The organism is Daejeonella sp. H1SJ63 (genome assembly GCF_029360775.1).
GTDB lineage: Bacteria > Bacteroidota > Bacteroidia > Sphingobacteriales > Sphingobacteriaceae > Daejeonella.
The window spans coordinates 1-57,671 of the sequence record NZ_JARKMZ010000043.1; the positions used below are offsets into that span (position 1 = coordinate 1).

At 40.4% G+C, this 57,671-nt stretch carries 45 protein-coding genes and 1 tRNA gene (1 of these 46 running past the window's edge); 11 read left to right on the forward strand and 35 right to left on the reverse strand.

Annotation, left to right across the window (positions count from 1 at the left end; all coding sequences use genetic code 11):
* Positions 1–111: 111 nt before the first annotated feature.
* The 5 genes from P2W72_RS15405 to P2W72_RS15425 form a co-directional block, all read right to left on the reverse strand.
* Positions 112–1,068, reverse strand: a complete 957-nt coding sequence (locus P2W72_RS15405; protein ID WP_276364450.1) for an acetyl-CoA carboxylase carboxyltransferase subunit alpha — start codon at positions 1,066–1,068, stop codon at positions 112–114.
* Between the two features lie 168 nt (positions 1,069–1,236).
* The gene (locus tag P2W72_RS15410) at positions 1,237–1,449 is read right to left on the reverse strand and encodes a hypothetical protein (protein WP_276364452.1); all 213 of its coding nucleotides are present in this window, start codon (positions 1,447–1,449) and stop codon (positions 1,237–1,239) included.
* 599 nt (positions 1,450–2,048) lie between these two features.
* A complete protein-coding gene (locus tag P2W72_RS15415; protein ID WP_276364455.1) occupies positions 2,049–2,594 on the reverse strand; it encodes a hypothetical protein in 546 nt (181 codons plus the stop codon).
* A gap of 142 nt (positions 2,595–2,736) precedes the next feature.
* Positions 2,737–3,360, reverse strand: a complete 624-nt coding sequence (locus tag P2W72_RS15420) for an RNA polymerase sigma factor (RefSeq protein WP_276364457.1) — start codon at positions 3,358–3,360, stop codon at positions 2,737–2,739.
* A gap of 155 nt (positions 3,361–3,515) precedes the next feature.
* Positions 3,516–4,106, reverse strand: a complete 591-nt coding sequence (locus tag P2W72_RS15425) for an OmpA family protein (protein ID WP_276364459.1) — start codon at positions 4,104–4,106, stop codon at positions 3,516–3,518.
* 298 nt (positions 4,107–4,404) lie between these two features.
* Between P2W72_RS15425 and P2W72_RS15430 the strand changes: the two genes are divergently transcribed.
* Positions 4,405–5,121 carry a 3-ketoacyl-ACP reductase gene (locus P2W72_RS15430; protein ID WP_276364461.1) on the forward strand — a complete coding sequence of 239 codons (717 nt, stop codon included), beginning with the start codon at positions 4,405–4,407 and terminating at the stop codon, positions 5,119–5,121.
* 67 nt (positions 5,122–5,188) lie between these two features.
* A complete protein-coding gene (locus P2W72_RS15435) occupies positions 5,189–5,518 on the forward strand; it encodes a cupin domain-containing protein (RefSeq protein ID WP_276364464.1) in 330 nt (109 codons plus the stop codon).
* A 57-nt stretch (positions 5,519–5,575) separates the two neighbouring features.
* Here P2W72_RS15435 and P2W72_RS15440 read toward each other — a convergent pair whose 3' ends face one another.
* The 4 genes from P2W72_RS15440 to ggt all read right to left on the reverse strand — a co-directional run bounded on the left by P2W72_RS15440 (position 5,576) and on the right by ggt (position 12,549).
* Complete coding sequence (locus P2W72_RS15440; protein WP_276364467.1) at positions 5,576–6,934, reverse strand: alpha-L-fucosidase; 1,359 nt, start codon at positions 6,932–6,934, stop codon at positions 5,576–5,578.
* A gap of 11 nt (positions 6,935–6,945) precedes the next feature.
* The gene (locus P2W72_RS15445) at positions 6,946–7,935 is read right to left on the reverse strand and encodes a sterol desaturase family protein (protein WP_276364469.1); all 990 of its coding nucleotides are present in this window, start codon (positions 7,933–7,935) and stop codon (positions 6,946–6,948) included.
* A gap of 263 nt (positions 7,936–8,198) precedes the next feature.
* A complete protein-coding gene (locus P2W72_RS15450; RefSeq protein ID WP_276364471.1) occupies positions 8,199–10,646 on the reverse strand; it encodes a bifunctional YncE family protein/alkaline phosphatase family protein in 2,448 nt (815 codons plus the stop codon).
* Between the two features lie 211 nt (positions 10,647–10,857).
* Entirely contained in the window at positions 10,858–12,549 is a 1,692-nt protein-coding gene (gene ggt, locus P2W72_RS15455) for a gamma-glutamyltransferase (protein WP_276364473.1), read from the reverse strand.
* 151 nt (positions 12,550–12,700) lie between these two features.
* On the opposite strand from ggt, the gene P2W72_RS15460 reads away from it, so the two are divergent.
* Positions 12,701–13,111, forward strand: coding sequence for a DUF2452 domain-containing protein (locus P2W72_RS15460; RefSeq protein WP_276364476.1), 411 nt, complete (start codon positions 12,701–12,703; stop codon positions 13,109–13,111).
* Between the two features lie 66 nt (positions 13,112–13,177).
* Here P2W72_RS15460 and P2W72_RS15465 read toward each other — a convergent pair whose 3' ends face one another.
* From P2W72_RS15465 to P2W72_RS15500, 8 genes are all read right to left on the reverse strand, one after another.
* On the reverse strand, positions 13,178–14,557 hold the full coding sequence (locus P2W72_RS15465; protein ID WP_276364478.1) for a S8 family peptidase: 1,380 nt from the start codon (positions 14,555–14,557) through the stop codon (positions 13,178–13,180).
* Positions 14,558–14,814: 257 nt separating this feature from the next.
* Positions 14,815–15,714, reverse strand: a complete 900-nt coding sequence (locus P2W72_RS15470; RefSeq protein WP_276364481.1) for a DUF5777 family beta-barrel protein — start codon at positions 15,712–15,714, stop codon at positions 14,815–14,817.
* Positions 15,715–15,737: 23 nt separating this feature from the next.
* Entirely contained in the window at positions 15,738–16,292 is a 555-nt protein-coding gene (locus P2W72_RS15475) for a YceI family protein (RefSeq protein ID WP_276364484.1), read from the reverse strand.
* A 9-nt stretch (positions 16,293–16,301) separates the two neighbouring features.
* On the reverse strand, positions 16,302–16,748 hold the full coding sequence (locus tag P2W72_RS15480; protein ID WP_276364487.1) for a hypothetical protein: 447 nt from the start codon (positions 16,746–16,748) through the stop codon (positions 16,302–16,304).
* A 10-nt stretch (positions 16,749–16,758) separates the two neighbouring features.
* Positions 16,759–17,121, reverse strand: coding sequence for a hypothetical protein (locus tag P2W72_RS15485; protein ID WP_276364490.1), 363 nt, complete (start codon positions 17,119–17,121; stop codon positions 16,759–16,761).
* 11 nt (positions 17,122–17,132) lie between these two features.
* Positions 17,133–17,816, reverse strand: a complete 684-nt coding sequence (locus tag P2W72_RS15490; protein ID WP_276364493.1) for a hypothetical protein — start codon at positions 17,814–17,816, stop codon at positions 17,133–17,135.
* A 123-nt stretch (positions 17,817–17,939) separates the two neighbouring features.
* Entirely contained in the window at positions 17,940–18,251 is a 312-nt protein-coding gene (locus tag P2W72_RS15495; protein WP_276364496.1) for a hypothetical protein, read from the reverse strand.
* Between the two features lie 442 nt (positions 18,252–18,693).
* The gene (locus P2W72_RS15500; protein ID WP_276364499.1) at positions 18,694–19,614 is read right to left on the reverse strand and encodes a PfkB family carbohydrate kinase; all 921 of its coding nucleotides are present in this window, start codon (positions 19,612–19,614) and stop codon (positions 18,694–18,696) included.
* Between the two features lie 113 nt (positions 19,615–19,727).
* Between P2W72_RS15500 and P2W72_RS15505 the strand changes: the two genes are divergently transcribed.
* Positions 19,728–19,801 (forward strand) — tRNA-Asn (locus P2W72_RS15505).
* A gap of 137 nt (positions 19,802–19,938) precedes the next feature.
* Here the strand turns inward: P2W72_RS15505 and P2W72_RS15510 are convergent.
* Positions 19,939–20,319, reverse strand: coding sequence for a helix-turn-helix domain-containing protein (locus tag P2W72_RS15510; protein WP_276364501.1), 381 nt, complete (start codon positions 20,317–20,319; stop codon positions 19,939–19,941).
* Between the two features lie 55 nt (positions 20,320–20,374).
* Here P2W72_RS15510 and P2W72_RS15515 point away from each other — a divergent pair, with 55 nt between their 5' ends.
* Entirely contained in the window at positions 20,375–20,896 is a 522-nt protein-coding gene (locus P2W72_RS15515) for a DinB family protein (protein WP_276364502.1), read from the forward strand.
* 32 nt (positions 20,897–20,928) lie between these two features.
* Entirely contained in the window at positions 20,929–21,627 is a 699-nt protein-coding gene (locus P2W72_RS15520) for a hypothetical protein (RefSeq protein ID WP_276364503.1), read from the forward strand.
* 24 nt (positions 21,628–21,651) lie between these two features.
* On the opposite strand, the gene P2W72_RS15525 is transcribed toward P2W72_RS15520, so the two are convergent.
* The gene (locus P2W72_RS15525) at positions 21,652–21,888 is read right to left on the reverse strand and encodes a cytochrome b5 domain-containing protein (RefSeq protein ID WP_276364504.1); all 237 of its coding nucleotides are present in this window, start codon (positions 21,886–21,888) and stop codon (positions 21,652–21,654) included.
* The gene (locus P2W72_RS15530; RefSeq protein ID WP_276364505.1) at positions 21,885–22,568 is read right to left on the reverse strand and encodes a lycopene cyclase domain-containing protein; all 684 of its coding nucleotides are present in this window, start codon (positions 22,566–22,568) and stop codon (positions 21,885–21,887) included. Before P2W72_RS15530 ends, P2W72_RS15525 begins: the two co-directional genes overlap by 4 nt.
* 124 nt (positions 22,569–22,692) lie before the next feature.
* On the opposite strand from P2W72_RS15530, the gene P2W72_RS15535 reads away from it, so the two are divergent.
* Entirely contained in the window at positions 22,693–23,220 is a 528-nt protein-coding gene (locus P2W72_RS15535) for an SRPBCC family protein (RefSeq protein WP_276364508.1), read from the forward strand.
* 284 nt (positions 23,221–23,504) lie between these two features.
* On the opposite strand, the gene murB is transcribed toward P2W72_RS15535, so the two are convergent.
* From murB to lpdA, 3 genes are all read right to left on the reverse strand, one after another.
* Positions 23,505–24,518 carry a UDP-N-acetylmuramate dehydrogenase gene (gene murB, locus P2W72_RS15540; RefSeq protein WP_276364511.1) on the reverse strand — a complete coding sequence of 338 codons (1,014 nt, stop codon included), beginning with the start codon at positions 24,516–24,518 and terminating at the stop codon, positions 23,505–23,507.
* A gap of 30 nt (positions 24,519–24,548) precedes the next feature.
* Entirely contained in the window at positions 24,549–24,995 is a 447-nt protein-coding gene (locus P2W72_RS15545) for a sterol desaturase family protein (RefSeq protein ID WP_276364515.1), read from the reverse strand.
* A gap of 91 nt (positions 24,996–25,086) precedes the next feature.
* Entirely contained in the window at positions 25,087–26,490 is a 1,404-nt protein-coding gene (lpdA, locus tag P2W72_RS15550; protein WP_276364518.1) for a dihydrolipoyl dehydrogenase, read from the reverse strand.
* A gap of 164 nt (positions 26,491–26,654) precedes the next feature.
* Between lpdA and P2W72_RS15555 the strand changes: the two genes are divergently transcribed.
* Together P2W72_RS15555 and P2W72_RS15560 are read left to right on the forward strand one after the other, a co-directional pair.
* The gene (locus tag P2W72_RS15555; RefSeq protein ID WP_276364521.1) at positions 26,655–28,286 is read left to right on the forward strand and encodes a M1 family metallopeptidase; all 1,632 of its coding nucleotides are present in this window, start codon (positions 26,655–26,657) and stop codon (positions 28,284–28,286) included.
* 60 nt (positions 28,287–28,346) lie between these two features.
* Entirely contained in the window at positions 28,347–29,084 is a 738-nt protein-coding gene (locus tag P2W72_RS15560) for a head GIN domain-containing protein (RefSeq protein ID WP_276364524.1), read from the forward strand.
* Positions 29,085–29,202: 118 nt separating this feature from the next.
* On the opposite strand, the gene odhB is transcribed toward P2W72_RS15560, so the two are convergent.
* The 3 genes from odhB to P2W72_RS15575 form a co-directional block, all read right to left on the reverse strand.
* Positions 29,203–30,423 carry a 2-oxoglutarate dehydrogenase complex dihydrolipoyllysine-residue succinyltransferase gene (gene odhB, locus P2W72_RS15565; RefSeq protein WP_276364527.1) on the reverse strand — a complete coding sequence of 407 codons (1,221 nt, stop codon included), beginning with the start codon at positions 30,421–30,423 and terminating at the stop codon, positions 29,203–29,205.
* A gap of 21 nt (positions 30,424–30,444) precedes the next feature.
* Positions 30,445–33,237 carry a 2-oxoglutarate dehydrogenase E1 component gene (locus tag P2W72_RS15570; RefSeq protein ID WP_276364530.1) on the reverse strand — a complete coding sequence of 931 codons (2,793 nt, stop codon included), beginning with the start codon at positions 33,235–33,237 and terminating at the stop codon, positions 30,445–30,447.
* Positions 33,238–33,438: 201 nt separating this feature from the next.
* A complete protein-coding gene (locus P2W72_RS15575) occupies positions 33,439–34,863 on the reverse strand; it encodes a DASH family cryptochrome (RefSeq protein ID WP_276364532.1) in 1,425 nt (474 codons plus the stop codon).
* A 240-nt stretch (positions 34,864–35,103) separates the two neighbouring features.
* Here P2W72_RS15575 and P2W72_RS15580 point away from each other — a divergent pair, with 240 nt between their 5' ends.
* Positions 35,104–35,532, forward strand: coding sequence for a CBS domain-containing protein (locus tag P2W72_RS15580; protein ID WP_276364535.1), 429 nt, complete (start codon positions 35,104–35,106; stop codon positions 35,530–35,532).
* A 30-nt stretch (positions 35,533–35,562) separates the two neighbouring features.
* On the opposite strand, the gene P2W72_RS15585 is transcribed toward P2W72_RS15580, so the two are convergent.
* From P2W72_RS15585 to P2W72_RS15620, 8 genes are all read right to left on the reverse strand, one after another.
* Complete coding sequence (locus P2W72_RS15585; RefSeq protein WP_276364537.1) at positions 35,563–35,874, reverse strand: (2Fe-2S) ferredoxin domain-containing protein; 312 nt, start codon at positions 35,872–35,874, stop codon at positions 35,563–35,565.
* A 57-nt stretch (positions 35,875–35,931) separates the two neighbouring features.
* Positions 35,932–36,807, reverse strand: a complete 876-nt coding sequence (locus P2W72_RS15590) for an FKBP-type peptidyl-prolyl cis-trans isomerase (RefSeq protein ID WP_276364540.1) — start codon at positions 36,805–36,807, stop codon at positions 35,932–35,934.
* 12 nt (positions 36,808–36,819) lie between these two features.
* Positions 36,820–37,293 (reverse strand): FKBP-type peptidyl-prolyl cis-trans isomerase, encoded by a 474-nt coding sequence (locus P2W72_RS15595; protein WP_276364542.1) that lies wholly within the window; start codon positions 37,291–37,293, stop codon positions 36,820–36,822.
* A 444-nt stretch (positions 37,294–37,737) separates the two neighbouring features.
* Entirely contained in the window at positions 37,738–39,528 is a 1,791-nt protein-coding gene (locus tag P2W72_RS15600) for an acyl-CoA dehydrogenase family protein (protein ID WP_276364545.1), read from the reverse strand.
* A 100-nt stretch (positions 39,529–39,628) separates the two neighbouring features.
* Positions 39,629–40,804, reverse strand: a complete 1,176-nt coding sequence (locus P2W72_RS15605; RefSeq protein ID WP_276364561.1) for an acetyl-CoA C-acyltransferase — start codon at positions 40,802–40,804, stop codon at positions 39,629–39,631.
* Positions 40,805–40,852: 48 nt separating this feature from the next.
* Positions 40,853–41,218, reverse strand: coding sequence for a four helix bundle protein (locus tag P2W72_RS15610; RefSeq protein ID WP_276364548.1), 366 nt, complete (start codon positions 41,216–41,218; stop codon positions 40,853–40,855).
* 41 nt (positions 41,219–41,259) lie between these two features.
* Positions 41,260–43,686 (reverse strand): 3-hydroxyacyl-CoA dehydrogenase/enoyl-CoA hydratase family protein, encoded by a 2,427-nt coding sequence (locus P2W72_RS15615; protein WP_276364550.1) that lies wholly within the window; start codon positions 43,684–43,686, stop codon positions 41,260–41,262.
* A 12-nt stretch (positions 43,687–43,698) separates the two neighbouring features.
* A complete protein-coding gene (locus P2W72_RS15620; RefSeq protein WP_276364552.1) occupies positions 43,699–44,163 on the reverse strand; it encodes a MarR family transcriptional regulator in 465 nt (154 codons plus the stop codon).
* Between the two features lie 110 nt (positions 44,164–44,273).
* Here P2W72_RS15620 and P2W72_RS15625 point away from each other — a divergent pair, with 110 nt between their 5' ends.
* Complete coding sequence (locus P2W72_RS15625; protein ID WP_276364555.1) at positions 44,274–44,678, forward strand: hypothetical protein; 405 nt, start codon at positions 44,274–44,276, stop codon at positions 44,676–44,678.
* A gap of 99 nt (positions 44,679–44,777) precedes the next feature.
* On the opposite strand, the gene P2W72_RS15630 is transcribed toward P2W72_RS15625, so the two are convergent.
* Positions 44,778–57,671: the 3' portion of a gliding motility-associated C-terminal domain-containing protein gene (locus tag P2W72_RS15630; RefSeq protein WP_276364558.1), read on the reverse strand. Its footprint extends 1,986 nt past the window's final position; 12,894 of the gene's 14,880 nt are visible here — the last part of the coding sequence; the start codon falls outside the window, past its right edge; it ends in the stop codon at positions 44,778–44,780.

The window sequence follows — 57,671 nt, forward strand, 5'->3', positions numbered from 1 at the left end:
AGTAAGATAATTCCTGCTTGATCGTTTCATTAAAGTACTCCCAAAAGGAGTGGCTTTTTCAGTGCCCTCGCAAATGCTGACGGGGATTTTTTTATGAAATCTGATTTGATCTTATGATTCAACTACAACACCCATTGCACAGAACTTGTCAATTCTCTCTGAAATTACCTCATCAATATCCCTGCTAAGTAATTCTTTAAGATCTTCGGTAATTTTGTTCTGAATAGTCTTGGCCATCTCCTCCGGATTATGATGAGCTCCGCCAAGAGGTTCTTTAATTATTCCGTCAATCAGTTTATTATCAAACATGTCATGTGCTGTAAGCTTTAAACAGTCAGCTGCTTTCTCTTTAAAATCCCAGCTTCTCCAAAGTATAGATGAACAGGATTCTGGTGAAATAACTGAGTACCAGGTATGCTCAAGCATATAAACACGATCGCCGATACCTATACCTAATGCACCACCCGATGCACCTTCTCCAACAATGAAACAAAGCACCGGAACTCTCAAAACAGACATCTCAAGTAAATTTCTGGCGATAGCTTCTCCCTGACCTCTTTCTTCTGCCTCCAGCCCCGGATAGGCCCCCGGAGTATCTATAAAAGTGACAACCGGCTTATTAAACTTCTCAGCCAGCTTCATCAGTCTTAGTGCTTTGCGATAACCTTCAGGATTAGCCATACCAAAATTGCGGTACTGACGCATTTTGGTGTTGGTTCCTTTCTGATGACCAATCACCATAACTGTTTGTCCGCCAATGCTCGCAAATCCCCCCACAATTGCCTTATCATCCTTCACAGTACGGTCGCCATGAAGCTCGATAAAATCGTCACACATCATTTCGATATAGGAAAGTGTATAGGGTCTTTCCGGATGCCTTGATATCTGAACATTCTGCCATCCGCTAAGGTTCGAATAGATCTGCTGTTTGGTTTGTTCAACTCTGGCTTCCAGTTCTGCTACGGTTGCAGATACATCTACCTTTGTTTTTTCAGCTACCTGCTTCACCTTGTCTATCTGTTGCAGCAGATCGGCAATTGGCTTTTCAAAATCAAATGTTGTATTCATTATCTTTTTTAATGGGGCGCTAAATTAGGAAAATAAAAGTGTTCATAAATACCACTTATGTCGAATATGCGCAGCAAAAAGCTGTCATAAATATCAAATATATAGCTATCATACTGAAAACAAGGAAATTGGACCCAAAAAATTTATCCACCTGCTCTCTTAGAATCATTAAACCTTCAGATTTTTCAGCTTTTCTTTTGCCTGATCCCAGTTACTCCCGGATTTTTCAGGAACAACTGCCTGATCAATAAGCAATTGCAGATTGCCCAATGCTTCCAAAACCTGATCTGAAGCAATACCAGACTCTTTTATCCGTATCAAATCAATCAGTACGGCCTTGATATTCCCGGCCTCATCGCTCACATAATTTAGTCCATTCATACTTATAAATATTTGACAATCTGCTATTTATATTACTAACAAAATCATTATATATCAAATTATACATTTATACAGCACATTCCGGCCTGCAAACCAGTGCCCTCATCAATTTAAACCGGTTCCGGCTTCCAACACCAAACTCTTATGCAAATATCCGACATTTTTCAGACTTCTTTTTAAGATTAGACGAAGCGTCTATAGAACATTTAACCAATTAACAGAGACATCGCCCTGATATTAATGATGGCGGCAATTACCCGCGTTCCTTTTAGAAATACTGCTTCCATTCAAGTATTCCGGCATTATTGCTAATGATTACCGGATACAAAAATTTAAGCCCGTACCCGATATTATTGAATTAATTGATATTACTGATTAGAATGCCGGAAGTATTATCGTTCAAAAAATTACAGTTAAAACTTAAAAAGACTTACCGTTCCTGAGTCCGGAATATGAGGACAAACAAACGGTTTAGTTATTGAAATTGAACGAAATAATGAAAGGATAAACAAACCCCAATTCATTTAGGAAAATTTGAACGGGGAGATATTGTATGAATCGTTGGGGGAAAGAAGATTCAGAAACTGCATGAAAGCTGATTAGTTCTGCTTCCAGAAATAGCTGAATGCAGAAGCAGAATTAATGACCTTTTTCCGTTCAGGCAGGCCATAACAAACTTCATCATAATACTCAGGATTATAATAAGACAGCACCTTCATATCTGACTTTGAAAGAATTATAAACTCATAGGTGTACGAGTCGTAAATATGATACTTTAAGGCACAAAAATTGGCAAGATCCTTTTCATTCTTCATGGTAAAAAGTTCATTTTGAACAAGATTCTTCCAGATCATATCCAGATTTACATTGCTTAATGCTTTTAGCGAAAGTTTTTCAGTGATAGGATTATAGACAAAGGCCTTTAATTGACCCGTTTTACGGGTTAATATGAAATAATCAGCTGGAGCTGCTCCGGGAAGTATAGTCCGGAACAAAATCACATTGTCATATTCATCATGAAGAGTCTGAAATACGCGGCTTAATTTCGAAGGATCATAAGACTGCCCATTCTCAAGGCGAATACTTTCCTGAGCATATAAATACGGGCTGAAAAAAAATAAGAAAAAAAGAAAAAAGAATCTCACAACTAACACCTTGAACCTTATCTATTTTAATCCTTTCAAGATAACAAAATTATAAAGGTCCCCAATATTATCGTGGATTTATACGGCAATAAATCTCTGCGCCGCTTGCAGATACAAAATAATAAACGCTGCAGAGGCACGATTAACCCTCAATTAAGCTCTTCAATTTAATCAAATCCCTTCTATATACTTTACGCAGTTCAGCAATCGAAGACTGAAGTCTGGAACGCAGAATACCAACAGTAATATTAAGCTCTTCGGCCGCCTGAACATGAGTATAGCCTTTAAAATAAACCAGATCCAGTGCCCTTTTATGATTTTCATTCAGAATATTCGTCATATCGCGAACACCTATTAGTTCAGGATTATATGAAAGCTGTATGGTTTGATCAATGTGCTCGGTATGTTCAGAAAGATCTTCACTTACTGTATAATTCCGATGATTAACGCTTCGGAGATAATCTATTGAAATATTTCTGGCCATACGCGCCATCCAGGTATACAAACGGCCTTTACGGGGATCATACTGCCCGAAGGATTTCCATATTTTTATAAAAGTCTCCTGAAGTAAATCCTGTGCAACTTCATCAATGAGAACAATTGTAGAAATTACCCTGTACAGAGAATCAGAATACATCCTGTAGAGGGAAGACATGGCTCCTCTATCCATATTTTTAAGTGCTTCAACCAACTGATCTTCCGATAATCGAAGTTTTCTGATTCCTGATCTTCTGCCCGGATTTGATTCCTGAATTTGTAGTTCCAATGTTACCATAACCTTTAGAATTATATCTTAAAGTTGAAATGGCAAGATGAAATTCAGATGAAATTTATATTATTTTTTATCTGATTATCAGAGCCTGAAGCATAAAAAAAGGGTACACAAAAATCGTGTACCCTTCAATCAGAATCAGATCTGAATTAGTTTTTCTTTATCTCAACACGGCGATTAAGCTGCCGGCTGGCTTCGGTATCATTTGATGTTAATGGCATTGACTCTCCAAAACCTTTGGTGATCAGATTATTTGCATTAATTCCTGCAGTTACCAGATAGCTTTTCACTGCTGTAGCTCTGTCAACAGAAAGCGTCAAATTTCTCTTTTCAGTTCCTTCTGCAGATGAATGCCCGTTCAGATTGAATTGCATGGAAGGAAACTTCTTCATTTCCCTTGCGATCTCATCCAGAACCTGATAAGATGAGGTCTTCAGTACTGATGAATTGAATTCAAATAAAATGTTTTTATAATTGAATGTAGGTTCAGCAGCAACAACTTCAGGACATCCGCCATTTAAAGTTGATCCGGCTTTATTAGGACAATTATCTTTTGAATCAGGAATACCGTCACCATCACTATCAGCTTCAACAGGAGCAGCTTTAGGAGCTTCCTGAACCAGAGCCTGAGCTACAGGGGCCTGAGTGATAACCTTTTTGGGTTTACATGATGAAAACATAACAAGCGCCACTAAAAAGGCGAGGGAAACAGAGGTAAATGTGCTTTTAAAATTTCTCATTATAGCTTATACGGTTTAATTATTAATTGGAATAAAACTACTACTTAGCTGCTTTTATCGCAAACGATAAAAGGATTAAAAAATCAACATACTAACAACAACCGATCAGCAAGGATTCAACTCATTAATTAAGTTGATTAACAGATCGTTATGGTATAATGATAATTTCCAGATGTACTAAAATTATCCATTAACCTGATTAATCACTCTGTAACTGCTCTCAATTTCAAAACATCTTACCATTAAATGACCCCCTATTTCTAAAAATTAGCTCTCTTTGCAAAAAAATTATCTGAATATGGAATCGCTAAATGGAAAAACTGCTGTAATTACAGGAGCAGGAAAAGGAATAGGCCGGACAATAGCAATTGCACTGGCAGCCGAAGGAGTAAACGTGGGATTGATATCCCGCACCGCTAAAGACCTTCAAAATCTGGCAGATGAACTAAAAACTTATAAGATAAAAGTATCAACTGCAAGTGCAGATGTTGCTGATATACATGCTGTTGATGCGGCTATCAGCTCCATTAAAAAAGAACTTGGAAATATTGATATCCTGATCAATAATGCAGGTACAGCAAAGTTTGGTAAATTTCTGGATCTGGAACCTGCGGAATGGGAAAATCAGATTAAAGTTAATCTGCTTGGTGTTTATTACGTAACCCGCGCAGTATTGCCACAGATGATTGAACGTCAGACCGGGGACATCATTAATATTTCATCAACTGCAGGCTTAAAAGGCAGTCCGATGACCAGCGCCTACAGTGCTTCAAAATTTGGTGTTATGGGTCTTACTGATTCACTGATGCAGGAGGTTCGCAAGCATAATATTCGGGTTACTGCATTAAACCCAAGTACCGTCGTCACTGATCTTGCAATCAATTCCAATTTACTCAACAATAATGAAGACCGGGTTATGCATCCTGAAGATTTTGCAGAACTGATCATCGCCCATTTAAAGCTTAACAGGAGAGTTTTTGTGAAAGAGGCTTCGATCTGGTCAACAAATCCATAATTAAAACAAGTACTCAGTACAGCATTAATTATTATGTTGTAGCTTGGGCACTATTTAAGGCAAATACATGACAAAATATTTTATCGAAGACGATAACATTGAATGGGAAATTCTTGACGAACTGGTTTCAAGAAAAATCATGGCTTATGAATCTTCCCTAATGATTGTAAAGATCAATTTTAAAAAAGGAGGGATAGGACCGCTGCATAATCATCCTCATGTACAGATTACACATGTTCAGAGTGGCGTTTTTGAAGTAAGTATTGATGGTGAAAAACAGATCCTTAAAGCAGGTGATGCCTTTCTTGTACCGTCAAATCTGATCCATGGTGTTCAATGTCTTGAAGCAGGGATTCTTATTGACACCTTCAGCCCAATGCGGGAGGATTTTCTATAACAAAAACGCCCTCTAAATAAATAGAGAGCGTTTTTGTTTATTATCAAGACAGAAAATTTACTGGGCTCCGTCAATTTTACTCTGAGAACCTTCCTTCATAACCGACTTTCTGAATTTTGCATTTTCTATCTTCAAAACCACTGCATTCGGCCAGCGTCTGTCTGTATAGAACCTTTGTCCGTTAACCGCACTAACCACCAGTCCGAGCGGCGTGGCATGACTATATATCTTCGCATCAAATCCAACCTTGTACTCAACAAATTGTGAATCAAATCCAAGCACGCTGACTTTTGTTTCCGGATTAGCCTCAATATGAGTAAGTACCATTGCCTTACGTTCACCAAATTTCCAGTCGTCGGGACTGCTCCTGACCACATAAGCATATATATACTTTTCATCATTCGATTGTGTATACCAGAAATTCTCTTCCCTGATTACCGGCAAAGGCTTTACCTTATAAATTGATTCTGAATTGGCAAAATTCCATAAGGCCACCTCTCTTAAAATTGCTTCCTGCTCAATCTGAATTTCACCATCCGGCTTCGGACCAACGTTCAGCAGGAAGTTCCCTCCTTTCGCCCTGATTTCTATAAGCATATTAATAACCTGAGTGCCTGATTTATGCGGATCATTTGTTGGCTTGTAACCCCAGTCTGTACCCATAGTATAGCAAGCTTCCCATGGTCTTGGCAAAGGCTCATTCGGAGTGGTTTGCTCGGGAGTATTCATTAAATCGCGGGTAATGACCAGTTCAGGCTGAACAGACCATGCATATTCACGTAATCCGTCTCCGGGGCCATCAATAAACAAAATATCTATCTTGCCGTAATTGCTGAGCAGTTCCTTTAACTGCCTCTTGTCATAATCCATCAGGCCAGGATTTTTCATTGGGAAATGCCGGGGATCCTGCAAACGACCAATGGGAATATTATTCTTATGGAAATAATAAAAATCCTCGGGCGAAAAATAGACCCCTATGGCTATACCTTCCTTGCGAAAGGCCTGAAACAGCTCCTGGGTAATATCTTTCCCATAAGGTGTATTCATGATATTAAAATCTGTGGTTTTGGTATTCCACATGCAGAATCCGGAATGATGTTTCGTTGTAAAAACCATATATTTCATTCCGGCAAGTTTGGCAAGCCTGGCCCATTCTGCCGGCTTGAACTTTTCCGGATTAAAATACCCCGGCAATTCGGAAAAATACTTTTTGGCGTATTCATCCGATGCTCCGGCCAATGAATGACTGATTACCGCTCCCAAGCTGCCATCTACATTCCAGTGAATGAACATCCCGAAACCAAGATCCTGAAACCAGTTTACCCGTTCCGGTTTATTGGTCACTTGCTGCGCAGATAAATTCTGTGTCATCAATACAAACAACAGCAGAAAAACCAGATTGATTCGTTTCATCATATATCTTAAGATCAGGGTTTATTACTTACCTGCATTGCTTTCTTCAAAGCAGCAGCAGTTTTATGTTCACCGGTATGATTCCATCCCGGAGGCATAAAAATATAAAGGAATTTATTCTTTAAACCGGGTGCATTCCATACATCTCTGGCCAGTAAAACGATTTCACCGAAATAAGCATCCAGAAAACTATTTGGCTTCATCTGACGGGTAATACCATATTCAACCTTCAGTTCATCCTTTTCAGGCTGGTAGGTTCTGAAAACTTTATCCCAGATATTCAGCAGATTGCAGTAATTCGTATCCATATATTCTACATTCCGGGCATGATGCACCCGATGATGTGAAGGAGTCAGAATATATTTCCCCAGTACTCCCATACGTCCATTCTTCATGACTGAATCGCCGATATGTATAAAAGAACCATAAGTGCCGTCAATAAACATGATCACAAAGAGCATTGCCGGCGGTACTCCTGCAAGCATACAGATGGTGGTTCTGATCACATCCGCATAAGGCCCTTCGAGAAAAAAATGTGCATGAGAAACAGCCAGATTCATGCTTTCAGGAGCATGATGCGTGGAATGCAAGCACCAGAATAATCTGACCTTATGCGCTAAATAATGATAAACAAAATGAGCCAGCTCCCAGATAATATACCCATATATAAACCAGTACCAGGTGAATTGAATATTGATGATGGCATACTTCTCAAATAACCCGATACAGATCATGGTCATCCCAATTGAAATGTATCGACCGATAATGGAATTCATGAGATATGAAAAAAAGGAGATCTTATATGAAACAACCTTAAATTTCTTATAAAGCAGGCCCCTGACCAGTTCAAGCACCAAAATTATCGGAAGCAAGGGTGTAATTGCTGTAGTTATTCCTTTATAGGTTAGCAGGGTCTGATAATCACCTGATCTGATGATACCAATCAGTCCCTCTACCCCAAAAAAGCCCTTCACCTGCTCCCATATTAGTTCCAGTAGTTCCATAAAGAATTGATTCTTCCTGATTTGTAAAATATTACTGATTAATTCAATACGAAGATATCATTCGTGTGCACATTACAAAATTTATAAGCTGCTAACTTATTAAGGCATAAGGAATTCATTCGGTTTAGAACCCGAAATTAACAGGGATGATCATTATGACAGGGAATTAAGTGTCTTCAGGAAATATTAATAAAAACAAACCCGCCTGCAATAAAATACAGGCGGGTTTCAAATCTTACATATCCCTTAGGATGAATATTTTTTTATTTTTCGCTATCCTCCTTATCATTAATTTTCAGAAAGGCCGCCCGAACAGGAGATGGAGCCGGCTTACCCTTGATACCCTGCCAGAGGATCTCATTGAAAACCAGGTCAGGCACCGCATCCTCCCTGGTCCAGTTAAACTTTTCAGACAATTTACCAAGTTTTGTATTCACCGGATTCTTATCGTTCAGGTCAACACTTACCGGCAAATGATTATAAGGAGTAAAATCGGGTTTTTTAGTAAACAAGCGCCACATCGGCGTGGCTGCTGCATCATACTGAGTCATAGGTGGCAATCCCAGTATCAGCTCCATAGTTCTCAGCATACCCGAGGTAGTGTACATCGTATGATCCACATATTTTCTTTTTACAAAAGGGCCGATAACAAAAGCCGGACTTCTGTGTGCATCCACATGATCAGGTCCGTTTTGTGCATCATCCTCCAGGATAAATACCACACTTTCTTTCCAAACCGGACTCTTACTTAAATGATCAATAAGCATCCCTACAGCAAGGTCATTATCGGCAACATGGGCAAATGGAGTTGGCCTTCCTGCTCTCATACCTTCTGTATGATTATTACCCAGCCTGATCGTTGAAAATTGAGGTACCGCATTGTTCTCTACCAGCAGATCAAAATCCCTTTTCCACTGATAAAAACGTACAGTATCCCTTACCCCAAGTCCGTAGGGAGCATAAGTTGCAGAATGCCCTTTTAACGATTCAAGTCTGGGTTTCATGCCAAAATCATCGGCTACGAACTCCCCATAAGAACGATAGCTTACATTATATTTTGCGCAAAGGTCCCATATGAAGCCATCTTTATTATTTCCTATTTTAAGGGTGGCTGAAGTACCATGCGTGCCTCCTTTTGCACCGTATGAAGCAGGCCAGTTTTTCTCTACATAATCATTCGCATAGGCTCCCATACTCCAGTTATGCCCATCAGCACTAACCTCGGCGTCAACGTAAAAATTATCCAGCAGTACATAATCTCTGGCTAATTTATGCTGGTTAGGGGTGATTTTTTCACCAAACAACAAAAGTGAGGTATCTCCGTTCCCGCCCGGGATGTCGCTTAATACCTGGTCATAGGTTCTGTTCTCCTTAATGATGTAGAATACATGTTTGATTGGAGATTTATCACCTACTTTCATCGGAACAGGATTTCCCGGCTCTCCTTCAGCATTTAATTCTTTAGATTTAGAATATGGCGAATTTTTATAAACTGCCTGTGAAAATATACCAAGCTGAGTAACTGAAGGCTCTGTGATAATACTCAAGGACCCGCGAAACAGCGAACCTATATATTGAACTTTTTCAGGTTTTGTCACATCGGCTTTATGGCTTAAAACCAACTGCTTCTTATCAACCGGATTCGGCCCGAACGGGTTGGCATAAGAACTTAAGCCCTTGCCATTCGTCACAAAGATCTTTTTGCCGATCACCTTAACATTTGTTGGATACCAACCTACAGGTATGAAACCTTTCGACCTGCTTTCTGAAACAACCGATACATCAAATACGGCCAGGCAATTATTATCGGCATTGGCGATGTACAAAGTTTTTTCATCTTCGCTTAAGGCAAGTCCGTTACTGGTTGACCCGCTGGGCGAATCAGGATACAAAGCCGCATTCAGGGTTTCAACAACCGTTTTGGTTTTCGTGTTTATGATGCTTACAGAATTATCATCAGAATTGGCTACATACAGATAATCACCTTTTCGGGTCAGATACATCTCATTGGGATGATTGCCCACTGAAATTTCCTGTTCTATTTTTTCAGATTTGATATCATAGAATAAAACCTTTTTATCACCCCATAAGCTAATATAGAGGGTATTTCTATCGTTACTCAGCTTACAGGCATAGGCTTCTGCCCCCAGAGGGATAATTTTTTCGACTGCCTTAGTATTCAGGTTGAATACATATAAACTTTTGGCTTCTTTAGTTACTACAAATAATTTATGATGGATGGTTTCTTCCAGATCGAGGCCTGCAGTTCCTATCTGATTAGGCCATGCTTTACCCAGTGCAAAAGAATCAACCAATTGCAATTTGTCATTTTGCAATGAATACTTGTTTACCCTGTTATCATGCCCGCCCGATGCATAAAGAAACTGATCATCTTTACTGAAGGCTAATCCGTACCATGCTTTAGCAATTACGATACTATCAATTCTGGTTTCTTTTTCTATGTCTATCAGATCAATGGTATGTGTGCTCTGACCATTATTTGTAATGGCCATGTATTTCCTGTTTCTGGTAACTGCCATATTTAAGGGAAGTTCTCCGATGGAAAGGTTTTTACCTGCCGGAGTCAATGACCAACCATTAGGAAGCAACACCCTCTTTTTCTCAAGTTCAGTTAATGACTGGGTGAATGAGGATTGAAACAGGAAGATCAATACCAGAGATAGTATCGACGATTTGAGTTTAATGTTCATTTTATTGTTTTATTTGAGTTTAATATCAATCTGATTTATTTAAACCGATCGTATACAGATTCTATTGCTCCGGTTAAATGGCTGCAAAACTATCAATGAGTTTATTTAAAAGATGGGGCAATTTATTTAAAACAATACTCAGTTATTTCAAATCAATAAAAACAAATTGTTATCCTTTTGATCTGCCATCAATAGATTAAAGTTCATTCAATTAATATCCTGCAGCCTGCCCGTCTTTTCTGGATTCAGAGGCTCCGAAATACACTTTTCGCACCGGATCCCAGCGTATGGCCTGATAACCTCCGTACATTCCATTAATATATCCTACCTGATGCCCTTTCTGCATCAGGTCGCGGATAATATCGTAGGTATATCCGCTTTCTAAAGTAATCGTCCCTCCCTTTGGCATCATCCCTTCTCCGGTTGGCTCTGATGAACCATCATGGTTAATTCGTGGAAAATCTCCGGCTTCCTGAATGTTCATTCCAAAATCAACTACATTCATCACAATCTGCACATGGCCCAATGGCTGAAATGAACCGCCCATTACACCAAAGCTCATTACCGGCTGACCATCCTTAGTCATGAAAGCCGGGATAATAGTTTGAAAAGGACGTTTTCCGGGAGCAAAAGTATTGTTCTCTCCTTCCTTCATAACATTAAACAGTTCGCCGCGATCCTGAAACATAAAACCAAGTCCGTCGGGCATCATCCCTGAACCGAATCCGCGGAAATTACTCTGAATTAAGGAAACCATATTCCCATCCTTATCTGCAACGGTAAGATAAATCGTATCCCCGTCTTTCATTGCCGGATTTCCCGCGTCTACCCTGACTGAAGCTTTTTCAGGATCGATCAGCTTTCTGCGTTCAGCAGCATACGACTCTGAAATCAGCTCCTTAACCGGAACTTTAGCAAAATCCATATCAGCATAGAATTTTGCCCGGTCTTCAAATGCAAGTTTTTTGGCTTCAGTAAAAAGATGAACATGCTCTGCACTGCCAGGTTTAATTTTAGAAAAGTCGAAGCCCTCTAAGATGGCAAGCATTTGCAAAGCTGCAATTCCCTGACCGTTGGGAGGTAATTCCCACACGTCATAACCTCTGTAATTTACAGACACAGGTTCAACCCAGGTAGAGGTATGGGAGGCCATATCCTGATAACTAAGAAAACCCCCGTTTCGCTTCATAAAAGCATCAATGGTGCGAGCCATATCCCCTTTATAAAACACATCACGTCCCTCTTTGCCTATTCTTTCCAGAGTATTGGCAAGGTCAGGATTTTTGAATACATCTCCTTCCTGAGGAACATTCCCATTGGGATAATAATATTTTGAAATATTAGGATAAGTGCCATATAAAGAGGGCACCGCCTTTACGGAATGTGCTAATTCACCATGAACCGGAAATCCGTTTCTGGCATATGAAACGGCTTTTTCAAGCACTTTAGTCATCGGCATAGATCCAAATTTCTTGTGCAGCTCAAACCAGGCATCAACACAACCCGGAACGGTAACTGGTAAAGGCCCCCTCGACGGGATATGTGTAATTCCTCTTTTTCTGAATTCATCAAGAGTCAGGGATTTGGGAGACCTTCCCGAACCATTAATTCCATAAAGTTTTTTTGTTTTTGCATCCCAGACAATGGCATAAAGGTCGCCCCCAATACCATTCACATGAGGCTCAACCACTCCCTCCATTGCATTTGCAGCAATGGCAGCATCAATAGCGTTTCCACCTGCTTTTAAAACATCAAGGGCAGCCTGTGTTGACAATGGATGGGAAGTAGCAGCCATTCCATTCTGAGCTATTACCTGTGATCGGGTTGCCCAGATCTTACCATAGGGACGATCCTGAGCAATAAGGCCCAATGGGAAAAATAACAGTAAAATAATGCGTTTCATATCAGTGGGTTTAATATTCTAATATAAGATATAAAGCTATTACAGAAGCATGTGTCTTATAATATTCAATAAATTGAGATCAAATTACAATCACTTTACACTTAAAGAAACGACAATCAGTAATTTCGTACTATCAACAGACCAAAACAGGATGGAAGAAAATAAAGAAAAACCAGATCTGGTTGTCTGGAATAAAGAACGGGGATATTATCAAAATGAACTGAGCTACGGCACTAATGTGGGTGCCCCGGCAATTAACATAGAAAATGTAAGTGGCTGGAAACAATCGAATGCTGAACTGGCTAACAAAAATTTTAAAACGAAATTTGATGAACTCAGGGAAGAATATGAAAGGCTTGTAAATGAGGTTCGGCTAAATGAATTAGTTTATTCGGCAAGATATAACTTTACTCCTGTTATGGGGCAGGTATATCATTTATACAGCAAATCAGATGATAGTTTTTTCCTTTCTATGATATCTCCGGATAGCTGGAATCAGAAATATATGGGCTCTTTCAAACTGGATGCGAGCCATAAATGGTCAAAGGTCGAATCTTATTAAACTGAATATAAACAAGAAGGGCTTATGATTACCATAAGCCCTTCTTGTTTATAGCTGATCTGATTATCAGAATCCGGCGACATTTAGTCGGCCTCCGGTTAATACTTTGCCACTTAACGATTGCGTTGGTGTAGCACTGCTCAATATCGCATTTTTAATAGCCGAAGCATTTGCTCCCGGATAAATTGAAGCATATAATGCACAGGCTCCGCTTACGTGAGGAGTAGCCATTGAAGTGCCATTGTAACTTGCATAAGAACTGACAATCAGCCCCTTAACCGACTTCGGTATAGTTGACCAGATTCCTGAGCCCGGTGCACCGATGTCTACCTTTGTTGCGCCATAGTTTGAGTAGGAAGCAAGAGCTCCTGACGAAGTAATTGCTGCAACTGCAATAATATTACTATTTGGATAGGCTGCCGGATAGCTGGCACTTGCATCAATATTTACAGCACTATTACCGGCCGCAGCTACAAACAATATATTGGCAGCATTTGCACGTTCAATCGCATCCTGCAATGCCTGAGAAAAACCTCCCCCACCCCAGGAATTATTTGTAGCGACAATATTCAGGCCTTTGCTCTTCAAATCAGTGAAATAATCTACAGCCTTTATAGCATTGGCAGTAGTTCCGCCTCTTTTTCCAAGAAACTTAGCCGAAAGCATGGTCACGTTCCAGTTCACCCCAACAACACCCTGTCCATTATTGGCAAGAGCTCCGATGGTACCTGCAACATGGGTTCCGTGATCGTCGGTAGCTCCATCAAATATCGAATTATTATTGCCATCAAAATCCCATCCGTTAACATCATCAATTAATCCGTTTCCGTCATCATCAATGCCATTACCTGCAGTCTCGAATGGATTAACCCCGAAATTGGCCCCTATATCTTCATGAGTATTCATTACTCCTTCATCAATAATACCTATATAAACTGCACGTGAGCCGGTCTTACCAGCCGCCCAGGCGGTAGCAGCATTTGAGCCATAAACACTTGAAGTATTTCCCAATCCCCATAATGAACCATTAGCAAAATAAGTATCATCGGTAATTGCCGTATGCTGGTAAATATAGTTAGGCTCTATAAACTCTATAGCTTCATCGCTTTTCCCTTTGCTGATGGCATTAACTGCATTCAGGCTTGTACGCACAAGAAATATCCCTTCCTTATCCCCGCGCTTTTTCATCGCATTGGTATGGATACGTTCAAGAACATTAGCTGAGAGCGCAGTCAAAGCTGCATTTCTCTGCCCCTCAGTTGATTCCGGCTTGAAACGGATAATTGCTTCATTTGGAACTATTTCATAGCCTGAGTAGGATTCAGTTCCTGAAACTGTTTCAGGACTATTTCCGGTAGCAACAGTGTTTTCGGGTAAAAATCCCTGTTCCTGCTTTGCACAGGAAGCTAAAAACAGGATTGCAACAACGTAAAATACCTTTTTCATAGTTGAATATTTTGTATTAGTATATCAAACTTATCAGAAAAATCTAATAAATAAAACACCTGATTTTAAATAGCTGCTTTCCTCTGGTAGTTTGCTTATATTAAATTTAATAAATTGAATTAACAAGAGATCAAAATTATTCGTTTTTTTTATGGCATTTACCCGATTAATATCAACCATCACGTTATTCCGTTTAAAAGCAATGAAACCAAAGAGGGCTCAGATATTCTTATCCAAACCCTCATTTTTTGTTTTGATCAATCTTCTTTTCTCTTTTTGATCTGAAATATTCGCGACAAATTAAACCCAAACCTGACTTCTGTCTTATCCCAGTGCCCACTTGTTTCAGTAACGAATGCGCGCTCATTCATACCTGTTGAATTACTGAAATGTAATTGAAATACGTGCCCGCCTGTTTCTATGTCAATCCCAACAGACAAAGGGTTAGTATAAACATTCTTATCCAGTGAATTAATCACGTAAGAATAATCCCAGTTAAAAGAAAACCGTTTGGCAAGCTTGTACCTTCCACCGATACCCAATGCATAAATATCATTGGATGTATCAACTGTTGGCACCAGATTATAATGGATCATGGTTGGAGTTAGCTGCAAACTGAGCACTTCACTGAACTTCCTGCCAATAATTACCTGACTGAAGAATGCCATTCGGGAAGTAAAATAATTCTGCCGCACCGGGTCCTGCCAGGGCAGGGTATTTAACGTTAATCCGGATGCCAGAGCAATCGTGACCGGAAATGCAGATGATCCTGCAGATTGTCTGACCGGGGCGTATTTAAAAAATGCGTCGAGCTCTTTTTTATAAGTACTCCTTCCAACACCTATCATTAAATTTTTGGTGATCCCGAAATCAAAAGCCATGCGCATACTGGCCTCATCTAACCCGAAAAGGTTATTTACCCCCCTATCCAGTTGCCCAAAACGATGAAGTATCGTAAAGTCCATTGTTCCGGGAGCCAGAAACTCCATAGACTGGGTATTAATTATCCTTGTTGCTTTAAAAGCATTTTTAACAATTTCCTTTTGAGGCTTATCTTCCTCTACCAGTTTCAACAGATCTTCTTCCTGAGCTTTAGCCTTGAGCAAGAATATCATTGAAATTAAGGTAAGAAAAATGCCTTTTCTTAAGTTGATCATAAATTCTGATTAATGAATAAAACTTAGTTCTTTAGGGGTTGAAGCAAACATTCCACTTTAACAGAAGCGGTTTTAGCAAGTTTATCTGCAACAAGTCCCGGAATTGCGATATTGTAATCAGCAAGTGGTGCCATAAATGTTGCAGTAGCGTTCATATTCGTCCCGCTTACTACCACTTTTACTTTGGTTTGTATATCGCGGCTTGCCCCGTGTAAACTTAACTGACCCTTAACAGGAAGCTCATAAGTGCCATCTTTAGCTAAAGCTGATACTCCTTCGAGCTGCCCCTTAAATGTAGCCTTGGGATATTTGGTGCTTTCAACATAATTCTCATGAAAATGTTCTTCCATCAAAGCATGTTCAAACTGAAAACCTCTCATCAATACAGAAAATTGAATATTTCCACTTGCTGCATCCAATACAGCAACAGCCGTTTTAGTGACCGCCTGAACTTTTTCAGGAGATTCTTTCGTGGTTGCGTCAAAAGTAATTTTACCACTTTTAGTAAAATATTTACCCTGAGCCATTGCAGAGTTTACCAGAAACAATGCAAGAATTACTATTATTATTTTTTTCATGATCGTATTTTAATTAACTATTATACATGGACCCAGGATAATGTCTGAGCCTAATCCCAGATCATCAGCTATAAAGCCACTGCATTTACCCTTTATTTTTACCGTATTTCCTTCTTTTAAAGTATTGTCCTTATTCAAAAAAGTTGAGTCCATCTCGCAGCGGATTGATGAAGAAGCATTTTTATCACCAAGAACAAGGGTATAGCGCCCTTTTTCACCAGCTTCAACTGTCTTTAAAATGCCCGACACCAGAACTGTTTTACCGATAAATTTTGCATTTGCCTTATTCTCTCCCGATTGAAACTCGTTTAAAAAATCGGATGCAGATATTGTAAAATCCTCGGTCGTTTCTGCTATTGATTTACTTTTACGGTTATACTCAGTATAGACATACAGTCCAAGTCCAATCACTGTAATCAGGATCAGAATGAGAATTGATTTTATTCCTTTCTTCATACGAATTCGTCTAATTGTTCAAACTGCCTGCAGCAATCCATTTTTTGATCATGGTAATATTGCAGGATGAAAGTTTTCTGTCTTTTGGCATCGGCGAATATCCTGAAGCATAAGAGATCGATCCATAAAGCCTGCCTGAAGAAGCTAATGCTTTATCTGCTGCATAGGTCCCCATAGCTATCCCACCTGAAGGAGAACCTCCACTGTGACAGCTATAACATTCGCGTTGAAATATGGGTAAGATCTGTTTTGAATAAGAAACTGCCGCTGTAGTATCACAAATCGTTGTCCCGTACAATTGATCTTCCTTATCGTAATAGCAGGAACTGAGGAATAAAACAGCAATTCCAAAAAAGAATAATATTCTGAACATGTTCATAATTTTTAATTGTTTAACATGCCGGCATCAATCCAGCTTTTAATTTGCGATAATTCACATGCCGGCAGTTTGCTGCCCTGTGGCATTTTTGAAAACCCTGCAGCCCATGAGACAGAACCATATAACTTTCCGCTTTGGGCACTGGCCTTCACAGCAGTATAGGTTGACAGATCAATACCTCCTCCAAGAGAACCGGGATTATGGCAACCCTGACATTTATTTGCAATAAGAGGCTTAATGACCGCAGAATAGGTAAATTTTGTTTGATCGCAACTTGTACAGCTGTTATTCACTGCCCCCTGATTAATCCAGTTCCTGACTTTAGTCAGCATATCTGCACTTAAGGCCTGTGCAGGTCTGGGAGGCATACGGTCTTCATCTGTTCTGATCATAGACTTGTATAAACTGCTTTCGCCGGCATTTCCGGCCCTTACTTCGCGCATTACCCCAACATAGGCAGTGAGGTTAATACCTTCCTTATGTGTAATTGCATCATGACAACCACTCATTGCACAATTTGAGATCAGCAAGGGCTGAATATCATTTACGAAGTATACAGAGTCTGTACTACAGCTTGCACTAACTGTAGGGATAGTATCATTCAGTAATTCGGGTATTTCGTGTTTACATGAGACAAGAATCGTATTCAGAATCATCAATACAACGAACACTTTTGAGTTATTCTTCATTTTAAAAAAATTATTTTAAACCATAGGTTTCCAGAGGAATTTCTCCTGAAAAAAACACAAAACCAAGCTGCCTGCTCATTCTAATTGAATGGATGCAGCTATGAGAATTGTAAATAATATGAATCAGGATAACGAAGGCGGATGCCAAATGGCATTGTAAACACTAAAATCAGGAAGCTCATCATTGATGATTTTTATCCTTTCTTTAACATCCGAAAAAGTTTGTGACGGGATATAACAGATATGCTGAGTAATGAAGCCTAAATAATTGGGATTAACAGATATACGAAAGGATTTGAACGGCAGCTGCATATCCTCTTTGTAATCGGCATCCATTCCATGATCAACCCAATAATGCAAACTTAAAAATGCCTGAAACGACATTGCACTGTTTTGCTTCCTGTGCTGAATAAAATGCTCAATGAGTTTAGGCATCTTCAATAACTGACATAATTCAGTTGTGGAAACTAAAACACATGCTATTAAAGTAATGGCTACCAACCTTTTCAATCAGATTTGATCTTTAATTTAGAATAACGAGGTTCCATGCGACTTTATTACTAAGCACATTACAAATTGAATACAGGCTGACATCGTTAAAAGCACATTTCATCATTCGATACCACCCCAAAAATCCGTAACTGCTCATTCAATTATCCACCAATATCCATTATACTGCTAATATGTATAATAGATACAAAATTAATGCCATTTAACTGATTAATTATTAAGATACAATCTTTTTTTGCAATTCTACCATTTTCCGACAGGCTTTCAATTCATATCATTCTGCCTGAATATTGTTTCTCATTTGTCATTAAAAGAAAAGGGTACTGCAATTTTAGCTGCAGTACCCCCACAATATGATAAAACCTAATTATTGTTCAATTACAAAGCTGCTTAATCTTACAAATTGCTGCACTCTGTCTTTAATCTCATCCTGGCTAAGGTTTTTAATTCTCCCGGTACCAAACTTCTCAACACAGAATGATGCCAATGCAGAACCGAAGATTATTGCATTCTTCATATTGGTAAAATTAATGGTTCCAACCTGAGCTAAGTAACCAATAAAACCACCGGCAAATGTATCACCGGCACCTGTCGGATCGAATACTTCGGCCAAAGGAAGTGCCGGAGCAGAAAAAATCAGATCTTCATGGAACAACAGGGCACCATGCTCACCTTTCTTGATGATCAGGTACTTTGGCCCCATTTGGAGAATTTTATTTGCTGCCTTTACCAGAGAGTATTCGCCTGATAATTGTCTTGCCTCTGCATCATTGATGGTCAGAACATCAATATTCTGAATAACAGACAAAAGATCATCAAGTGCTATATCCATCCAGAAATTCATGGTATCCAGAACGATCAGTTTCGGGCGGTTCTTCAGCCTGTTGATTACTGTTTGCTGTACCTGCGGAGTAAGGTTACCCAGCATCAGGTATTCGCAATCCTGATAGCTTTCTGGAATAACCGGGTCAAAATCCCCGAGAACATTCAATTCTGTGATTAAAGTATCACGACTGTTCATGTCATTGTGATATTTCCCTGACCAGAAAAAAGATTTCCCGCCCTTTTTGATCTGCAAACCCTCGGTATCGATTCCATGATCCTTAAAACTCTGAATATCTTCCTGATGAAAATCCTCTCCAACTACTCCTACGATTTTTACGTTTTTGTAGAAATAGGATGCTGCTAAACTTGCGTAAGTAGCTGCACCACCGACGATTTTATCTGTTTTTCCGAAAGGAGTTTCTATTGCATCAAAGGCAACAGAACCAATAATTACTAGGCTCATAAATATTTTTTAAAAAATTTTCACGCAAATATTGCATTAATAATTTAAAATCCCGAATATTGCACTCCCGAAAGGGAAGAAGCCCTAAAAAGTTTCAAAAAATAACCGGAAATTCCTGAGTAGCTCAGCCGGTTAGAGCATCTGACTGTTAATCAGAGGGTCGCTGGTTCGAGCCCAGCCTCAGGAGCAAAAAGCCACTTTAGACACGTTCTGAGTGGCTTTTTTGATTTTACTGGAAATTTCCAAAACTGTGTAGGGGCTCATGATCCATGATTTGGTTGCGAATTTACACCGGCAGTGTTAGGAGGTTATATATGAACAATCCTATGCACGCTCTTTAATAATTTTCTTCGCAGTATGAGTGTTTCCCCAAGATGCAAGTTCGTGAAGGATCGGCAGGAGTGTCTTTCCCGAACTTGTTAATGCATATTCGACTCTTGGAGGCATTTCGGTATATTCTTTACGTTTAATCAATCCGAAAATCTCCAATTCTTTTAATTCATTTGCCAAAACCTTATTAGAAATTGAAGGTATTATTTGATTCAGCTTTCCAAAACGCAATGTTCGGTCTCCAATACAATTTAAAATTATTGGTTTCCATTTCCCTCCAATGATGCTCATAGCTCTTGTTACAGGACAATTTAATGGATTGTCTATAAATCGAGGGTTTAAATTTGTGGTTACCATTAGGTTACTTGTTTTCACTATTTCAGTTACAAATGTACACCAAAGGCATTAGATTTGTAAAAAAATATTTCAAATGAAAAAGATTTTATCATTATTAACGACAATTTTAGTCATGGGAAACCTGCAAGCACAAACAGAAACAGAAACAATTGTCAAAGAATGGCAAAGAGCGAAAGAATATACTAAAGAGTATTTAGACGCAATGCCCGAAAACAGTTATACACTTAAACCAACAAAAGAAATGCGTTCTTTTGCTGGTCAGGTTCTTCATTTGAGTGATGCAATTTATGGATTTATTGGTTCTGCAACTGACATTAAGCCTTCTGCAGGATTTGGTGAATTAGAAAAATCAAATGATGTAAACAAATTAAGTGTTATAAAAAAGGTTCTTGCTGCATATGACTTTGCTATTGATGCAATCAAAAAGTATCCAAACGCGAAATTATCAGAACACATCAAGTTATTTGGTCAATTTGACATGAGTAGAGAGCAAGCAATAAATAAGTGTTTTGAACATCAGACTCATCATAGAGGTCAAACAACAGTTTACTTGAGATTGGCTGGTGCGACACCGCCTGCCGAAAAATTATTTTAAAATAAAATTGATTGATAACCTAATTTTAAAAAATGAATAAAATTCTAATTATCGGACTCTTGTTATTTACTTCAAATGTATTCTCGCAGAATTTGAAATTAGGGAAGCACGAATTTGAAATAAAAAATGTAAAAGCTTCAGTTACTGAACTAAAAGGTGAGAAAGTAATTAAAGTTGAAAGAGACCTTAATCTGCTTCCATTTGACCTTAACAGACTTGAAAGTACCGTTGATGAGCCAACATTTGCTGAGCTAAAAAATGTAAGTTTTGAGAATGGAATAATTGAAGTTAAAATGTTAAGCCAAATACAAGACCCATCACCTTTTAAAGGTGCTCAAGGTTTTATAGGTGTTGCATTCAGGGTAACGGATAACGAAAAAGAATATGAGTCATTTTATTTAAGGCCTAAAGTTGGCAGGTCAGATAATCAAGGATTTAGGAATAAAACGGTACAATATTATTCTTACCCTAATTATAAATTTGACACTTTAAGAAAATTGACTCCAGGTATTTATGAGACAACAGCGCCAGTGGATATAAATGAGTGGATAAAAATTAAAATTGTTGTAAAAGATAAAGTAGCAGAATTGTTTGTGAATGATGCAAAATATTCAACTATGATAGTTAATGAATTAAAAGGGAAAATGACAAAAGGAACAATTGGATTATGGGTTGATATTGGTACAATTGGTTATTTTAAGGATTTGAAAATCACACTGGCACGTCCTTAAAAACAGATAACAGGCAACAGCCACTCACTTCAACCTCCCAACCGCCTCAAACTTCGCAAACACCTGTTCAGTATGCGGGGCATCCTTTAACTCATCAGTCAGATCCTGACCTGCCCAGTGCTCGTAGTGTTTACCGTTCTTCCATAATCTGCTTTCGGTGACATCATAAATGATCCCGTTCAATGCAACCCAGATCTGAGGTTTATCCTGACCATTTCTTAAAGCCAGAAAGGATCTGCTGTACTCCGGAAGCTCATTCATAGCTGTGTTTTATCTCTTTTTCGGAAATACTCAAAAAACATAATATTCAGCAGCAGCATGGCCATCGAATAAAAATGATCCTCAAATGGAATAGTGCCTACCCTGAATGCCATATTCTCCGCATCGTTGTACATGACCACCGGAATGGAAGTTAAGAGCCCGTTAACTATATAAAAAGGCAATAGCGAAACCATGTAAGCCAGATAGAATCTGCTCAGATAGTCAACTTTGAGAATAAACTGTGCAAAGAATAAAATCGCCAAAAGCAAGCCAAAAGTGATTAGTGTATAAACCCTGTCGTAAAACTTAAACAGTAATACGGCACTTAAGATGATTAAAGCATAAGTGATATAAACTGATACAGACTTTAAAATATCGGGTTTGACATAACAGTTCAAACACTCATAAATAAATATGCAGGCAAAAGGAACGGTTATAAAAAAAAGTATTTCTTCGAGAGGAAGATCAAGGATATATAAACCCTGAATATAATCGGAGTTAAACGACCAAACTCTAAAAACCGTAAATAAATGGTCCCAGAACAGGAAAAGTAAACCACTGATCAATAAACCCGGAAAAATATACCTCCAGCTCTTAACAAACTGCACTCTTTTGTCAAACGAAAGAATGACAGGAAAGAATACCGTAAAGAAATTGATCAGAAGATACGCTGATTTCATAGACAAATATTCAATATACTTTTTAATTAAGCTAATACTGTCACTGCAGAAGGTGTTTACAATTTTGAAATAAAATTGCTTTCTCTCAAAATTCAGCTTAAATTAATGATTTAAAGCATTAAATATGAAAGCATTACGAATACTTCTAAGCATCATAGTCATATTACTGGCTCTCTTTTTTATAGGTGGGATGCTTTTACCAAAAACATATAAAATCAGCAGAACGGTAATAATCAATGCAACAGACAGTCTGGTTTATATGAACGTTGCCGACATGAATAATTTCCTGAGATGGAATCCCTGGACCAAAATAGAACCGGAAGCAAAAGTAACAATCAGTGGTGTACCGGCTCAAACCGGTCATTTATGGGAATGGAAAGGCAAAAAAACCGGCTCCGGAACAATGGAATTAATTCAGGCCCAGCCTTATTCATTGGCTGAATTTCAGTTACATTTCCTTGAACCTTTTGAAAGTCAGGCCATTTCCGGATTTACGTTTAAAAAGACAGCTGAAGGAACAGAGGTAGAATGGTATATGAGCGGTAAAGCAAATTCTATCCCCGACCGCTGGATGGGATTAAGCATGGATATGATGATGGACAAGGACTTTACCAGCGGGCTGCAGGCATTGAAAGAGTTGTCTGAGAAATAAACTCAGACAATATTTCACCCCTATCGTCCTCGTTTGAAACCTACCATGTACCCATAAATATTCAGGATAAATTAATTACCCGACGCCGAAGGTGTAGTATGTGAAAGATGTCACAGACATGCGATCACCTTCGGGATCGGGATTTATGTATTCATCTATTACTATAGACATTTGACCCTTTCCGGGTCAAATTACAATCCCAAAATATTAGAACTGATGAAGATGTGGGTACACAGTAGCTTGTAAACGCGGACGAGAGGAAGTGATCTGAGAAAGGGAATAGCTCAGATAATATTTACTTCACGCTCCAGTATAATTCCGAATTTTGAATTCACGCTTTCAATGATAGATTCAGAAAAGGCATAAATCTCTGAACCTGTACTTCCGCCGTGATTTACCAGTACCAATGCCTGGTTTTTCCAGGTACCCGTATTTCCAAAACGTTTCCCCTTCCATCCGCAGGATTCAATCAGCCATCCGGCAGATATTTTAACGAAACCTTCGCCTGCAGAAAAATTAACCATTTCAGGAAATGCTGTTTTCAGTTTTTCAAACCGGGCTTGAGGAATAACAGGATTCTTAAAGAAACTTCCCGCATTACCGATTGTTGCGGGATCAGGTAATTTACTCACACGAATATGCGATATTACCGCAGATACATCTTTGATGCACGGCTCAACAATACCTCTCTTCTGAAGTTCTTCGGTAATGGCACCATAACTTAATTTCGGATTAAAGTTTGCTGACAGTTTAAAACTAACTTCCGTGATGATGTATTGTCCCTTTAATTCAGATTTAAAAACACTATCACGATAGCTGAACCGGCAATCCTCCTTACTGAAAACCCTTATTTTACCTGTGGCGATCTCAAATGCCCTGCAGGACTGAAATACATCCTGTAGTTCTACACCATAAGCCCCGATATTCTGTACCGGAGAAGCTCCTACAGATCCCGGAATGAGACTTAAATTTTCAATTCCGGCAAATTCATGATCTACGCAATAATTAACCAGATCATTCCAGACTACTCCCGCACCGGCACTTACAAAAATATCATCCCCTTTCCGCTCAAACCTTATTCCGGGTATTTTCATATGAATAACCAAACCCTGATAATCAGCCGTAAAGAGCATATTACTTCCGCCACCAAGTATCAGCCGGGGCAGATTCTTCCATTCAGATTCTGCAAACAAAGCACTAAGATCTGCCTCTGAATTAATCTCTGTAAACCGGACAGCTTTTGCTTCAACGCCAAAAGTATTGAGTGCCCTCAGCGAATAATTTGAGTGAACCTGCATGCTAATTTTTTATAATTTGAGGTAAGAAGATCATTTATCCTTTCTGAAATACTTTTTTGAAGCCAGAAGCAATCCATACTCTTCAGATGGCAGTTTATGCATTGATTTATGATGAATCTTGTGTGCCCTTCTGATACCCAAAAGATAAGGATTATTTGTTTTAAAACTTTTAAACCGGTTATGTATAAACCAGTCGTGGAAAATAAAATAAATTACGCCATAAACTGAAATCCCTGCTCCGATCCAGAATCTGTAATCCGGTTCTGATCTGCCAAGCCACATCAGATAAATGGATAAAAATGCAAAAAGAAAACTGAAAATATCATTCAACTCAAACCATCCTGATTTAGGCTGATGGTGAGTGCGGTGTATGAACCATAGCGGACCATGGAATAAATATTTGTGTATAAACCATGAGAACGCTTCCATTGCTGCAAGCGTTCCCATGATGATCATAATATTTATCAGTATTTGCATATAAATCAGTTGTCTGTTGCCCGTTGTCAGTACCGCACCCCAAACAAAAAACAGCCCAAATACTTAAAACGTACTACGTAAAACTTGAAACTCAGATATGTATCGCTCTGTTCTCAGTAGCTGCCATACTTGCCTCTCTGAATGCTTCAGTATAGGTTGGATGAGCATGAGAGATTCTTGCGATATCTTCAGCAGATGCTCTGAATTCCATAGCAACAACTGCTTCAGCAATCATATCAGCGGCACGTGGTCCGATCATATGCACGCCCAGAATTTCGTCAGTTGCAGCATCGGCCAGCACTTTAATGAATCCATCAGAATCATTACTTGCACGGGCACGGCCACTGGCTTTGAACGGGAATGAACCTGCTTTATATTTAACTCCGCTTTCCTTCAGCTGTTCTTCGGTATAACCTACACTGGCAACTTCCGGCCAGGTGTAAACAACTCCCGGAATCAGGTTATAATTGATATGAGGTTTCTGACCTGCAATAACTTCAGCAACATAAGTTCCTTCGTCTTCTGCTTTATGAGCCAGCATAGCTCCTTTGATCACATCGCCTATGGCGTAGATTCCAGGCACGGAAGTCTCGAGATGATCGTTAACCGGAATTTTCTTGCCACGCTCCTCAAGTGTGATGCCTATATTCTCTAAGCCCAGATTTTCAGTATAAGCCGTACGGCCTACAGCAACCAGGCAATAATCTCCTTCCAGAGTCACTTTTTCGCCTTTAGGGCTATCTGCAGTGACGGTCACCTTACTTCCTTTAACAGTAGCACCAGTTACTTTATGACTCAATAAAAACTCCATCCCCTGCTTTGCAAGTACCTTATGAAGCTCTTTACCCAAGCTCTTATCCATGGTACCGATAATTGAATCCATAAATTCAACAACAGTAACTTTTGAACCCAGACGCGCATAAACTGAACCCAGCTCCAAACCAATCACACCCCCACCTATCAGAATAAGATGTTTCGGAATTTCAGTAAGATTCAATGCCTCTGTCGAAGTTATGATGCGCTTACCATCTGTTTTAAGGAATGGAAGCTCTGTAGGTTTTGACCCTGTAGCCAGAATAATATTTTTTCCGGTAATGTTCTCAGATGATCCATCAGCCTTGATTACCTTCACTGTATTTTTATCTGCCATCGAGCCAATGCCCTGATAAGTAGTGATCTTGTTTTTCTTGAAAAGATAGGAAATGCCTCCGGTAGTATGAGAAACAACCTCATCCTTACGTTTAACCATTTGCTTCAGATCAGGTTTCAGATCTTTCAGGTTAATTCCATGCTCTTTAAACGTATGCAATGCATTGTGATAATGCTCGGATGAATCCAGCAATGCCTTGGATGGGATACAACCAACATTTAAGCAGGTACCTCCATAAGTACTGTATTTTTCTACGATTGCGGTTTTTAAACCAAGTTGGGCACAACGGATAGCCCCAACATAACCACCGGGACCACTTCCAATTACTATTACGTCAAATTGCATGTAAGAATATCTTTAAATTTCAATCAAAGTTAATAATTATCAACCCTTAAAAAAATCAGATCAATAAAATGTAAAATCATTCAGTCAGAACATGATGCATTTTATTTATCTAAATTTGGATAAATGAATGCTCTTGTTCATTTCACTACCCCAATATTGCCAATATGCTCAGAAAACATAGCCTCCTCACCGGATTATTACTTCTTATACACACAGCTTTATTCTCACAAAACAGCATATTCAGCAGAGCCGATACTCTAAGAGGCACATTGAGCAATGAGAGACGTTCTTACGATATTAATTATTACCATTTAGACATCAGCATTGACATAGATAACAAATTCATCCATGGATCAAACCTTTTCAGGTTTAAGGCAATTGCAGATATTAAAAAACTCCAGTTCGATCTTTTCGAGAACCTTAAGATTGATAAAATAATTTACCGGGATAAAGAGATTCCATACAAAAGGGAATTCAATGCGGTGTTCATAGACTTTCCTGATCCCGTTCAAAAAGGCAGTACAGATGAATTCAGGGTTTTTTACAGCGGTAAACCTGTCATTGCGCTGACTCCACCCTGGGATGGGGGCTTTACCTTTTCTAAAGACAGCCAGGGAAAACCCTGGGTAAGTGTGGCATGTCAGGGTTTAGGAGCAAGCTCATGGTGGCCCAACAAAGACCATCAATCAGACGAAGTTGACAGTATGCTCATCAGTATTACCGTACCAAAAGGGTTAATGAATGTGAGCAACGGACGTTTGAGATCAGTTACAGATACCAATCGTAACCAAACACGCTTTGACTGGTTTGTTTCCTATCCCATCAACAATTACAATGTAAGTCTGAATATTGCTGATTATGTTCATTTTGAAGATTTCTATCAGGGAGAAAGGGGTAAACTTTCCCTTAATTATTTTGTGCTGAGAGAAAACCTGGAGAAGGCCAAAAAACAATTCAGCGCTAATGTAAAACCCATGCTGAAGGTATTTGAAAACTGGTTTGGCCCCTATCCATTCTACCGCGATGGATACAAGCTTATTGAAACCCCATATCTGGGCATGGAGCATCAGACTGCCATAGCCTATGGCAATAAATACCTGAACGGATATTCAGGACGTGATCTTTCGGAGACCGGGCATGGACTGAAATGGGATTATATCATCGTTCATGAAAGCGGGCACGAATGGTTTGGAAATAATATCAGCAGCAAAGATATTGCCGATATGTGGATCCACGAAGGGTTTACTATGTACTCTGAAGTGCTTTATGTGGAAAGCCGTGATGGGAAAGCTGCGGGAACTGAGTATATCAGGGGTATCAGGAAGAGTATCCGGAACGACAAAGCAATCATTGGCCCTTATGGTGTAAACACTGAAGGATCGGGCGACATGTATTATAAAGGTGCAAACCTTATTCACATGATCAGAACTTTAATTGATAATGATAATAAATGGCGTGAAATACTCCGGGGACTTAATTCTTCTTTCGGGCTTCAGACCACAAGTACCGAAGAAATACTGGCTTTTATAAACAGAACCACAGGAAAAGACTTCAGCAAAATATTCGATCAGTACCTTCGTTTTGCTGATTTACCCGTTCTGGAATATAAAACAGAGGGAAATCAGACCTCTTATCGCTGGTCGGCAAATGTTTCGGGTTTTGATATGCCGATTAGAATCAAAAATAGCAAACAATATCAATGGATCTATCCCGAGACCCGCTGGAAAAAGCTAAAATCCGCTACATTTATTCCCGACACAGACAATTTCTATTTCAGAACAAATATGATTCAATAAATAATCAATTACCTGCAACGTTTTCTCTGACATTGCGTCTTATATAAAAAAATATAAAAGATGAAAATACTCAGAAAAATTCTTGCAGCCGCTTATCTGATACTAGTTGCATCAGATTTTGTTTGTGCCTCAACCGCAGTTTCAGTAATTAACAACAGAAGAATTCTTGCTGATGAAACCCGGAAAGTTTCCGGATTCGATGGTATATCATCATCAGGCAGCTATCATGTATTCATTACCATGGGTAATACTGAAAGCCTCCGCCTGGAAGGTGATGCTGAACTGATCAATGAGATAGATACCCGGGTTGAAAACGGTATTTTAAAGATCAGAAACAAGAAACAAATGAACCATCGTACCTGGAGTAACCGGGGCAGGGTGAACATTTATATCCATGCAAAGAAATTGAATAGTATTCTTCTGAGTGGATCAGGGAATATAAAAGTAAACGAAAAAGTCAATTCGGAAAAGCTCAGCAATATTGTCAGTGGGTCAGGTAGTATTGAACTAAATATGGATGTTGATGAATATACAGCAACCATTAGCGGTTCAGGTAAAATTATTGCCAGAGGAAAAACAGACAATGCTAAGCTTACCATCGCCGGTTCAGGCGATTTTGACGGAGATGGCCTGCATACTGCAAATACATCAGCAAAAGTAAGCGGATCTGGTGACATCAGTATTCAGGCCGACAAAAACCTCGACGCCTTAGTGAGCGGGTCAGGAGATATCAGATACAGTGGTAATGCCAATGTAAAAAGTACGAAGAGTGGATCAGGGAAAATTTCCAGACAGTAGATTCCATTGTGTGTTGATAACGATTATCGTTAGCTGACGGTTCTCCGGACTTCCCTCTAAATAAAAATGGTGCTTCAAATTTAAATGAAGCACCATTTTTTATTTGAAAAGGTTACTGTTAAACTCCCAGCAACAATCTGGCCGGATCTTCCAGCAATTGTTTTACCCTTACCAGGAAGCCTACTGACTCGCGTCCGTCGATAATTCTGTGGTCATACGATAATGCAACATACATGATCGGGCGTATTACTACCTGACCATTCACTGCTACAGGGCGTTCAACAATATTATGCATACCCAATATAGCAGACTGAGGAGCATTGATGATCGGAGTTGACATCATGGAACCAAATACACCACCATTGGTAATAGTAAATGTACCACCGGTCATTTCTTCCAAAGTCAATTTACCATCCCTTGCTTTTACAGCCAGCTCAACTACGGTTGATTCTATCTGGGCAAGAGACATTGCTTCTGCATTTCTGATAACCGGAACAACAAGTCCTTTAGGTGCAGAAACTGCAATTGAAATATCTGCGAAGTCGTTGAAAACAATTTCCTCACCTTCAATGCGGGCATTAACAGCAGGAAATTCTTTAAGAGCTTCACAAACTGCTTTTGTAAAGAATGACATAAATCCAAGACCAACACCATGTTTCTCTTTGAATTTATCTTTGTACTTGGCACGCAATTCCATGATTGGCTGCATATCTACCTCATTAAAGGTAGTTAACATAGCAGTTTCATTCTTAACAGAAACGAGGCGCTTGGCAACAGTTCTTCTAAGCGAAGACATTTTCTCACGACGTTCATTTCTTGAGCCCGGAACAAGTGCCGCTTTTGCTGCAGGAGCTGCTTTAGGAACGCTGCTTTCAGCTTTCTTAGCAGAAGAGGCATTCAAAGCATCTTCTTTTGTTAATCTTCCGCCAACACCACTTCCCTGAACGTCAGCAGGATTAACACCCTTTTCAGCTAATATTTTTGCAGCAGCAGGAGATGGAGCACCGGCTGCATAAGTACTTGCCTTAGCATCTTCCGCTTTTGCTGCAGGTGCTGCTGCTTCAGGTGTTGCCTCAGCTGCAGGTTTAGCTGCTGCAGGACTGCCACCTTCTTCAATACTACAAACAGGCGCACCAATAGCAAGGGTATCTCCCTCACTGGCAATTGTTTTTAAAGTTCCTGCTTTTTCAGCTGTCAGTTCAAAGGTTGCTTTATCAGATTCCAACTCGGCAATTACTTCATCCATTTCTACATAGTCGCCATCTTTTTTAATCCACTGCGACAATGTAACTTCAGAAATGGATTCGCCAACAGGCGGAACTTTGATCACTAAACTCATAATGTTTTTTTGTTATTACTATTAGTCAATATCTACGATTTTCTTCGTTGCTTTTTCTACTTGCTTCTTTACTTCCGGACCGGCAGCATCATCAAATGCTCTGGTAACGATATACAACTGCTGAGCAATATGCTGTTTTGCGTAGCCGGTAGCGGTACTGCTGCTTTCCTTACGGGATATCACTTCAAAGTTGAGAGATGATTTACGGAATTTTCTGGAAATATAAGGCCATGCTCCCATATTTTCAGGCTCTTCCTGTACCCAGAAGAATTCTTTAGCCTTACTGTATTTTTTCTGAACAGCTTCAATCTGATCATAAGGCAGCGGATATAATTGCTCAAGACGAACAATTGCTACATCCTTTCTCTTATCAACCCGCTGTTTCTCAAGCAAATCATAATATATTTTACCGCTGCAGAACAGAACTCTTTTCACATCAGTCGCTTTTACAAAGCTGTCATCAATCAGTTCCCTGAATTTGCCATCCGTAAATTCTTCCAGATTGCTTACACACTGAGGGCTTCTCAACAGACTCTTAGGAGTAAATACTACCAAAGGTTTGCGGAAATTACGCTTCATCTGTCTGCGTAAAAGATGGAAGAAGTTTGCCGGAGTAGTACAGTTTGCAACCTGAATATTTTCATCAGCACATGCTTCCATGAATCTTTCGATCCTTGCTGATGAGTGCTCGGGGCCTTGTCCTTCGAAACCATGAGGCAGAAGCATTACCAGTCCGTTTGAACGCTGCCATTTTGTTTCAGCACTGGTGATGAACTGATCGATCACGATCTGTGCGCCATTCATAAAATCTCCGAACTGAGCTTCCCAAATGGTTAATGCCATTGGATTTGCCAAAGCATAGCCATATTCAAAACCAAGAACTCCATATTCAGATAAATGCGAATTGTAGACATCGAATTTTGCAATACCTTTATCAAGTTTTGATAATGGTACATATTCTTCTTCTGAATCTTCAAGTGTTATTACGGCATGTCTGTGAGAAAATGTACCACGCTCCACATCCTGACCGCTTAATCGTACACTGAACCCTTCCTGAATCAGGGATCCATAAGCCATTAATTCGCCCATAGCCCAGTCAAACACCTTGGTGTCTGCCATTTTCCGTCTCTCTTCAAAGAGTTTCTCAATCTTCTTAAAGAATTTCTTATCTGAAGGCAGTGTACTTATTTCTTTAGCAATTGCCAGTAAAGTTTTTGATGACAACCTGGTCTCAACCGGTATAGCCAGAGCTCCGGGTTTAGCCAGTTCCAATCCTTTCCATACACCACCGAAAACATTATGAACCGCTGAATAGGTTTTATCCTCTTTAGCCTCGTTCAGTCTCTCCTGCAGCAAAGCACGGAAATTTTTCTCCATCTCTTTGGCCAGGTTGGCATCAACGCTTCCCTGTTCCATTAATTTCTGATTGTATATCTCGCGCGGATTGGCATGTTTCTCAATTGCCTTATATAACAAAGGCTGAGTGAATTTGGGCTCATCTGCCTCATTATGACCGTAACGACGGTAACATAAGATATCTATGAATACATCATTATGATATTTCTGACGGTATTCAACAGCCATATTGATTGCGTAAACCAATGCTTCAACATCATCACCATTTACGTGAAATACAGGCGACAAAGTAACTTTGGCCAGGTCAGTACAATAAGTAGATGAACGGGCATCTTTGTAATTGGTTGTAAATCCAACCTGATTATTGATTACCAGGTGAATGCTTCCTCCTGTTTTGTACCCATCAAGCTTTGCCATCTGAATCACTTCATAAGTGATACCCTGTCCGGCAAGCGAAGCATCACCATGAATAAGAATCGGGGCAATCCGGTTATTATTTCCTTCGTACTTAAAATCAATTTTAGACCTCACCATACCCTGAACAACCGCATCAACGGTTTCGAGGTGAGATGGATTAGGACAAAGACTCAGGTGTACACTCTTACCTGAGAATGTATTAACGTCCATTGAATAACCCAAATGATACTTCACATCACCACCATAAGGGGTATTCTCATCGAAGCCTTTCCCTTCAAATTCAGAAAAAATATCTTTATATGTTTTATGCATGATATTGGCGAGCACGTTCAAACGACCGCGGTGTGCCATACCAATTACAAACTCATCGATACCCAGTTCTGCACCTTTATGGATTACAGAATCCAATGCAGGAATTACAGATTCAGCACCCTCCAGAGAGAATCTCTTTTGTCCTAAAAATTTCGTTCCAAGGAAATTTTCAAAAACAACAGCTTCATTAAGCTTTGAAAGAATTCTCTTCTTGGTTTCAATATCGAATTTAGGAGTATTGCGCTCAAACTCCATTCTCTGCTCAAACCATTTGAGCTTTTCAGGATTTCTGAGATATTTATACTCAACTCCTATTGACTGGCAATAGGTTTGCTCCACAAGAGCAAGAATGTCTTTTAATTTGGCAGGGCCAAGGCCAACTTCAACACCTGCATTAAAAACTGTTTCAAGATCCGCATCACTTAATCCGAATGTTTCCAGTTCCTTGCCGGGAAAATAAGATCTGCGCTCGCGCACCGGATTTGTTTTAGTAAACAGGTGTCCGCGCTGTCTGTATCCATTGATCAGATTTAACACCTTGATCTCTTTCAAAAAATGATCAGGAGTATCTGTACTAACTACTCCTGCTTCAGAACCACGACCAAAATCGAATCCTTCAAAAAATTTCTGCCATCCAAAATCAATTGACTCCGGATCTTCCTTATATGACTGATAGAGAGAATCGATGTAAGCTGAGTCTGCGTTACTGAGATATGATAAGTTGTTCATTTAAAAACTAAGTCTTTTACGACACAAAAATAAGATTTTAAGCATAGAATCTGTTAAAACTGTCTTCTATTTTCGATTTAAGAAACAGCATTGATACACACGGAATCTACGGCGGAAAATTAAGAAAAATTGTTCAGGAATTAAGACCGTAAAATACTCAAAAGCCCCTCTGCGATCTGAAAAAAATCAACTTCTGCTTTTTCAGGCTTTTGCCAGAGGCAAACAACATGTAGCATCAGCATAGTTTTTCAACTGATATTCAAGACGTTCGGCCTCGGATAAGTTCCATGGCTGATGAATATTCAGATCATTAACTGAGCTAAGTTCAGGAATCCATAAGCGGACATAATCACCATGCGGATCATAATCAAATGCTTGTTTGAGCACATTAAAATGCCTGTACACCCGCGGATCATTCCCAACTCCTGCTATATAAGCCCAGTTACCCCAGTTATTTGCAGGACAATAATCGATAAGCTTTTCCTCAAAATAAGCCGCCCCCCACTTCCAGTTGACCTTAAGATCCTTAACCAGAAAACTTGCCACGTTCTGCCGTCCTCGGTTACTCATGAAACCTGTTGCATTCAACTCTCTCATGTTGGCATCAATAAAAGGAATTCCGGTTTCTCCTCTTTTCCAGAGTTCAAAAAGCTCTTTTTGATTTTCAGACTCTTCGGGTACATTTCCGTTCAATCCGCCTTTATGGAAAAATTTATTCCCATATTTTTTAAACATAAACCGGAAGTAATCCCTCCAGAGCAGCTCCAGATACAAACTGTATGTAGAATCATTCGCTCCGTTTGCCTTTTCATATTTCTTAATTTCCCAATATACTTCACGTGGCGACAGGCATCCCATTGCTATCCAGGCGGAGAATTTTGAAGAATAATCAGCGCCAATGAGTCCGTTTCTGGTTTGTTTATATTTTTTTACTGCATGGCTTTCCCAGAAGTACTCTTTCAAACGCTTTAAAGCTTCGGTCTCACCCCCTTTAAATTTCATCACAGACCGTTCATCCATGCTCTCGGGCTCAGAAAAACCAAGATCAGATAACGAAGGCATGCTTCCACAATCCATGTCAGGAGGGAACTGCATTTTGCCCGGATCTTCAAAACAAGATCTGACCGTACCATCGCGCTCTACCTTTTTCCTGAAAGTTGTAAAGACATCCGGAATAGAATTAATGGGAAAAGGAAGATCTTCTTTGTGATAAAGTGTATGTCCGATAAAGTGCCGGAGATTTATTTTCTGCTTCCATAAGGCATCCTCTACCAGACTTGAAACCCCTGTTTCTTCAGAAGCAACCTCCCTGTGATGATACACTTCATGTACATTATAACGGCTCACAAGTTCAGGAAGTATTTCTTCAGGTTTACCCCGGCGGATAATCAGATCGCCTCCCGCATTACGGAAAGACTGCCTGAGATCTGCAACACTTTCCAGAAGAAATGCAGCTCTGAAAAATCCGGTTTTGAGCGAATTAAATGAAGTGATTTCAAACTGCCGGGGATCAAAACAATATACCGGAATAATGAAATCACCTTTACGAGCAGCCTCGGTCAGTATTTCATTATCATGAATCCTTAAATCCTTTCTAAACCAAACCAGTATGGTTTTACCACTCATATTTATAAGTACTGCACCTGAAAATGCCGGCAGCCTGTTTTATTCTGAATTGAAAATTTTTCCAAATTACGTGGTTCCAATTGATTAATTCGATCATTTTGATGTAAGATTTTAATTATATCTGCATATTCATTAACAAATTCGTATTTCTGAGATACAATCGGACCCTCTTTTTAACTTCTGAGATAAGGAATTACTGAGATTTTTTTCATTATATTTAATAAGCTAAACTATCCAGGTATGAAAACGGTTAAAAATATCCTCCAAAACAAATCTGCCTCAATTTATTCAGTGAACCCTGACACTTCAGTTCTGGACGCATTGCAGGTTATGATGGATAAAAACATCAGTGCACTGCTTGTGATGGAAGGGATAGACCTGAAGGGGATTTTTACCGAGAGAGATTATGCCCGCAAAATTATTTTAAAAGGCAAGTCATCGAAGGAAACGAAAATAAAGGATGCTATGACTTCAGATCTGAAGACGGTAAACCCGGGAACATCCATTGATCTTTGCATGCAGATCATGACTGAAAAGCATATCAGGCATCTACCTGTAAAAGAGGGGAATCAGGTAATCGGAATGATTTCAATCGGCGATCTGGTAAAATTTGTGATCGAAGATCAGAAGCAAACAATAGAGCAATTGCAGAGTTATATCAGCAGTTAAACTGCTGCATTCGGGTGTATAAGTCCGGAATTATTTTTTATCGATAATCAGACGGTTTACAATTCTGTCGTTTTCAAGATGCTCATTAACAATCTCTTCCACGTCATTTAATTCAACCTTACCGTAAAAAACACCATCAGGATAGATTGCTACTGTAGGGCCATGCTCGCAAAGATCAAAACATCCTGTTCTCTGGGTTCTCATTTCTACATCAATTCCTTTCGCCTTGGTTAGCTTTTTGAATTCGGCAATTAGTGCAGATCCATGTGCTTCACCACAGCAAACACGTGCACCTTCAGGGCGCTGATTAGTACAAACGAAAATGTGCTTTTTATAGATCATTGTATATTAAAACAGGATTATAGATGATTAATTGAAAAGATAGGATTTAACTAAAGTCTACTTAACATCAGTAACTTTAACTGTAAAATCCAATGTTGAAAATGGAGGCATTCCCCTATTCGGATCACCAGAAAGACCATAGGCTAATGGAGAAGGTACAATCATCTGAAGGTTACCTCCCTGCTTGATTAATGGTATAATCTGCCTCCATCCCTCAATGAACCCACTAAGTTTCAAAGTAGTGGGATTCCCTGCAGTAGTCTTATCAAACACCTTACCGTTAAGGTATTTACCTGTATACTCAACTGATACAGTAGAGTCTATTGTAATCGGGCTCCCAGTACCAGGATCAGCAATTTTGTAATAAATTCCAGTAGCCGTTTTTGTGAAACCGGTCAAACTGTTTCTTGACAAGTAATCTTTAATAACAAAATCATCATATTCCGGAATTTTAGAAGTTTCAAGAACTTTGACAGTAATATCCAGCGATGCATTGCCGGGAATACTGCCTGCACCATTACGTCCGAAAGCCAGACGGGAAGGAACGATCATTCTGATTGTCCCATTTGCTTTTTTAAGCACTTCCTTTACACCTACCCTTAAAGGTTCAGGATTATAATACCCCAGATAATTAAAATAACGGTTACCCATATTAAAAGTATCCTGAGAAACATATTTACCGTCCAGCGAACGCATAGTTACAATTGCAGGAATCTGATCAGAATATTTCAAATCAGCACCTGAACCCGGTACCACTACCTGATAGAAAACTTTAGTATCCAGGTATTCCTGAACGTTCAGATTGTTCTGTTTAATGTACTCCTGTACAGTTCTGTCGTCAATCACTTCAATACTTTCATATTCCTTTTCACAGGCTACCAATATGCTTAACAACAGAAACCCCGGAAGGGAATATTTTAAAAATTGCTTCATTTCCTCTAAAAATTATTGAACATCAACCAGTTCCACTTCAAAATCAAGAACTGAATTGGCCGGAATTGTACCCGCTCCCTGATTACCATAGGCATAGCCGGAAGGAATAAACATTCTGATTTTTCCACCTTTTTGTATCAAAGGAACACCGATCTGCCATCCAACGATAACGTTTCCAAGTCTGAATGTTAAAGGCTGAGTAGTAGTCTGATCAAAAACATTTCCACTCAGCAGCCTTCCTACATAATTAGCTGTAACCTGAGTATTTGCAGTATATGTAATATTTCCGGAACCCGGCTGAATAATCTGATAATATAATCCGCTGGAATGCTTTATTGCAGCAATATTCTTATCAGCAAGAAATTTTGTAATCAGGGCATCATCAGTCTTTGCCTGAACTTCAGGATTAAAATTATCTCCTTTAAGACAAGAGCCAAGGCTGAACATGGCAATAAAGGAAAGTACTAGTAAATATCTGGCTTTCATATTGCTGCAAATTTATCCTTTTAAAAGTTAAAAAGTAAGGATTAACATTATTTAACAATAATATTTTGATTTGATGGGAATCAGCTTTGAAAACCTTCAGACAAAAAATGGTCTTCAGGTATCTGTTTTAACGATTGCGCCGGGTTCAAGCAGCATATTATAAAGAGCAAAATTTGCACGGTTCACATCTATTAAGATGCTTACCCCCCCGCTTGTTTAAACTCCGGCACTCTGCAACTCTTCTGCGCTTTTATCCCTCTCCCCTGCAGAGATAAATTGTTTAAGAGATGACACCATTACCTGAACCTGCCCTTAAGAGGAAATATGCATACACCCTGTTTTTTAGCGAAGCAGACATTTGACAAAGCCATGATAATTGAAAGTCGAAAAATAAAAACCCCAGTGCTATGGCTTGCACTGAGGTCAACAAAACAAAAACAAAAATCAATAACAATATTTATTTGCTTCAATCAATTGTTTGGCAACATTCTGTCTGCAGGTTTTAATATTGAACGGTTCTGTTTTGGTGAAGCGTCTCAAACCCACCAGCATCATTCTTAGTTCATCCCCTTCAGCGAAAGAGTATAATGCTTCCTTACCTGCTGACGCAACTCTGTCTACCGACTGATAGAGGTAAATTCGCATCATATCCAGCTGTCCGCAGCAAGCTTCCTCACCTCTCATTTTAACCAGCTTCTCAACGCGAAGAATAGTTGACTCAGCTACATAAACATAACCGATGATATCAGCAATATTCATCAGAATTTCCTGTTCTTTCGAGAGGGTCATCATCAGTTTCTGCACGGCAGCCCCTGCTATCATCAGACCTGCCTTCTTCAGATTCTGTAAAATTTTTTTCTCTGCGGCGAATAAAGTGGTATCCTCTTCTCCAAAATCAGGGATTGACATCAATTCCCCTGCTACTGCCTGTGCCGGTGTCATCAGGTCAAGTTCTCCCTTCATGGCACGTTTCAAAAGCATATCCAGAATAAGCATACGGTTAATTTCATTGGTACCCTCAAAGATTCTGTTGATACGGCTGTCGCGATAAGCGCGTTCCATCGGAGCTTCGGCAGAATAGCCCATGCCTCCATAAACCTGAAGACCTTCATCAACCACATAATCAAGCATTTCGGAGCCCCATACCTTTAATATTGCACACTCAACTGCAAACTGTTCGGTTGATTTCAGTTTAGCCTGCGAAGGGTCCATTCCTTCGGCTACCAAAGCATCGTATGCATCATCGATATTTTGACCTGCCCGGTAGGCCGCACTTTCAATTGCAAAATTACGGGTTGCCATTTCGGCCAGTTTATATCGAATAGCTCCGAATTTAGAGATCGGCAATCCGAACTGAACACGTTCATTTGAATAATTAATAGCCTGATCCAGTACTTTTCTGGATGAGCCGATCGCCGCAACACCCAGCTTAATCCGGCCGATATTCAAAATGTTAACTGCGATTTTAAATCCGTTTTCACGCTCTGAAAGCATGTTCCCTACAGGCACCGGACAATCATTAAAGAATACCTGACGGGTTGAAGAGCCCTTGATACCGAGTTTATGCTCCTCAGGATTCATGGTTATACCACCAAAAGTCTTTTCTACAATGAAGGCAGTCAGGTTCTTATCCTCTCCAATTTTGGCAAATACGATGAAAATATCGGCAAAACCTCCATTGGTGATCCACATTTTCTGTCCTGTAATCAGGTAATGAGTCCCTTCTGCATTCAAAACAGCTTTTGTCCTTCCTGAATTAGCATCAGAACCTGAGTTTGGTTCAGTCAAGCAATAGGAAGCTTTCCATTCACCGCTTGCCAGCTTAGGAATATACTTATCCTTTTGCTCCTTAGTACCATAATAAAGTATAGGAAGGGTTCCGATACCAGTATGAGCAGAAAGTGCAACGGCAAAAGAACAACCCGGACCAACACAGTCTGCAACAAGCATAGATGTGTTAAAATTCTTTCCAAAACCTCCGTATTCTTCCGGAATGGATACTGCGAGCAGACCAAGCTCACCTGCCTTATCCATCAGACTTTCCATTAAGCCTTCTTCCTGATTATCAATCCTGTCGAGATTAGGAAAAACTTCTGCCTGTAAAAAATCCTCACAGGTTTTCTTAATCATCAGCTGTTCTTCATCAAACTCCTCAGGGATAAATACATCTTCACAAGCGGTTTCGCGGATGATGAATTCTCCGCCTTTGATTGATCTGCTTTTTACCGGTTCCATAGTATTATTGTTAATGGATTAAGGCATATAGAGCAAAGAATGTAATCGCTGACATTCTATATGCAATTTATACTTAATCATTGTTCTTATTTCGTTTTTACTACATGATTTCAAAAATACCTGCAGCTCCCTGCCCTGTTCCAACACACATAGTCACCATCCCGTATTTTTTTTCGCGTCTTTTCAGCTCGTTAAAAAGCTGAACAGAAAGTTTAGCTCCCGTACAGCCTAAGGGATGCCCCAGAGCTATTGCCCCACCGTTAACATTCACAATTCCCGGGTTCAAATCAAGTTTTCTGATTACTGCCAGCGATTGAGATGCAAATGCTTCATTCAGTTCAATCAGATCAAGTTCATTCTGCTTCATGCCTGCCTTTTTAAGAGCCATTGGAATGGCTTCAACCGGACCAATACCCATAATTCTCGGAGGTACACCCGCCACTCCATAACTTACAAGACGCGCAATCGGCTGAACATTAAGCTTCTTAAGCATACTTTCCGAAACAACGAGTACAAATGCTGCACCGTCTGAAGTTTGAGAGGAATTTCCCGCAGTGACAGAACCTCCTTCAGCAAAAACAGGTTTCAGTTTTGCCAGCTTATCAAGAGCAGTATCCGCACGCGGACCCTCATCAGTATCAACAATATATTCTTTAGTCTTCTGTTTTAAGTTTTCATCCAGATAAGTCTCTTTTACAGTAATCGAAACGACACCATCCTTCAGATGACCATTCCTGATGGCTTCAATTGCTTTCTGATGTGAATTAAATGAAAATGCGTCCTGATCCTCGCGACTTACCTGATACTCTTTAGCAACAGCCTCGGCGGTTAAACCCATCCCCCAGTACCAATCAGGATTGTTCTTCGCTACTTCAGGATTGGGCACGAGCTTCCATCCACCGAATGGCATACCTGACATGACCTCTACCCCGCCGGCAATAATACAGTCAGCCATTCCCGAATCAATTTTAGCTGATGCTATTGCAATTGTTTCAAGTCCGGAAGCACAGTAACGATTCACCGTCACACCCGGAACTTTATCGGTATCCAGACCCATCAAAGAAATCATACGGGCAATATTCAGGCCCTGCTCCGCTTCAGGGGTAGCATTTCCTACAATCACATCATCAATTTGCTCCTTATCAAGGTCCGGAACAGATGCCACCAGATGTCTGACAACCTCTGCCGCCAGATCATCAGCCCGGGTGAAACGAAATACGCCACGGGGAGCTTTTCCTACGGCGGTTCTGTATGCAGCTATGATATATGCCATAATTTATTATTGTATTGCGTCCTGCGTATTGCGTATTGAGCTACACACACGTCACAATTTTTGATTTATAGATTTTTGAAGATTAAAGTTCATTTTCTGAATCTCATCTATGTTGTCAAGAATTTCATTACAAAGTTTGGAATCTAAATATCCAAGCCGTTCAGAAATTACTAATTGAGTCTGCAATTCATATGAAGATCCATTAGCAACACTCAGAAAGTGTAAAAACTCCTTATTTGAATTTCTTCCGCCACCTTCCGAAATATTAGATGGAATTGAGACAGCACAACGTCTAATTTGAGATACTAAGCTAAAACGTTCATCCGCAGGGAACTTTGCAGTAATGTCGTAAACCTTTATCGCAAGGTCTATGCTCTTGTTCCAAATCTTGAGATCCTTTATGTTATGCATAATCATTATACTCTATACGCAATACTCTGTACGCTATACTCAACATTCTAATTCCTCAAAGGCTTACCTTTTGTCAAAATGCTCTGAATTCTTTCTAACGTTTTTTTCTCACCGCAAAGCGACAAAAAGACTTCCCTTTCAAGATCCAGCAAATATTGTTCTGAAACCAGACCTGGCTGTGAAAGATTCCCGCCACAAAGCACATAACCCAGCTTTTCGGAGATCTTTTTATCGTGTTCAGAAATAAAGTTTCCGGCGAACATGGAGTTTGCTCCCACATAAACTATTCCCATTCCCTGCTTACCCAAAACGCGAATATCCTTACGTCTGACCGGCTGAGTATATCCAAGCTCTGCCATTTCAATGGCTTTATTCTTTGCATCAATAATCAACCGATTTCTGTTCATACTGATGCTGTATTTTTCCTTTTGCAGATAACCAAGCTCGGCAGCTTCATGACCTGAGGTAGAAACTTTTGCCATACCAATGGTCAGGAACCTTTCTCTGAGAGCAGCCTGCTCGATCTGACCTTCTTTAAAGTCATCAGAAAGGCGAAGTGCAAACTCTTTGGAACCGCCTCCTCCGGGGATCAGTCCGACACCAAATTCCACCAATCCCATATAAGTTTCAGCATTAGCCTGAACATGATCTGCATGCAGACATAATTCGCAGCCACCACCAAGGGTAAGGTTATGAGGTGCCGCAACCACCGGAATATTGGAATAACGCATCCGCATCATGGTATTCTGAAACATCCTGATGGCAATATTAATCTCATCCCAATCCTGCTCTACTGCCGCCATAAATATCATTCCGATATTAGCACCGGCTGAGAAATTGGCTCCATCATTTCCAACAACCAGGCCTCTGAAATCCTTTTCTGCAAGATCAATGGCTTTATTCAATCCCTGCAGGACTTCCCCTCCAATCGTATTCATCTTGGTGTGAAACTCAACATTCAGAATTCCATCGCCCAGATCGGTAATGGTTGTACCTGAATTCTTCCAGACCGTTGAAGTTGAACGAATATTATCCAGAATGATGAAAGATTCAGATCCCGGAACAGTTTTATAGGTTTTGGAAGGGATATCGTAATATTTTTTAATCCCATTCTCTATTTTGTAAAATGATTCATTTCCAGCAGCAAGCATTTCATGTACCCATGATGCAGCTTCGCCGGTCTGTCCGATAGCCGGGTTGCTATACTTTTTCATGCCATCGAGGGTGGTTTTAACCCCCAAAGCATCCCATACCTCGAAAGGTCCGAGTTCCCAGCCAAATCCGGCACGCATCGCATCATCAATACGGTACAACTCATCCGATATTTCAGGAATACGATCCGAAACATACTCGAAAAGCCCAAAGAATGAGGTGCGGAAAAACTCTCCTGCCTTATCTGTACCATTTGCAAATACTTTCATCCTCTCCCGAAGGTTTTCAACCAATTTAGTTGCTTCGAGAGTTGACGATTTTATTTTTTGCTGAGGTTTATATTCTAATGTTTTAAGATCAAGGGCAAGGATTTCAGATTTTCCATCGGCTCCTTTAACTTTCTTATAAAATCCCTGTTTGGTTTTATCGCCCAGCCATTTATTCTCCTGCATTTTCTTCACATAATCCGGCAAGCCAAAAAGATCATGTGCTTTATCATCCGGAAGATTGTTGTACAAGCCTGAAGCTACATTAATCATGGTATCCAGACCTACCACATCAGTGGTACGAAAGGTGGCAGATTTAGGCCTTCCTAATGCAGGGCCGGTATATTTATCAACTTCCTCTACAGTAAGATCCATTTTGTCGACCAGGTGCAATAAAGCCATGATTGAATAAACACCTACGCGGTTAGCGATAAATGCCGGGGTATCTTTACAGAGCACAGTTGTCTTACCCAGAAATTTATCCCCGTAGTGCATCAGAAAGTCGATCACATCGGATCTGGTTTCTTTACCAGGAATAATTTCGAGCAATCTGAGATAACGTGGCGGATTGAAGAAGTGTGTTCCGCAGAAATGATCACGAAAATCATCTGAACGGCCCTCAGCCATCAGATGAATCGGAATACCTGATGTATTTGAACTGATCAGGGTACCGGGAGTTCTGAATTTTTCTACCTGATCATAAATCAGTTTCTTAATATCAAGACGCTCAACAACTACCTCAATTACCCAGTCGCATGAGGCAATATCCTTCATGTTATCTTCAAAGTTTCCGGTATTTATTTTGTTTGCTGATTTTTTTGTAAAAACTGCTGACGGATTAGCTTTGAGAGTGCTTTCCAATGCGGAATTAACAATACGATTGCGAACATTTTTATTGGTCAGATCAAGTCCTTTAGCCTGTTCCTCTGCACTAAGCTCTTTAGGCACCATATCCAGAAGTAATACTTCAACACCAATATTGGCAAAATGGCAGGCTATCCTTGACCCCATAATACCGGAACCCAGAACAGCAACTTTTCTGATCACTCGTTTCATTTTTAAGAAATTTCAAATTTCACTACCCGGAATTTCCGGGTAGCGAAATTGAGGTTTATAATCAATGGTTAGTTGGATTATCTTATTTAGGGTTTTTATCAATTGCAGTCTTTCCTTACTGGAAACATGTTCATTCAGGTATTCATTAAATGAACGTACCACAAACTTGGCAATCTGGCGCTTCTCTTTACCGAAAGGTGTCAGAAATATCCTGACCGATCGTTTATCCTCAGGATCAGGTTTCCTGTATATGAGATCCAGTTCTTCCATACTTTTAAGTATTCTGGACAGACTGGTTGATTTGACACCTGACAAAGCAGCAATCTGCGACACTGCTGTACCTTCTTCATGAATATTAATCAGCATGTAACCCAGCGCCTGGGTTATCCCATAATCAGAAGCAATCTGATTATATTTATTAGCAGCGGTCTGCCATGCTATTTTCAAAAAATAATCTACAGTTTCTTCCGGTCTCATTTAACTTACTATGCAAGCATAGCAAATCTATATATTAGAAATCAATAAAACAAGGCTTTTCATTTTTTCTACAAAAGCATTTAGCTGATAAATCTTAGTTTTGATCACAGATGAAGAAAAATAAACTATACATTCTGATCCTATCGCTGGCAGCTATTGCCGGAATGATATGGAATACACTGAGCGAACCGGGTATAAAGGAACTGAAAAGCAATTTTAAGGAAGAAGCATTTATCCGTAATGAGCAGAATACCGGACCTGTGATCCGCATCTATTCAGTAAGTATGGACAACGAAAACAGAAACGAAATTGAGCTATACGGTAACTACATGCCTCATAATAAATATGGAACAACCAGGGTTTATTTCTTTTTAAACAGTAAACCTTTCCCTGAATCTCTAAAATCAGGAGATATCAATATACAGGATGAGTTTAAGGAAAACTGCATTGCACTCTATGAAAAAAACGGAATGAGTCAAAGCTCCATCAGGTGGTATCCATTCAGAAATGAATAAAATAAAATTACCTGCTTACCCTCTGCATTTTAAAATATTCGGTGAATACCACTTCAATCAAATTATTTTGCCGGCGAGCTTAAACTAAAAGGAACAGACTTAGTAAATAATGGTTATGAAACCTTTTATCGGACGGGCATCAGCGCCAAAATCTATAATGTAATAATAGGTATCCTCTATCAGAGGTGAACCCTGATATGTTCCATCCCAATCATTCTGATAATTTCTGCTGGTATAAAACACTCTGCCGGCCTTATCAAATATTTTGACAGTATGATTTGGATACATATCAATATTTTCAATAATCCATTTATCATTTTTTCCATCATTATTTGGCGTAATAATATTAGTCGGCTTAATTGCTTTATAGTCATTAAGCACAGTAATAGTAATACCGGCACTCGTTATACACCCTGAAGCATTGCCTGCATTAACTGTATATGTGGTAGTTACTGCCGGACGAACTGTTAAAATACCACTATTCTGTCCGCTAACAATACCATGGGCATCCTGCCATTTGTAGGTAATTCCTCCGGCAGCATTCAACTGAACCTTCTCTCCTTTACTGATTACCAAACCTTTATCACTGATGATATCAACCACAGGAGATGGATTAATTGTGAGCTCAAATGTTCTGCTGATTGTATTGACTCCTCCATGCTCAGTGCCTCCATCATCACTTACGGTAACAGTGATTTTTACTATACCGATCATTCCCAACCGGGTTTTATAGTTAATAGTATTATCGTTTACCGTAAGCTCTTCAAAAAACGAAGAATTATCAGCCCCGACTGCCAAACTTAAATTCTGAGCAGATTCAGGTCCTGCAGAAATTCCACTCAATGCAATTTTCTGAATTTCTGTACTAAAGCATACTGAACGATTGGCAAGAGCATTAAGGGTTGGAGCCTCATTTACATCAGCTAAATTGATTGTAAAGATCTTTTCATAAGAAAATCCATTAACTGATGTTGAGCGCACCAAAACACTATAACTTGTTTTTCCCTCATAATTCAGAATTGCAGCCGTTACAAGCTTATTGCCGGCAATAGTGAACAAATTGTTATCAGTACCTCCTTTTCCTTCAACAAGACTGTAAGTGAAGCTATTTGAGGTAGAATATTTGGGAGTAGATGTTAAAGTACCGGCAATTGTCCCGGCAGACTGATTTTCAAAGAGGTTTACACCTGTTAAACTAATATCTGCAGGAGCATCGTTCCTTTCATTAACAGTGATGGAGTACACGGTTTTAGTAATACCATCCTGTGCAGTAACTGTCAAATAGTTTCCTGTTTCAGGGCTTGCACTGATATTGTCGGTATTCCAGGTCTGGTTTGATTCAGCTTTAGTTAAATTGGCAAGCAAATCTGATTTTGATGTTCCGTATGGAATATTACTGATGAGGGTTCCTGAAACATTATATACCGCTGACCTTATCGCAGTGTTTCTGCTAACCTCTACATAGGATATAAAAGTTGTAAAATGTTTGGTCCAAATGATAATATCCGTACCATTATCAACTTTATAAGCACCCTTCTCAGGCATGGCATTGGCAGCTGCCTGAGAATCTGTACCCGTTACGGATATCTCTGTAAACTGCCCTCCCGGAACAATAAAGCCTACCTTCTTACCGGTTTGCCCTTTCATCACAATTCTTACCGCCTGATCAAATGAAAGTTCTACTCCAGATGATCCCAACTCAATTGCTACTACCGGCTGTCTGCCAATTTCAGAATTTACCGGGTCAAGTGCCAGGGTTTTGATGGTAGGAGCAATGAGTACTCCGTTCCAGGAAGTATCAGCGGCTTTAACATTTACAAACTCCGGAATATATATGTCTGAAGATGATGAATAAATCGTTGTTTTAGGCAGAATTCCCAATCCTCCGGTAATTAATGAATTGAAATCAATAGTAGGACTTCCTGTACCTTCAGATACAGACATAATGATATCATCTGTAGGTGAAGTTGCAAGAATCTTTGGCTGAGCACCCGTAACAGTTGTAATTCCGGTAATTACATCCGGTATCACCTGATCAGGCATGGCTCTGATCACATTTATCTTGTATACCTTATCGCTTCTTCCGGGTGAAGATGTAATTACCTGAATTTCTTTTTCTGTACCGGCTATCAGCGGAATGATATCCGATTCGGAATTGCTTGTCACTGCTTTTCCGTCAACGGTGATTGTTCCTGTCCCAATCGGTTTTACTCTGATTCCACTGATCTGATTATTATAAGCCACCCCGCAGAAGGCATAAATACCTGAGCTGAATACATAGTTATAAGGAGTATTGCTAAGAATTATATTGCTAAGATCGGCTGCAGGCTCCTGAGTATAATTTACACTTGCAATTGCACTATTGAGCAGACCTGCCTTAACAGCAATTGCTTTGATCTGTCCGGCAGCATTGATCTTAGGCTTAGCCGCAGCAGAATACAGGAAAGTTGAACCTCCAGCTGAAGTATTAGGATTAGTACCATCAATAGTATAATATATAGCATCTGCACCCGCTGAAGTAATTGTTAGCTCCGTTCCGAATACTACAGCACCTGCGGCGGGACTAAAAACGGGGCTTACCTGGGTATCTGCAATTCTGCTCAGCTTTATCGTATATGTTTTACTAAACTTTCCGCTCTCGGTTGTACCAACAGTTATTGTTGTTTCTGTACCCGCTGCAATACTGATTGGAGCAGATGCAGTACCGCTTGCAAGGGTAAATCCATTGACTGTAATCACCCCGGAACCTGAAGGGCTCACTGTTATACTTGCTACAGAATTTGCAACAGATACATTATTATAAGTATAAATCGCAGGGTTGAAAGTAAACCCAGAAGGTGATCCGCTAATAACAATATTACTCAGGTCAGAAGAAATACCGGATAAGTAGGTAATTCTTGCCTGCGCCTGACTGCCGGTATTATTTTCTACTGCCTGCCCATTGATAGCAGCAACAAATATGCCTTCACCTTCGCCTGCAGGAGCGGTGACAGTTGCAAAATAGGTACCATCTCCCTTATCAGTAGTACCACTAATTGTTCCGGTACCGCTTAATTTAGTAATTGCAACACTTTGTCCTCCAACATTAAGATCATTGCTATTCAGGTCTTTTGCCCTAACAGTTAATATCTGTGTACTGGTACCATTTGCAGAAATTGAGGCAGTAAGTGGCGATAAAATGGAATTACGGGCAAGTACCGGACCTGCAACTGTAGTAATTGAAGCGCTTGTACCACTTAATGAATTATTGTCGGTAGCTGTAACTGTTGCAGATGTTTGTGCGGCAGTATGTGTTGTAAAAACAACAGTAGCAATACCGCTTGCATTGGTCTGACTTGTAGCTGATGCAAAACTTCCATTGGCATCGCTCTTTGTCCAGATTACGGTTAGTCCTGCGGTACCAACCGGACTATTATCAGCGTCAGCCAACTGGGCGCTGACTGTCACGGCGGAGCCTGCAATAGGGGAAGAATTGCCTGACGTTACAATGTATTTACTTCCAGCTGAAGTATTAATATTCACACCGGCACTTGCAGCTGAAGCATTCGTTGTGCCGGTCTCCATAACACGGGCATAAAAAGTATATTGCGTTGAAACACTTAAGCCGCTGAAGACATTACTGCTCTGCCATGTAGTTCCATTCTTGCTGAATTCATGTAAGGCATTGGCAACCAAAGCAATACTATTAGTTGTTTTTGAAAGCAATACGGGGGCAGCAGGAGCCGCGGGGGCTGTCGCTTTCTGCACAGCTGTAGTTCCCGAACTTGTAACTGATCCTGTACCTGAAACACCATCAGCAGTTGCAGTTACGGTAATCACAAAAGCAATATCAGCCTCAACCAGGGTATAGTTTGAGGAAACTGCACCACTGATAGGATTAGCTCCCCTGTACCATTGATAAACAGGAGTTCCGGAATTCGTAAGGGATGGTGCAGCACTCAATGTTTCCCCGTATCTTGGAGTACCTGAGATAGAAACTGAGCCGCTCATCACCGGAATACTCATTCTTGTAACAGTTATTGTATAAACTTTACTGCTTTTTCCGGTCTCGGTAAGCACCACTGAAATTGATTTAGCAACGTCTGCATTGAGGCTGATCGCAGCCGAAGCTGTACCACTGCTAACCGCGCTCCCATCTACAGTAATTGTTCCAATACCTGTTGGTGTAATTGTAATACTATTTACACTATTACCTACGCTCACTCCTGTATAGCTATATGTACCTGATGCAAATGTAAAACCTGACGGACTACCACTCAAAACAATTGAATTCAGGTCAGCACTCGCAGCCTGCGAATAACTGGCACTTCCCGTTGCGCTATTGCTAAATCCTGTTCTAACTGCAATTGCTTTAATCGTTTGTGCAGAATTAATTAATGGTTTTGATGCAGGATTATATAAGAAAGTTGAACCTCCTGCAGATGTTGCCGGATTTGAGCCATCAATTGTATAATAAATTGCAGAGGCTCCATCAGATATAATGGTCAGCTCGGTGCCAAATGCAACAGCTCCTGCAGCCGGACTGAATGTTGGTGTAGTTTGCGGAATAGAATTACTTATTTCAACATTTCCACTGGTGATAGCTACCCCGCTTGCCGGGGTAAATGTGAAAGTTCCAATACCGGGCGTTCCGGTAAATATCAATGTATTGGTCAGATTTGCAATACCATTACTAAAATCTGCTGCATTATTCAGCTTTGTTACTCCACTAAGGCCACTGATGGCGCCTGTTAAATTCGTGCTGACTGTGATATTGTTTGCTGATGCATCAAAATTTGTTACTGTATTACCATATGCGTCCTGAGCAGTAAGAGTGTTTGTGCCAATAAAGCCTGCTCCTGATGGTTGCGGAGATGCAAGACTCACATCCAATTTACTAAAGCTGCCTGTACTAACAGTAACATTATGACGATCAGCATCACTTGAAGTGATCGTTCCATCACTTGCGGTTATTGAAGCTGTTTCTGCTTTGTACAAGGTCGCCACTCCATTTTGTCCGCCGGAAACGGCAGCAAGCCCGTTTGTAAATAAAATGGTGGTTGAAGTACCGAAATTGACTGCGGCACCATTTTTATCTATCAGTTTAGGCACAAAGACCGGATTAGTAGTTGAACCTGCACCGCTAAAAGTCAGGCTCTTATTTCCGGTATAGCTATACGCTGTATTTCCATTTGAATCTTTTGCAGTGATTGTAAGGTTCTGGCTTGTGCCTGCAGTCTGACTTGCTGTACCTGAAATAACTAATCTGGTTGCAGCACTTGCTTCCCCGGTAGCAAAATCACTCAAAGTGGTAAAACGGGAATACTCAGTATAGGTACCGGTTCTGGTGTAAACGCCACCGTCTGGAGCACTCCAGCCATTGTTATATGTCCTGATTACAAAATTGGCTGTATTTGCGCTTCCCACATCCCCGCTTACATAATTCAGTCTCAACTTATACGAACGGGATCCCAGAGCAAAGGTACCATCACTTGTTAAAGTCCAGTAGCGATTAATATCTTTATCACTAATCAAATCACCGGATAAAATCTGAGGATGGGCCGACCCGGTGGTTGACAGGATAAGATTTCCGGCAGTACCTCCTATTCCGTCAATATCTATAATCAATGGGGTGTAATCAGTTGCAGTACCAATCTCATAAGTTGCAGCAGCCAGGTTACCAGTTCCAAGATTCTTACTTAATTTTCCAACAATATGTCCGCTGTTGCGGGATACGCTCCCTGCACTTGCAATTGTCAGTGTATTCAGTCCATTGTTGATATTTCCTGAGTTTAGTGTCAGAACTCCGTTTACCGTAAGAGCAGAATTTATACTGAGTCCATTGGAATTATTAAGCTGCAGATTATTAAGTGCACTAATACCTGATGGAATGAAAAGACCGGAAGAGCTCCCTCCAAATGAAATACTTGAAGCAGATGTTGCTATAAGGTTTGAGGATGTTCCCGCGATTGCCGAGCCATTCAAAGTTAGCGTATTTGAGCCGATTGCTATTTGTCCTCCATTCAGAGTCAGATCACGGGATATTGTAGTATTGCCGTGCAATGTCTGTGAAACGGTCTGCGAGGCATTACTCCATTCAAAATCCATGAATGTCTGATTCAGTCCGGAACTTAACGCAGTACTTGTGATTCCTGTAACTTTTGCTTTCGCATATGATGTAATTGAACTTACGGTCCGGCTCTGCCATGCTCCCTGTATCAGTTCACCTCCGTTCCTGGCATGTTCATATGTACCGCCATGAAATACCCCCGGTGTATACAATGCATTTGAATTTACAAAGGTTCCACCAGAATTCTTCAATGTTCCATGTACGTGAATATTATAATCAGAATGGTCATCTGCAGTATGATTCAGGGTTAATGTACCTGAAGAAATGTCAAACACTCCATCAATAATCATATTGTATAGGGTAATGGCAGTATTCAGCGAAGTAGTTATTGCTGCGGGTATTTGAACAATATCGGCCTCACTCAGTGAAGTGGTTGCAGGTGTAGCAACATTTGACCAGGTAAGCCCATTATCAATTGATTGCTCCCATGCTACATCTGTCCAGTTACCACTGGTCTTCGGCCTGTAAAGATGCCCCTCAATGATCGCAAAGGCACTGCTTGCCGCTGCAGACAGCACCATTCCATTTGTACGGGTTACTGTCATTACAGCGGTATTAGTTATTTCTGTATCTGTAGCTTTTGCTGAATATTCAAGAAATTTCAGATAATTAAGCTCAACATAAGTCTGTCCGGAACTTATTGTCCCCTTAATCGGACTTATACCCAAATCGACACCTCCGGCATCTGTTCTTTTAAGGGTTGAAGTTTTATCAAGCCCTCCAATGCTAAGGCTTAGCCTGAATTCGGTATCTGAGCTTGCAGTGACTGTATTTCCATAGGCATCTACAATTCCAACTCTCAGCACTGTGCTGTTTAATCCGGAAATAGGTGACTGAGGGCTTAAGCTGATTATTGACAGACTTGTACCAACAGAAGCAGATATATTAAAATTATTAGTTGTAGCAGTTGTCAATACAGGACTGCTGCTTGCCGTAAGTGTATAAGCGGTACCTGCCTTATTGATTGAAAGGTCATTGAATGTTGCAATACCTCCGGAGGCAGCTCGCGTTACCGTTCCGCTTAAAGTACCGGCGGCAGGGTTATTGCCAATTGCCAGGGTCACATTACGGGTATCTCCAGCTACCAGGTTTCCATAATTATCCTCGATTCTTACAGTCAGAGAAGGGCTGATCGTTGTTCCTGCAGTAGTATTTAATGGTTGTTCAGCAAACCTCATTTTTGAAGCTGTGCCTCCCGCAGCTATTACAGTGAGGCGATCTGTCCCTTCTGAACTGATACTGCCATCACTCACACTAATGTTAATTTCCTCTGCTTTATAAAGAGTCATCAGCCCATTATTGCCTGAAGACACAGTAGCAACTCCGCTATTGAATGTTATTGTTGTTATATTTCCAAAATCAATTGCAAGGCCTGTTTTATCTGTAACTGTTGGCACAGTTACAGGGCTGACTGAAGAATTTGCTCCGCTAAATGTTAAAGTTTTATCTCCGGTATAGCTTGGTACTGTATTTCCGCCTTCATCTAATGCTTTAATTGTCAGATTCTGGCCTGTACCTGCATTTTGATTAGCGCTTCCGGTAATGGCCAGACGGATTGCAAGCCCTGAACTGAATGTCACATTAGAGCTCGTAGCTGCATTACCACTTGCAGGAGTAAAGGTAAAAGTACCGGTTCCTGCTGATCCGCTATAAATCAATCCCCTACTGTTCAGATTGGCTACCCCACTGCTAAAATCACCGGAACTGTTCATGACGTTAGTGCCGCTCAATCCACTGATCGACCCGCTGAGAGAAGTACTCACAGATACAACATTCATCGAAGCATCATAACTGGTCACCGTATTCCCATACATATCCTGTGCAGTTAATGTATTGGTTCCGGTGAATACAATACCGCTGGCTTGCGGTGAAGAAAGACTGACAACAAATTTATTAAAGTTAGCAGTACTTACATTCACACTCAAACGGTCAGTACCGGTAGCGCTAATAGATCCATCAGTAGCTGAAATAACTGCAGATCCGCTTTTGTATAACCTTATCACGCCGTTATTATTCCCGCTTACTGTGGCTACCCCGTTGGAAAAGGTAATTAAAGTTGCTGTTCCAAAATTGACAGCATTACCATTTTTATCGCTTACAGTTGGCTGGGTTACAGGATTGGTCGATGAAGATGACCCACTGAATATCAGACTCTTATCACCTGTATATGATGTTACTGTATTTCCGCTGACATCTTTTGCCGTTAGGGTCAATACCTGACTATTTCCTGCTATTTGAGTACTGCTGCCTGTAATAACCAGCTTAGTTGCAGCTCCCGGATTAACAGTGATAGCCGAACTCGTTACCGCAGATCCACTTGCAGGGGTAAATGTAAATGTACCTGTTCCGGTAGTTCCGGTATAGGTTAGAGTATTGGTCAGATCGGCAACTCCATTATTGAAATCTGAGGCATTATTCAAAACATCTGTTCCACTCAATCCGGTGATTGCGCCGCCCAGACCCGAGGTCACTGTCACATTATTGGCAGAGGCATCAAAACCTGTAATTGTATTGCCATATGCATCCTGTGCCGTTACTGTATTAGTTCCTGTGAAAGCAATATCATTCAACTGAGGCGAGGTTAAACTTACCGCCAGTTTATTATAGCTTGCTGCACTTACCGTAACACTTAAACGATCTGATCCCGAGGCCGTAATACTGCCATCGGATGCAGAGATTGTTGCCAGTTCAGCTTTGTAAAGAGACATTCTTCCATTATTCCCTGAAGAAACTGTTGCAATACCATTAGTGAACCTTACAGGAGTAGCAGTCGCAAAACTGACAACGTTACCGTCCTTGTCTTTTACAGAGGGCGCCGTTACCGGATTGACCGAAGAGTTTGCCCCGCTAAAAGTAATATTTTTAACTCCTGAGTAACTTAAAGCAATATTTCCATTAGAATCTCTTGCTGTAATTGTCAAATCCTGACCGGCACCGGCAACCTGGGTGCCACTGCCTGTAATAACAAGTTTTGATGCAGAATTAGCTTCACCGATAACATATTCAGTTGCTGAAGTTAATGTTAACAGACTGTATTGAATATCTGTTGGGTTTCGGGTATATTCTCCATCCACCGGTGCAGACCAGGTACCACCTGAATAACGTCTGATCACAAAATTATTGGTATTTGCAGCTCCAACATCCCCGCTAAGGAAGGTCATCTTTGCAGAAAATGTTCTTGTACCCAAATCTATCGTACCATCAGGTGTCAGGGTCCAGTAACGGTTAATATCCTTATCAGTTAAAATATCACTTGAAGTAATCTGAGAATGTGCAGAACCTGCAGTAGAAGCAGTCAGATATCCTCCGGTTCCTCCCTCGCCGTCAATATTCAATAAAAGCGGGGTATAATCAGTTGCAGTACCAATATGAAAAGTAGCTGGCGCAAGATTACCTGTACCTAAATACATTTTCAGGTTACCCGACACATGTCCGCTGGTATGACTTACAGATGCCCCTGAAGCAATAGCAATACTATTTGAACCTGTTGTAATAATTCCTGAGGTTAGTGCCAGTACACCATTGATCTGAGGATTACTGTTCAGGCTAAGGCCATTCGAATTATTGATTGTCAGATTATTAAGCTGGGTAACACTGGATGGGAGATTGATTCCGGCCGAGCTTCCTCCAAAATAAAGATTTGATGATGATGTTGTTACAAGGTTGGATGGTGTGCCTGCAATAGTCTGGCCATTCAGCGTCAGGGTGTTTGAACCTACGGATAACTGACCATTGCTGAGTGTAAGGACTCCGGTAATTGTAGTATTGCCATGCAAAGTTTGAGCAACTGCCTGTGCTGCATTATTCCATTCAAGATCATTAAATATTTGATTCAGTCCTGCGGTTAATGCAGTACTGGTTATTCCTGTAATTTTAACCTTTGAATTTGTACCATTATGAACTTCCCATTTTGCAATTGGAATCTCCCCTCCGTTACGGGTATGTTCATAGATCCCCCCTGTAAATTTGATAGGAGATTGTGCAGCATCGTTATTTACAAAAGTTCCTCCTGAATTTCTGAAAGTACCATGTACGGTTATCTCATAACTTGACGGTTCCTGTACACTGTGTGCTAAAGTCAGGGTATTACTAACGATATCAAACACTCCGGGAACAAGCAGATTATACAGGGTTATGTCAGTATTCAGACTGGTTGTAATGGCAGCCGGGATCGAGACAATGTCAGTAGCTGTAAGAGATGTGGCAGTTGGTGTGGCAACATCAGACCAGCTTGTTCCGCCATCAATTGATTTTTCCCAGGATACAGCAGTCCAGTTTCCACTTGCTTTGGGTCTGTAAAAATTACCCTCAACAATACCGAATGCACTACCTGCTACTGATGTAAGATTCATTCCGGATGTACGGGTTGCTGTAATAACTGCATTTACGTTAACTGCCCCTAAGCCATCAGTGCCGGTGCTTTGAGTAAATTTCAGGTGATCAACATCTACAGAGCTCTGACCGGCAGGGATCGTTGCCCTGATCGGTGTAATACCAAGATCAATACCTGTTTCGTCGGTTCTTATCAGCGAGGAAGTTGCATCAACAGAATTGATTGTAAGGCTGAGACTAAACTCTGTATCAGCGGTTGCTGCAACCAGATTGCCATTGGCATCAACAATACCAACCTGAAGGATTGCATTACTTAATCCCTTGGTTGGATATGAAGGACTGAGGCTGACAATAGACAATGAGGTGGCGGTAGCAGCAGTAATATTGAAAGAAGAGGAAGTTGCGCTTACCAGTACGGGGTTGCTTGTTGCGGTAAGGGTATAGGCAATTCCTGATTTATTGATCGAAAGATTATTGAAAGTTGCTATACCTGCTGATGCTGCAACTGTTGTTGTACCACTTAATACCCCCGAAGAAGGATTAGTACCAATGGCAAGAGTTACATTCCGGGTATCTCCGCTGATCAGGTTTCCATAGGCATCTTCAATTCGCACGGTTATGGCCGGACTGATTACAGTTGCTGAAACCGTATTTGCTGGCTGCTGACCAAAGTTTAGCTTAGAAACAGATCCGGCACTGACAATCACAGAAAGATTATCTGTTCCTGAGGAGCTAATATTACCGTCACTTACTGCAACAGATGCTGTTTCAGCTTTGTAAAGGGTCAATGCCCCGTTGTTTCCTGAAGTAACAGATGCAATACCATTAGTAAATGAGATTACAGTATTATTCCCGAAATTAACAACAGCACCAGACTTATTTGTTACTGACGGTGCTTCAACCGGGAAAGTTGAGGAGTTTGCTCCGCTGAACACAAGATTCTTATCTCCTGTATACGTTGTTGCTGTATTTCCTTTAGGGTCTTTGGCAGTGACAGTAAGGTTCTGAACACTTCCGGCGGTCTGGGTTCCGCTTCCGGTAATTACTAATTTAGTGGCTGTACCAGAGCTTACATTTATATTGGATGAAATGACGGAACTTAAACCTGTTGAAGTAAATATAAAGGTATAGTTTGTCCCGACTATACCTGCAAGAGTTAAATCTGTATAAGTAGCTACTCCTGAAACTGCTGCAATACTTGTTGTTCCTCCCAGTGTTCCGGTTGCATCTGAGTTTACTGCTGCATTAATAGTATTCGTTCCTGATGTCTGATTGCCGTAAGCGTCCAGAATTGCTATTACCGGCTGGGTACTCAATACTGTTCCGCTGGCGGCGCCCACAGGCTGAGTATTAATGGCTAACTGGGCAGGTGAAGCTACACTGACCGTTACACTCAGTCGATCGCTATTTGCTGCGCTGATCCCGCCATCAGTTGCCGCAATAGTTGCCGACTCCACTTTATAGAGTTTCATAACTCCGTTATTGGATCCTGAGACCGAAGCAACACCGCTGCTGAACGTGATAGTGGTAGCCGTTCCGAAGTTAACTGCAGTGCCGTTCTTGTCGCTTACTGTTGGAGCAGTAACCGGACTTGAAGATGAGTTTGCTCCACTGAAAGTAATGCTTTTATCTCCGGTATACCCCGTAGCGGTATTCCCCTGAGCATCTTTTGCAGTAATTGTCAAACTTAGTCCTGATCCGGCAGTTTGAGAAGTATTTCCGGTAATTACCAGTTTTGAAGCAAGTCCCGGAGTTACCGTAAGGTTGGATGAAGTCACTGCAGTTAATCCGGAACTTGTAAATTCGAGAGTATAATTAGTTGCAATGGTTCCTGCAAGAGTCAGGTTTGTAAAAGTTGCAGTTCCTGCCACGGCAACTACAGTTGTTGTTCCTCCCAAAGTTCCTCCTGCTCCTGTCTTAATAGCCACTGTAACCGAACTGGTTCCCGAAACAATATTTCCGTAGGCATCTCGCAGTTCAATTACCGGTTGGGTAGTTAATAATGCTCCGCTGCTTCCCCCTATTGGCTGAGTAGCAATACCAAGTTTTGTTACTGAAGAAGCATTAACTGTTACACTTAATCTGTCTGAGCCACTGGTACTATAAGTTCCATCAGAAACAGATATAGTGGCAGATTCTGCTTTGTAAAGCTTCATCACTCCATTATTTCCTGCTGTTACTGTAGCAACGCCGCTTGTAAAGGTAATTACTGCCGCTGAACCGAAATTTACAGGTGTGCCTGATTTATCGGTAACAGTAGCGGTAGTAACCGGATCAGGAGAAGTACCCGCCCCGCTGAAAGTTAAATTTTTATCGCCGGTATAGCTGCTCACCCTGTTTCCTGCAGCATCTCTGGCAGTGATGGTCAGGCTTTGACCAATACCGGCTGTCTGACTGCTACTGCCTGTAAGCACCAGCCTGCTAATAGCCCCTGCAGTGACTAACACATTTGCTGAGGTAACAGCAGTAAGTCCGGTAGCAGTAAATTCCAAGGTATAATTGGTTTCAACCAGACCAGTAAGGCTGAGGTCAGTAAATGTTGCTATACCCGC

Coding starts and splice junctions, on each gene's coding strand:
- P2W72_RS15405 (WP_276364450.1), bottom strand. CDS start 1,068: ATGAATACAACATTTGATTTTGAAAAGCCAATTGCCGATCTGCTGCAA.
- P2W72_RS15410 (WP_276364452.1), bottom strand. CDS start 1,449: ATGAATGGACTAAATTATGTGAGCGATGAGGCCGGGAATATCAAGGCC.
- P2W72_RS15425 (WP_276364459.1), bottom strand. CDS start 4,106: ATGAGAAATTTTAAAAGCACATTTACCTCTGTTTCCCTCGCCTTTTTA.
- P2W72_RS15430 (WP_276364461.1), top strand. CDS start 4,405: ATGGAATCGCTAAATGGAAAAACTGCTGTAATTACAGGAGCAGGAAAA.
- P2W72_RS15435 (WP_276364464.1), top strand. CDS start 5,189: ATGACAAAATATTTTATCGAAGACGATAACATTGAATGGGAAATTCTT.
- P2W72_RS15440 (WP_276364467.1), bottom strand. CDS start 6,934: ATGATGAAACGAATCAATCTGGTTTTTCTGCTGTTGTTTGTATTGATG.
- P2W72_RS15445 (WP_276364469.1), bottom strand. CDS start 7,935: ATGGAACTACTGGAACTAATATGGGAGCAGGTGAAGGGCTTTTTTGGG.
- P2W72_RS15450 (WP_276364471.1), bottom strand. CDS start 10,646: ATGAACATTAAACTCAAATCGTCGATACTATCTCTGGTATTGATCTTC.
- ggt (WP_276364473.1), bottom strand. CDS start 12,549: ATGAAACGCATTATTTTACTGTTATTTTTCCCATTGGGCCTTATTGCT.
- P2W72_RS15460 (WP_276364476.1), top strand. CDS start 12,701: ATGGAAGAAAATAAAGAAAAACCAGATCTGGTTGTCTGGAATAAAGAA.
- P2W72_RS15465 (WP_276364478.1), bottom strand. CDS start 14,557: ATGAAAAAGGTATTTTACGTTGTTGCAATCCTGTTTTTAGCTTCCTGT.
- P2W72_RS15470 (WP_276364481.1), bottom strand. CDS start 15,714: ATGATCAACTTAAGAAAAGGCATTTTTCTTACCTTAATTTCAATGATA.
- P2W72_RS15475 (WP_276364484.1), bottom strand. CDS start 16,292: ATGAAAAAAATAATAATAGTAATTCTTGCATTGTTTCTGGTAAACTCT.
- P2W72_RS15480 (WP_276364487.1), bottom strand. CDS start 16,748: ATGAAGAAAGGAATAAAATCAATTCTCATTCTGATCCTGATTACAGTG.
- P2W72_RS15485 (WP_276364490.1), bottom strand. CDS start 17,121: ATGTTCAGAATATTATTCTTTTTTGGAATTGCTGTTTTATTCCTCAGT.
- P2W72_RS15490 (WP_276364493.1), bottom strand. CDS start 17,816: ATGAAGAATAACTCAAAAGTGTTCGTTGTATTGATGATTCTGAATACG.
- P2W72_RS15495 (WP_276364496.1), bottom strand. CDS start 18,251: ATGCCTAAACTCATTGAGCATTTTATTCAGCACAGGAAGCAAAACAGT.
- P2W72_RS15500 (WP_276364499.1), bottom strand. CDS start 19,614: ATGAGCCTAGTAATTATTGGTTCTGTTGCCTTTGATGCAATAGAAACT.
- P2W72_RS15515 (WP_276364502.1), top strand. CDS start 20,375: ATGAAAAAGATTTTATCATTATTAACGACAATTTTAGTCATGGGAAAC.
- P2W72_RS15520 (WP_276364503.1), top strand. CDS start 20,929: ATGAATAAAATTCTAATTATCGGACTCTTGTTATTTACTTCAAATGTA.
- P2W72_RS15525 (WP_276364504.1), bottom strand. CDS start 21,888: ATGAATGAGCTTCCGGAGTACAGCAGATCCTTTCTGGCTTTAAGAAAT.
- P2W72_RS15530 (WP_276364505.1), bottom strand. CDS start 22,568: ATGAAATCAGCGTATCTTCTGATCAATTTCTTTACGGTATTCTTTCCT.
- P2W72_RS15535 (WP_276364508.1), top strand. CDS start 22,693: ATGAAAGCATTACGAATACTTCTAAGCATCATAGTCATATTACTGGCT.
- murB (WP_276364511.1), bottom strand. CDS start 24,518: ATGCAGGTTCACTCAAATTATTCGCTGAGGGCACTCAATACTTTTGGC.
- P2W72_RS15545 (WP_276364515.1), bottom strand. CDS start 24,995: ATGCAAATACTGATAAATATTATGATCATCATGGGAACGCTTGCAGCA.
- lpdA (WP_276364518.1), bottom strand. CDS start 26,490: ATGCAATTTGACGTAATAGTAATTGGAAGTGGTCCCGGTGGTTATGTT.
- P2W72_RS15555 (WP_276364521.1), top strand. CDS start 26,655: ATGCTCAGAAAACATAGCCTCCTCACCGGATTATTACTTCTTATACAC.
- P2W72_RS15560 (WP_276364524.1), top strand. CDS start 28,347: ATGAAAATACTCAGAAAAATTCTTGCAGCCGCTTATCTGATACTAGTT.
- odhB (WP_276364527.1), bottom strand. CDS start 30,423: ATGAGTTTAGTGATCAAAGTTCCGCCTGTTGGCGAATCCATTTCTGAA.
- P2W72_RS15570 (WP_276364530.1), bottom strand. CDS start 33,237: ATGAACAACTTATCATATCTCAGTAACGCAGACTCAGCTTACATCGAT.
- P2W72_RS15575 (WP_276364532.1), bottom strand. CDS start 34,863: ATGAGTGGTAAAACCATACTGGTTTGGTTTAGAAAGGATTTAAGGATT.
- P2W72_RS15580 (WP_276364535.1), top strand. CDS start 35,104: ATGAAAACGGTTAAAAATATCCTCCAAAACAAATCTGCCTCAATTTAT.
- P2W72_RS15585 (WP_276364537.1), bottom strand. CDS start 35,874: ATGATCTATAAAAAGCACATTTTCGTTTGTACTAATCAGCGCCCTGAA.
- P2W72_RS15590 (WP_276364540.1), bottom strand. CDS start 36,807: ATGAAGCAATTTTTAAAATATTCCCTTCCGGGGTTTCTGTTGTTAAGC.
- P2W72_RS15595 (WP_276364542.1), bottom strand. CDS start 37,293: ATGAAAGCCAGATATTTACTAGTACTTTCCTTTATTGCCATGTTCAGC.
- P2W72_RS15600 (WP_276364545.1), bottom strand. CDS start 39,528: ATGGAACCGGTAAAAAGCAGATCAATCAAAGGCGGAGAATTCATCATC.
- P2W72_RS15610 (WP_276364548.1), bottom strand. CDS start 41,218: ATGATTATGCATAACATAAAGGATCTCAAGATTTGGAACAAGAGCATA.
- P2W72_RS15615 (WP_276364550.1), bottom strand. CDS start 43,686: ATGAAACGAGTGATCAGAAAAGTTGCTGTTCTGGGTTCCGGTATTATG.
- P2W72_RS15620 (WP_276364552.1), bottom strand. CDS start 44,163: ATGAGACCGGAAGAAACTGTAGATTATTTTTTGAAAATAGCATGGCAG.
- P2W72_RS15625 (WP_276364555.1), top strand. CDS start 44,274: ATGAAGAAAAATAAACTATACATTCTGATCCTATCGCTGGCAGCTATT.